This window comes from Cecembia sp. (assembly GCF_007126775.1).
GTDB lineage: Bacteria > Bacteroidota > Bacteroidia > Cytophagales > Cyclobacteriaceae > Cecembia.
The window spans coordinates 1-43,386 of record NZ_SLAP01000208.1 but is presented as its reverse complement, the minus strand read 5'-3'; the positions used below and the strand labels follow the sequence as shown (position 1 = coordinate 43,386).

Annotated in this window: 34 protein-coding genes; 16 read left to right on the top strand and 18 right to left on the bottom strand. The window is 39.0% G+C overall.

What is annotated here, in order from left to right; all coding sequences use genetic code 11:
• The first annotated feature begins 122 nt into the window (after positions 1-122).
• Positions 123-632 carry a hypothetical protein gene (locus QZT73_RS14025; RefSeq protein WP_291788779.1) on the top strand — a complete coding sequence of 170 codons (510 nt, stop codon included), beginning with the start codon at positions 123-125 and terminating at the stop codon, positions 630-632.
• Here the strand turns inward: QZT73_RS14025 and QZT73_RS14020 are convergent, their stop codons facing one another.
• From QZT73_RS14020 to polA, 4 genes are all read right to left on the bottom strand, one after another.
• Positions 633-2,846 (bottom strand): DUF5916 domain-containing protein, encoded by a 2,214-nt coding sequence (locus QZT73_RS14020; RefSeq protein WP_291788778.1) that lies wholly within the window; start codon positions 2,844-2,846, stop codon positions 633-635.
• A gap of 113 nt (positions 2,847-2,959) precedes the next feature.
• Positions 2,960-3,382: a secondary thiamine-phosphate synthase enzyme YjbQ gene (locus QZT73_RS14015; RefSeq protein ID WP_291788777.1), complete on the bottom strand. Its 423-nt coding sequence runs from the start codon at positions 3,380-3,382 to the stop codon at positions 2,960-2,962.
• A complete protein-coding gene (gene radA, locus QZT73_RS14010) occupies positions 3,383-4,762 on the bottom strand; it encodes a DNA repair protein RadA (RefSeq protein ID WP_291785414.1) in 1,380 nt (459 codons plus the stop codon).
• Between the two features lie 25 nt (positions 4,763-4,787).
• The gene (gene polA / locus QZT73_RS14005) at positions 4,788-7,601 is read right to left on the bottom strand and encodes a DNA polymerase I (RefSeq protein ID WP_291788775.1); all 2,814 of its coding nucleotides are present in this window, start codon (positions 7,599-7,601) and stop codon (positions 4,788-4,790) included.
• Between the two features lie 224 nt (positions 7,602-7,825).
• Between polA and QZT73_RS14000 the strand changes: the two genes are divergently transcribed.
• The 9 genes from QZT73_RS14000 (at position 7,826) to QZT73_RS13960 (ending at position 16,724) form a co-directional block, all read left to right on the top strand.
• Positions 7,826-8,128, top strand: coding sequence for a hypothetical protein (locus QZT73_RS14000; RefSeq protein WP_291785410.1), 303 nt, complete (start codon positions 7,826-7,828; stop codon positions 8,126-8,128).
• Positions 8,129-8,333: 205 nt separating this feature from the next.
• The gene (locus tag QZT73_RS13995) at positions 8,334-8,903 is read left to right on the top strand and encodes a non-canonical purine NTP diphosphatase (RefSeq protein ID WP_291785407.1); all 570 of its coding nucleotides are present in this window, start codon (positions 8,334-8,336) and stop codon (positions 8,901-8,903) included.
• 18 nt (positions 8,904-8,921) lie between these two features.
• The gene (udk, locus tag QZT73_RS13990; RefSeq protein ID WP_291785405.1) at positions 8,922-9,539 is read left to right on the top strand and encodes a uridine kinase; all 618 of its coding nucleotides are present in this window, start codon (positions 8,922-8,924) and stop codon (positions 9,537-9,539) included.
• 97 nt (positions 9,540-9,636) lie between these two features.
• Entirely contained in the window at positions 9,637-9,999 is a 363-nt protein-coding gene (locus tag QZT73_RS13985) for a hypothetical protein (RefSeq protein WP_291785403.1), read from the top strand.
• A gap of 89 nt (positions 10,000-10,088) precedes the next feature.
• A complete protein-coding gene (gene secDF, locus QZT73_RS13980) occupies positions 10,089-13,043 on the top strand; it encodes a protein translocase subunit SecDF (protein ID WP_291788772.1) in 2,955 nt (984 codons plus the stop codon).
• A 914-nt stretch (positions 13,044-13,957) separates the two neighbouring features.
• Positions 13,958-14,635 (top strand): hypothetical protein, encoded by a 678-nt coding sequence (locus tag QZT73_RS13975; protein ID WP_291788769.1) that lies wholly within the window; start codon positions 13,958-13,960, stop codon positions 14,633-14,635.
• A gap of 41 nt (positions 14,636-14,676) precedes the next feature.
• Positions 14,677-15,090 (top strand): hypothetical protein, encoded by a 414-nt coding sequence (locus tag QZT73_RS13970; RefSeq protein WP_291783641.1) that lies wholly within the window; start codon positions 14,677-14,679, stop codon positions 15,088-15,090.
• Between the two features lie 202 nt (positions 15,091-15,292).
• Positions 15,293-16,057 carry an ATP-binding protein gene (locus QZT73_RS13965; RefSeq protein ID WP_291783644.1) on the top strand — a complete coding sequence of 255 codons (765 nt, stop codon included), beginning with the start codon at positions 15,293-15,295 and terminating at the stop codon, positions 16,055-16,057.
• Positions 16,058-16,097: 40 nt separating this feature from the next.
• A complete protein-coding gene (locus QZT73_RS13960; protein WP_291788766.1) occupies positions 16,098-16,724 on the top strand; it encodes a response regulator transcription factor in 627 nt (208 codons plus the stop codon).
• Between the two features lie 223 nt (positions 16,725-16,947).
• Here the strand turns inward: QZT73_RS13960 and QZT73_RS13955 are convergent, their stop codons facing one another.
• The 3 genes from QZT73_RS13955 to QZT73_RS13945 all read right to left on the bottom strand — a co-directional run bounded on the left by QZT73_RS13955 (position 16,948) and on the right by QZT73_RS13945 (position 19,834).
• Positions 16,948-18,090 (bottom strand): cysteine desulfurase family protein, encoded by a 1,143-nt coding sequence (locus tag QZT73_RS13955; RefSeq protein ID WP_291783649.1) that lies wholly within the window; start codon positions 18,088-18,090, stop codon positions 16,948-16,950.
• Between the two features lie 66 nt (positions 18,091-18,156).
• A complete protein-coding gene (gene glmM, locus QZT73_RS13950) occupies positions 18,157-19,545 on the bottom strand; it encodes a phosphoglucosamine mutase (protein WP_291783652.1) in 1,389 nt (462 codons plus the stop codon).
• A gap of 58 nt (positions 19,546-19,603) precedes the next feature.
• Positions 19,604-19,834, bottom strand: a complete 231-nt coding sequence (locus tag QZT73_RS13945; protein ID WP_291783655.1) for a hypothetical protein — start codon at positions 19,832-19,834, stop codon at positions 19,604-19,606.
• A 71-nt stretch (positions 19,835-19,905) separates the two neighbouring features.
• Between QZT73_RS13945 and mazG the strand changes: the two genes are divergently transcribed.
• Positions 19,906-20,703 (top strand): nucleoside triphosphate pyrophosphohydrolase, encoded by a 798-nt coding sequence (gene mazG / locus QZT73_RS13940; RefSeq protein ID WP_291788763.1) that lies wholly within the window; start codon positions 19,906-19,908, stop codon positions 20,701-20,703.
• Here mazG and QZT73_RS13935 read toward each other — a convergent pair whose 3' ends face one another.
• Entirely contained in the window at positions 20,704-21,198 is a 495-nt protein-coding gene (locus QZT73_RS13935; protein ID WP_291783659.1) for a phosphoheptose isomerase, read from the bottom strand.
• A 165-nt stretch (positions 21,199-21,363) separates the two neighbouring features.
• On the opposite strand from QZT73_RS13935, the gene QZT73_RS13930 reads away from it, so the two are divergent.
• The 4 genes from QZT73_RS13930 (at position 21,364) to QZT73_RS13915 (ending at position 28,675) form a co-directional block, all read left to right on the top strand.
• Complete coding sequence (locus QZT73_RS13930) at positions 21,364-24,516, top strand: glycosyl hydrolase (RefSeq protein WP_291783663.1); 3,153 nt, start codon at positions 21,364-21,366, stop codon at positions 24,514-24,516.
• 178 nt (positions 24,517-24,694) lie between these two features.
• Positions 24,695-26,419, top strand: coding sequence for a single-stranded-DNA-specific exonuclease RecJ (gene recJ, locus QZT73_RS13925; RefSeq protein ID WP_291783665.1), 1,725 nt, complete (start codon positions 24,695-24,697; stop codon positions 26,417-26,419).
• Position 26,420: 1 nt separating this feature from the next.
• Positions 26,421-27,158, top strand: a complete 738-nt coding sequence (gene lptB, locus QZT73_RS13920) for an LPS export ABC transporter ATP-binding protein (protein ID WP_291783668.1) — start codon at positions 26,421-26,423, stop codon at positions 27,156-27,158.
• Positions 27,158-28,675 (top strand): GH3 auxin-responsive promoter family protein, encoded by a 1,518-nt coding sequence (locus QZT73_RS13915; RefSeq protein ID WP_291788761.1) that lies wholly within the window; start codon positions 27,158-27,160, stop codon positions 28,673-28,675. Before lptB ends, QZT73_RS13915 begins: the two co-directional genes overlap by 1 nt.
• A 171-nt stretch (positions 28,676-28,846) precedes the next feature.
• Here QZT73_RS13915 and mtgA read toward each other — a convergent pair whose 3' ends face one another.
• The 4 genes from mtgA to QZT73_RS13895 all read right to left on the bottom strand — a co-directional run bounded on the left by mtgA (position 28,847) and on the right by QZT73_RS13895 (position 34,184).
• Entirely contained in the window at positions 28,847-29,542 is a 696-nt protein-coding gene (mtgA, locus tag QZT73_RS13910; RefSeq protein WP_291781142.1) for a monofunctional biosynthetic peptidoglycan transglycosylase, read from the bottom strand.
• 4 nt (positions 29,543-29,546) lie between these two features.
• Entirely contained in the window at positions 29,547-30,368 is an 822-nt protein-coding gene (locus QZT73_RS13905) for a class I SAM-dependent methyltransferase (RefSeq protein WP_291781145.1), read from the bottom strand.
• A gap of 67 nt (positions 30,369-30,435) precedes the next feature.
• Complete coding sequence (locus tag QZT73_RS13900) at positions 30,436-32,346, bottom strand: DUF3857 domain-containing protein (protein WP_291788758.1); 1,911 nt, start codon at positions 32,344-32,346, stop codon at positions 30,436-30,438.
• Positions 32,347-32,348: 2 nt separating this feature from the next.
• Positions 32,349-34,184 (bottom strand): DUF3857 and transglutaminase domain-containing protein, encoded by a 1,836-nt coding sequence (locus tag QZT73_RS13895; RefSeq protein ID WP_291788755.1) that lies wholly within the window; start codon positions 34,182-34,184, stop codon positions 32,349-32,351.
• Positions 34,185-34,471: 287 nt separating this feature from the next.
• Between QZT73_RS13895 and QZT73_RS13890 the strand changes: the two genes are divergently transcribed.
• Positions 34,472-34,939 carry a MaoC family dehydratase gene (locus QZT73_RS13890; RefSeq protein WP_291781153.1) on the top strand — a complete coding sequence of 156 codons (468 nt, stop codon included), beginning with the start codon at positions 34,472-34,474 and terminating at the stop codon, positions 34,937-34,939.
• Positions 34,940-34,987: 48 nt separating this feature from the next.
• Here the strand turns inward: QZT73_RS13890 and QZT73_RS13885 are convergent, their stop codons facing one another.
• The 6 genes from QZT73_RS13885 to QZT73_RS13860 form a co-directional block, all read right to left on the bottom strand.
• Positions 34,988-35,716 (bottom strand): tRNA threonylcarbamoyladenosine dehydratase, encoded by a 729-nt coding sequence (locus QZT73_RS13885; protein ID WP_291781156.1) that lies wholly within the window; start codon positions 35,714-35,716, stop codon positions 34,988-34,990.
• Positions 35,713-36,357, bottom strand: a complete 645-nt coding sequence (locus tag QZT73_RS13880) for a TatD family hydrolase (RefSeq protein WP_291788753.1) — start codon at positions 36,355-36,357, stop codon at positions 35,713-35,715. Before QZT73_RS13880 ends, QZT73_RS13885 begins: the two co-directional genes overlap by 4 nt.
• 233 nt (positions 36,358-36,590) lie before the next feature.
• Complete coding sequence (locus QZT73_RS13875) at positions 36,591-39,101, bottom strand: Plug domain-containing protein (RefSeq protein ID WP_291788750.1); 2,511 nt, start codon at positions 39,099-39,101, stop codon at positions 36,591-36,593.
• A 68-nt stretch (positions 39,102-39,169) separates the two neighbouring features.
• Positions 39,170-40,315: a BamA/TamA family outer membrane protein gene (locus tag QZT73_RS13870; RefSeq protein WP_291788747.1), complete on the bottom strand. Its 1,146-nt coding sequence runs from the start codon at positions 40,313-40,315 to the stop codon at positions 39,170-39,172.
• A gap of 55 nt (positions 40,316-40,370) precedes the next feature.
• Positions 40,371-42,776, bottom strand: a complete 2,406-nt coding sequence (locus QZT73_RS13865; RefSeq protein ID WP_291788744.1) for a TonB-dependent receptor — start codon at positions 42,774-42,776, stop codon at positions 40,371-40,373.
• An 85-nt stretch (positions 42,777-42,861) separates the two neighbouring features.
• Positions 42,862-43,386: fatty acid desaturase (locus tag QZT73_RS13860; protein WP_291788741.1), on the bottom strand; the 525-nt coding region annotated here is incomplete at its 5' end.

The window sequence follows — 43,386 nt, the reverse complement described above, 5'->3', positions numbered from 1 at the left end:
TATAAAGTTTTATAAATAATTTTATAAAAAATAATTATAAGAATTATTAGCGGTTTGAATGTTTCTACGAATTAAGGCTATTTTTGCGATGAGTTTTACCAGTATGAATTTGAGTTCATTGTATGGATTGGCCTAAAAAATATATTCCTATTTTGACATTGCCCTTTTGGGATAAAATTATAGAGATACTCTCTATTTCTGCTTTGGTTACCTTGTGGATAATGGTGTACCATTTCCAGCATTTGGGGGCAGATTTGATGCCTGAGGGCTATGATTTTTTTCAAAATCCCAGTGAATATTGGGCAAGTAAAATGACATACACTATCCCAATCATAGCTACGATTTTATATGTGGGTATAACAGCTTACAATACCAAAAAGAATTATGATAACTTTTTGATTCAGAATGATGAAGAAAAGAAAGAAAAACTAAAAGAGATCAATCAAAAATTATGGAGATGGATGAAGTTTATGCTAATTATTATTTTTCTTTCCATAGAATTTTTTTCCTTCCATAGTGGATCAGGGTTTGGTACGGGGATTCCTAAATGGTATATTGTAGTATTTCCTCTGTTGTTATTTGTACCTGTGATTTACTTTTTTATTGAATTTTCACAAAACCAATTGGACTGATCATATATTGAACCAATAATTTAGCTTCATAATCAAAGCCCTTTGTTTTGGGGCAAAAGTACTGGGGAAATAATTGTCAGTATATACCACAAAAAAATCAGATACCGGTGCGTAGCGCCATTGTAAGCGCGTATTGATGTTGATATTGTCAATTTGATTATTGTATTGGAAAAAAGTTGTCCAGAAGAGGTCTTTGGTAAATGTCAGGTCTATTCTGGGGCCAATTAAAAACAAATCAGCCGAATTTTGTGGTTCGGGCAACCTGATATTGTTATAGCTGAAGTTCATAGAAATGTTTGCAAGGTATCCCAGTCTCCAGTTCATGGCTCCTTGTAAAGTCTTGATATTCCCTGTAAAATATTCCCCAATTTCTCCACGGAAGGTGAAGAAAAGAACCTGCCTTGGGTTACCTATATACCTGAATCCCAAAAAAGTATTCCGGTAATCAGTGCCTTCAAGTAGCGCTTCACCGCCGGTCCTGGTTGGGTCAAAGGGAGCAAATAGATAAGTATATCTGTTATTAAACGTGAGAGCAAATCTTGATAATGATTGAAATTGGAATTCATAAAATAGAGAATGAAGCTCATCTGTAACTCCTAATCGCTCATTCCATAAAATTTCAGATTCAAACCCAGGCCCATGTCTATTGATCAAAGTAGATTGAGGGAAAAACTGATAGGCGAAGCCACCTGCTATTCGCTTATAGTCGTTTCTTGGAGTGAAGCCCACTTTTGGGTCAAAATTTTCACCAATATCTGAAAAGGACAAGCTGGAACTTATGTGTAGGTCATTGTAGTTCAATTGCCCATGGAGGGCACCACTATTTGCCGGATTTCCTTCTTCAAAAGTACGGTGATAAAAGAACTTTCCAGTCCACCTATTGTCCTCAGAGGCCAAATTATAATCTATTCCCACCAAACGATTAAAATCAGATGGATCAAAAAGGGATAGCTCTCCCCTTGGATTAAGGCTTTCCCTATTGATCATTATCATTCCTACGTTGGACCTGGAGAATACTTTTTTCTGCATTGCGGCCACAGTGAAATTTTTGCCGGAAATTCCTCGTTCGGTATCCGTGGCAGTTTGCATATTCATAAGGCCTATCCTCCAGTCTTCCCCTAGTTTCCCGCTTAATCTGCTTCCAAATAATATCTGGTTCTGCACATTTTGTCCCGTGTTTTCATCCCTGTCTACTCCTATCCTTCTGGAAAAGAATGGCCGCACATTCCTTGTTCCGAAATCTGCAAATAAGTCTGCATTTTCGAGAAAAAACTGTCTTCTCTCTGGAAAAAATATTTCAAAGCGGTCCAAATTGGTCACCTGTTCATCCACTTCCACCTGGGAAAAGTCCGGATTAATGGTGAGGTCTAAATTGAGTGCTGGTCCAACCCCAACTTTGGCATCTCCTCCAAATGTAGGCCGCATAGGATTGGAAGTACCCTCCAGAAAATTCCTATCAGTGGCAACTGCCGCATAAGGAATAATGGAAACATTCGAACTTTCTTTTTTAAGAGGTTCGGTAAAGATTAGTTTTCTTGAAAAGGCCAGAGAAATTATCGAAAAATTTCTAGGAATAGGTGTCCAGGTACTTCTTTCATTGTATTCAGAATCGATTCTATAAAAATTAATATTCCAATTGATGGCTTTGTCGTTATAACGTAAAGTTGAAAACGGAATAGCTACTTCTACTATCCAATGGTCTTCATAGATTTTGGCAGCTGAATACCACTTGTTGTCCCAAGCCAAATTGAGGTCTGTTGGCAGCATTCCTCCATTCGCTATAAGTGATTCTCTTTGAACACCATAGGGGTTGACGCCAAACTGAAATGCATTGGTATTATCGTTAAAGGTATCAATTACAAAGCTGATCCCATCATTTTGCTCACCCCTGTAATCCCTTCTTAAAGAAGTGCTGACATAGCGGTCTCTGGGACCCAAATTGTACATTACTGCAGCGATGTACAGAAATTTATCATCAAATACTATTCTTACTTTGGTCTGCGCATTGGCAAGCGAGGTATCTGAAGGGAAAAATTGGAAGAAGTCGGTAGCCCATTCATCTGATTCCCAGATTTCTTCATCCAAGACGCCGTCCAGTGTTATTTGTGCCTCTGTTTTATCTGCAATCAGTGGAGGATATTTATATCTTGTTTCCCCTTGTCCGAAGGCAAATATGGTAGAAAGCAGGAAAAAAAGAATAGACAAAAACCTCATATATAGGATAAATTAGCCCAACAATTTTGGCATATAAGTCCAAAGATTCACTCTATTTTATACCAAAGGCAAAATTCTCATGTCATCTCTTAAAAATTAAAAATTAAATTTTTTCAATTCCCAAAAGCACTTAAAATTAATTTTCTTGATCCCCCATAATTCCGAAACTCACACAGGTAGATTCCTTGCCAGGTACCCAACAGAAGACGCCCGTTTTGAATGGGAATTTGGACAGAACTTCCAAAAAAACTGCTTTTGATGTGGGCAGGCATATCATCCGAACCTTCGTAATCATGGATGAATTTATTATAATGTTCCGGTATCAGGTCATTGATGAAAGTTTCAAAATCCTTCCTGACCGTAGGATCTGCATTTTCATTGATAGTCAGCCCTGCAGATGTATGCTGGATAAATACGTGGAAAATTCCGGTTTCGATATTTTTTATTTCAGGGAATTCAACCAGTAGCTTTTCAGTGATCAAATGAAAGCCTCTGGGAAATGCAGGCAGATGTATTGTTTTTTGGTAGGTTTTCATTTATCCTGCAAAAATTACCTGATACATTTCTTCCATTTTGCTTACTGCCAAAATCTTGATTTTATATTTATCCACGTCCAATCCTTTAATGGCATACTTGGATACCATGATGCGCTTAAACCCCAGTTTTTCTGCCTCTGCAATCCTATTTTCTATGCGGTGTACGGCCCTGATTTCTCCCCCAAGACCTATCTCACCGGCAAAGCAAAGGTCTTCAGGAACAGGATTATCTTCATAAGAGGATATTAAAGAAGCGCATACCGCAAGATCCAAAGCAGGATCATCCACCCGCATTCCTCCTGCTACGTTGAGAAAAACATCCTGTTGCCCCAAGCGCATTCCACCTCTTTTTTCAAGTACTGCCAATAGCATGTTCAGTCTTTTGGCATCAAAACCAGTGCTGCTTCGCTGAGGTGTACCATAAGTAGCAGGACTTACTAAGGATTGCAATTCGATCAATAGGGGCCTGTTGCCCTCTAGCATGGCACCGATTGCTACTCCATTTAACAACTCTTCTCTTTGTGTAAGTAGGATTTCAGATGGATTGGCCACAGGACGCAATCCATCTGCCCGCATTTCATAAATTCCAAGTTCATTGGTAGACCCAAACCGGTTCTTGGATGTTCTTAGAATGCGGTAGGAGAGATGCCTGTCTCCCTCAAACTGCAATACAGTGTCTACCATATGTTCTAAAACCTTTGGTCCTGCTATGGCTCCATCTTTGGTAATATGCCCTATCAAAAATACAGGAGTGCTGGTTTCTTTCGCAAAACGCATCAGTTCTGCTGTACATTCCCTTACCTGGGATACAGAGCCTGCAGCTGATTCCACATGTTTGCTGTGCAAGGTTTGAATCGAGTCTATTACCAATATATTGGGTTGCAATGCTTCGATCTGTTCAAAAATATTTTGGGTATTGGTTTCGGATAGTACATAGCAGTTTTCTGATTCAAAATTCATCCTTTCAGCCCTCATTTTGATCTGGGACTCACTTTCCTCTCCCGATACATAAAGCACCTTTTTTTGGGAAAGCATTAAGGCTATCTGGAGCATTAAAGTTGATTTTCCAATTCCAGGTTCACCTCCGATCAGAACCAAAGAGCCTGGGACAATTCCCCCACCTAAGACCCTGTCCAGTTCCAAATCACGGGTTACTGTCCTTGGCTGTTCCTCAAAATTGACCTCCTGAAGTTTTTTGGGAACTGCTGCTCTTTTTGACTTAGGACCACCTTGTTTCCATGTACCCCTTCCGGCATCTTCTTTTTGAATTACTTCTTCCACATAAGTGTTCCATTCCCCACATGCAGGGCATTTACCAATCCATTTTGGACTTTGTGCCCCACAGTTTTGACAAAAAAAAGAGGTTTTTACTTTAACCATTTGGAATCAATATTAAACCTATACATCAATGTGCTTCCAGCCAGTTCTCTCCTGTTCCGGTTTCTGCGATAACAGGTACTTCCAATCTGACTGCAGAGGACATTAGTTTAGGGATTTCTTTTTGTAGTAGTTCAAGCTCATCCTTATGGGCATCAAAAACCAATTCATCGTGCACTTGTAGGATCATTTTGGATTTTAGTTTTTCTTTTTTCATCCACTGGTGCACATTGATCATGGCTATTTTTATCATATCGGCAGCAGATCCCTGAATTGGTGCATTGATGGCGTTGCGTTCAGCAAAGCCCCGCATGGTTACATTCCTACTGTTGATATCCCTGAGATACCGTCTTCTTCCCAGAATGGTTTCTACGAATTCATTTTTCCTGGCTTTTGCAATGCAGTCATCCATATAATCTTTGACGGCAGGGAATTCCTTAAAGTAAGCATCTATGATTTCTTTGGCTTCTGTTCTTGAGATGTTCAATCTTTGAGAAAGGCCAAAGGCAGAAATTCCATAAATGATGCCAAAGTTTGCTGTTTTTGCCTTTCTCCTCATGTCTGAAGTAACATCTTCTAAGGAGACCTGGAAAATTTTGGCCGCTGTAGTTGCATGAATATCCCTTCCATTTTTAAATGCTTCCAGCATGGATGCATCTTTGGAGAATTCCGCCATGATCCGTAATTCTATCTGTGAATAATCTACAGCAAGTAATACATGGTCTTCATCTCTTGCTACAAAAGCCTTTCTGATTTCCCTTCCTCTTTCAGTTCGAATAGGTATATTCTGTAAGTTGGGATTGATGGAGGAAAGTCTACCGGTAGCCGCGACAAACTGGTTATAGGTGGTATGCACCCTTCCAGTCTTTGGATTGATCATGGTAGGCAGGGCATCTACATAGGTAGATTTTAGTTTAACCATCTGCCTATAATCCAAAATTGCCTGCGCTATTTCATGCTCTCCTGCCAGTTTACTCAGTACTTCTTCTCCTGTCGCAAACTGTCCGGTTTTGGTTTTTTTGGCTTTTGGATCAAGTTTTAACTTGAGAAACAGTACATCTCCAAGCTGCTTGGGCGAAGCCAAATTAAACTGTACTCCGGCCAGTTCATATACTCTTTTTTCAATGGCCTTGCTTTCTTCTTCTAATATGCCGGAAAGCTCCGCCAAACTTTCAGTATCGATACGTACCCCTTCAAATTCCATTTCTGCGAGGACTTCAATGAGCGGATTTTCCACCTCATGAAGTAATTTTTCTAATCCATTGGATTTGATGATAGGGTCGAATTTTTGTTTCAGTTTTAAGGTAATGTCTGCGTCTTCAGCGGCATAAGCTACCACTTCATCTACATCCACATCCCGCATATTACCTTGGTTTTTACCCTTTTTGCCGATAAGGGATTCTATGGAAACAGGCTTGTAATTCAAGTATTGCTGGGCCAGCCAGTCCATGGAATGCTTCCCTTCCGGTTCAATAAGGTAATGGGCCAGCATGGTATCGTAAAATTTACCTTTTACTTTGAGGCCATAGTTCATCAGGACCAGCATGTCGTACTTCACATTTTGTCCTATCTTGGTGATATTTTCATTTTCAAATATTGCGCGGAAAAGTTCTAGTTGTATTTTGGCCTTATTTTGGTCGGCAGGGAAAGGGACATAAAATGCTTCACCCGGTATATAGGCAAAAGAAATTCCTACCAGTTCTGCTTCGTTGGGATTGAGAGAAGTAGTCTCTGTATCAAAACAGAACTCATCCTGTAATTCCAGATAGTGGATAAGTTCTTTGATGGCTTCTTCTCCTGCAACCTTATGATAATCCTGTGCTGTGGTCAAAATACTATCGTGAAGAACGGGTTCAGGGATTGGCGAATCAATGACATCCTCTACTTCTATCTCCGTTTCGTCAACACCTGTAAAGAGGCCAAGTTGCTCGGAAACTTTTACCTGTGGTTTCTTCATTTTTTCCCCAAAAACCCTTTGTGTCAAAGTCCGGAATTCTAATTCTGCAAAAAGTGCCTTTAGTTTCTCTTCATCTGGGCCATCATACCTCAAAGCTTCCTCATCAAAATCTACTGGGACTTCAATATTGATGGTTGCCAGTTCTTTTGATAAGAGCCCTTGTTGGCTAAAGTTTTCCACATTTTCTTTTTGCTTGCCCTTCAATTTGTCTGTATTCTGAAGCAAACCCTCCACTGAACCATACTCCTTGAGTAGCTTTACTGCTGTTTTTTCTCCAATTCCGGGAATTCCGGGAATATTATCCACTGCATCACCCATAAGGCCTAGGATATCTCTTACCTGATCTACATTTTCTATATCCCACTTGGCGCAGACCTCTTTAGGCCCCATAATGTCCACCGCATTCCCCATAAAAGCAGGTTTGTAGAGGAAAATATGGTCTTCCACCAATTGGCCATAATCCTTGTCAGGAGTCATCATGTACACGACAAAACTGGTCCGCTCCGCTTTTTTGGCAATAGTTCCAATAATGTCATCTGCTTCATAGCCATCCAATTCCAAAACAGGAATATTGAAGGCTTCAACAATCTGTTTGACCCAGGGAATGCCTATTTCAATGTCTTCGGGTTGTTCCTGTCGATTTGCTTTGTATGCTTCAAACTGTATGTGCCGAAAAGTAGGGGCCTTGGTATCAAAGGCTACCGCTATATGTGATGGTTTCTGTTTTTCCAATACCTCCAACAAGGTATTGGTGAACCCCATCATAATGCCTGTATTCAGGCCTTTAGAATTAATTCTTGGATTTTTACTGAAAGCAAAATGTGCTCTGTATATCAGAGCCATTGCATCTAGCAAAAAAAGCTTTTTATCTCCTTTGGAAGACATATAGTAATAAGTAAATGTGAAATCTGTTAAATCAACGCCAATTCTGACAAAAAGCTAAATTACAAATTATAATGGAAAGGTATCTCCAAAAATGGTTTAGAACCCCAATAAAAGGAAAACATAAGAAGAAAAAACGGTAATCGGCCTGATTATTGTTAAATTGCTTTTTTCTGGTAGTTTTGGCCAGAACTGTTTAATGTATGTTCCATTAAAAAAAATGAATTATGAAAAAGTTAATGTGTTTTTTTTCCATGGTTTTTTTGTTTGTGGCATTTACACCCAGCGCCATGGCAAAGAAGGACAAACCAGAGTTGAGCGAAGAAGAAAAAGCGCGTTTAGTAGAGATTGAATTTCGAGTAGACGAAATCAAAGCTATGGATTTTTCTGCCATGGAAAAGGCTGAGAAAAAAGCTGTAAGAAATGAGTTAAAGGAAATAAAGCAAGAAGCAAGAGATTTAGGCGGTGGAGTTTATTTATCCGTTGGCGCGATCATCATCATCCTTCTGGTTTTGATTTTGATCACTTAAATCTAATCCTCCGAGAAACCGGAGGATTTTTTAATGCTTAAAGGGAAGTATTTTGAAGGATAATTTTTACTTCATATTGCTTAAATTTGCATATCTACTCATAACAGAATTATGATTTACCCCAAAGAGGCATTTCTGAAACAGACTTGCCATAGCTGATCATACTTTATCTGTATAAGCGCAATTTTAACAACTCAAATGACTTATGAAGATTTGCTTTGCCACGAATAATTCCAAGAAAATTGAAGAAGTAAAGGCTGCCTTGGGTTCTAACTTTACCATACTGTCGTTGGCGGAAATTGGCTGTAATGAGGAACTGCCGGAAACAGGGAACACTTTGGACCACAACGCTTTCCAGAAAGCGAGGTATGTTTATGAAAAATATGGAGTCGACTGTTTTGCGGATGATACAGGATTGGAAGTAGAAGCATTGAGCGGTGCTCCCGGTGTATATTCCGGAAGATATGCGGGCGAACCAAGGTCAGATGAAAGGAATATACAAAAGCTGATTAAAGAAATGAATGATCAATCCAATAGAAAGGCAAGGTTCCGAACAGTAATAGCCCTGATACATGGAGGAAAGGAGCATGCTTTTGAAGGTATTGCAGAGGGGGAGATTTTGAGTGAAAAATCGGGTTCAGGAGGTTTTGGTTATGACCCGTTATTTAGACCAATAGGCTATGACAAAACTTTTGCGGAATTGAGTATAACAGAAAAAAACCAAATCAGTCACAGGGGAAAGGCTGTGCAGGCCTTAGCTAGATTTCTAAAATAATTTTTAAATTTGTCTCCCATGAAGAAACCATTCATCGTTGGGATTACCGGAGGGAGTGCTTCGGGCAAAACCCTTTTTTTGGACAAGTTGCTGCACACCTTCGAACCCGGTCAGGTATGTTTGATTTCCCAGGACAATTATTATAGGCCCAGACATCTGCAACCAATTGATGAGAAGGGAGTGCATAATTTTGATACGCCCAACTCTATTGATTTTGAACAATACGCAGAAGATATCCGGAAAATAGGGAATGGAGAGACTGTGTACAGACAGGAGTACACCTTCAATAATCCCAATAAAAAGCCCAAGATGTTGGAATTTGCACCTGCTCCTGTAGTAGTTGTGGAGGGGATTTTTGTACTTTATTACCCAGAGTTGGCAGACTTACTGGATCTAAAGATTTTTATTGACGCCAAAGAGTATATCAAGTTGAAAAGGAGAATTGTTCGGGATAAGGTAGAGCGCGGATATGATCTGGATGATGTACTTTATCGGTATGAAATGCATGTAATGCCGACCTATGAAAAATACATTGAGCCCTTTAAGCATGATGCCGACCTAATTATTCCAAACAACAAGAGCTTTGATAGGGCTTTGGACTTAATTCGTACATATTTGAGGATGAGAATGGAATAATCAACTGATAATGAATACTTTGTTTGAAGTAAATCAAATAACAGTTTTTTTAAAGACTTACTGGTTGAATCTATAATTCTTCCTATATTTGCCACCCATGAAGAAAAACAGAAGAAATATTGCTAACTGGAAACAGCGTGCCACGCTGGTACTGGTAATCTTTTTCTGTATGTTGATTTCTAGTGCTGAACACCTCACCGTCTTGCAACAGCAGTCGGAAAATCAAAAGGAGGTTCAGAAACTACCCGAAAGTCAAACTGAGACAGAAACTTTTTTAAGCATTGCAGTAGATGCAGTAGTCCCATTTGTTACAGTATTGGCCCAGCAGGTATTTTATCTCATCTATGAAAATATAAAATTTGAGAATCCTGTAACTTTCTTATTGGATTTTAATTTACCCTACAATTTACCTTTTTGGGAGATTCTATTTGAGCGGATCATTTCCACCAACGCCCCCTGAGTATTTGATTTTTTCCTAAAAACCTATCCAGGCTTATTAGTCATGGAACGTCAATTCTATTCATTAAAAATCATATAAACTTAAATATCATGCGTAACAAAGGTGTCGTAGTGTTTTTGACAGTAATCATCACAGCTTTGTGTTTGTATTATTTATCATTCACACTTGTATCAAACAAAGTTGAAGGTCAGGCAACGGCCTTCGCCACAGATCAATTGGGTAATGTGGATTTTGACAGGAAACAGGCTTATCTGGACTCCATTTACAGGGAACCGGTATATAACTTTCTTGGTGCAAAATTCACGTACAAAGAAATCAAGGAAACCGAGTTAGGGTTAGGGCTTGACCTTCAGGGAGGTATGCATGTTACATTGGAAGTATCTCCAATAGAAATTGTGAAGGGCTTGTCCGGTAACAGCAAGGATGGAGTCTTCAATGCGTCCATAGAACAGGCTACAGAAGCAGCAAAAACCACCAATGAGAAATTTGTAAACCTCTTTTATTCAGCCTGGCAACAAAACGCTTCCGGTAGAAAGTTGAGTGAAATTTTCGCCACGGCAGCCAATCGTGGAAGGATTTCTTTGGAAACCTCAGATGCGGATATTCTTAAAATCATTGACACAGAGGTGGAGAACGCGATTGAACGTTCTTTCAATATTCTTAGGACCAGGGTAGACAGATTTGGTACTTCCCAGCCTAATATTCAAAGAATCCAAGGAACAGGCAGAATTCAGATCGAGCTTCCAGGCGTAAGCAATGCCGAAAGGGTGAGGAATTTATTACAAGGAGTTGCCAAACTTCAGTTTTGGGAAGTAGCAGAACTCAATGAGTTTTTTGCAGAGTTAGAAGACGTAAACCGCTTGTTGGTTGAGGAAGCAAGGGCCGTGAAAGGTCAGTCTTCCGAGGATACAGATGATTTGGGAATAGATGAAGCTACTGATCTTGAAAGACAGCTGGCAGAAGGCACTTTGGATGACGATTCAACAGAAATTTCTGCCTTGTTTTCTTTGACAAAAGGGCAGGGTCTGATCTATGAAATCAGAGACACTGTTGCTATAAACAGGATTATGGCAAGAGAAGATGTCAGGTCACTTTTACCGAGAAACATCAAATTCTTATGGTCTGTTAAGCCTCAGGTAGTAGACAATATGGAATTGTTGGAATTATTTGCTATCAGATACAATAGAGCAAGTGATCAGGCTCCATTAGAAGGAGATGTAATCACAGATGCCAGACAGACTTTGGATCAGACTTCCAGACCGGCTGTAAGCATGCAAATGAATGCTGAGGGAGCTAGAAAGTGGAGAAAACTCACATCTGAGAGTATTGGAAGAAGAATTGCTGTGGTGCTGGACGATTTCGTTTATACGGCTCCGGTTGTACAAAGTGAAATCCCATCCGGTCAATCTGAGATCACAGGGAACTTTACTATTGAGGAGGCAAAAGATTTGGCCAATATTCTGAAGTCAGGATCCTTGCCGGCACCAACAAAGATTGTAGAAGAGGCTATTATTGGCCCGACTTTGGGTAAAGAAGCGCAAAGACAAGGGATCATATCCATGCTGGCCGGTTTGATATTGGTGGTTATGTTTATGATCGCTTATTATTCTGAAGGTGGATTTGTGGCTATTGCTGCGCTGGTATTCAACATCTTCTTTATACTTGGTATTTTGGCACAGCTGGGTGCGGCTTTGACACTACCTGGTATTGCAGGTATCGTATTGACCATAGGAATGTCGATAGATGCCAACGTTTTGATTTTTGAACGGATTAAAGAAGAGCTCAGGAACGGTGCAGGCATTCTTGCTGCCATCAATGAAGGGTATAACAAAGCCTTTTCGGCCATTTTGGACTCCAATGTCACTACTTTCCTTACCGGTGCCATTTTGTATGCACTCGGGCAAGGACCTGTAAAAGGATTTGCGATTGTTTTGATGATAGGTATCGCTTCTTCCTTTTTCTCAGCTGTATTTATCACAAGAGTGATTGTAACTTGGATGACCAAAAAAGGAGAGAGAAGCAAAATATCATTTGCAACTCCTTTTGCTAAGAATGTTTTGAGCCAATTGAACATTGATTTCCTAGGTAAAAGAAGGGTGGCTTATTTAATTTCCACATCCATCATTGTTATTGGCTTGGGTATAGCAGCAGTCAACGGTTTGAAGTTTGGTGTAGACTTTACAGGTGGAAGGTCATACATTGTGCAATTTGCACAGCCTGTTACAGCCACAGACTTGAAGATTGGCTTAGACAGTGAATTTGATGGTTCAGTGGAAGTGAAAACTTATGGTGCCAATAACGTCATGAAAGTAACCACCTCTTATCTAATCAATGAAGATGATGATGACTCTAATGCAGAGGTGGAAAGAAGGGTTATTGAAGGTATTGCTTCTGTTACTGGTTTGAGTTTCGGTTTAGATGCTGCGAATCTTTCAGATTCTGAGTTTGCGATTACAGGGTCTTCCAAGGTAGGTGCGACTGTGGCCGATGATATCAAGAAGTCTTCTGCCGAAGCTATGTTTTTTGCCTTGGTGGCAATTTTCTTGTATATCTTGTTGAGATTCCGTAAGTGGCAGTTCTCTCTTGGTTCAATCATTGCCTTGGTACATGACGTGTTCTTCGTGATCGCTGCCTTTGCCATCGCCTCTGCATTGGGAGCTACTTTTGAAATAGATCAGGTATTTATTGCTGCAGTGTTGACTGTAGTTGGTTATTCTATCAATGATACCGTGATTGTCTTTGACCGTATCAGGGAAAATATTGAAAATAGAGGCACTTCAAAGTTGGTGAAAATGTTCAACGATGCCATCAATCAGACCATGGCAAGAACTTTGATTACCTCAGCTACTACACTAATTGTGGTCTTGGTATTATTGATTTTCGGCGGTGAGGTATTGAGAGGATTCTCTTTTGCCCTTTTGATCGGTGTCCTGATTGGTACATATTCATCCATTTACATTGCGACTCCTGTGGTAGTGGATTTGATGAAGAGAGAATTGGCTTCTGAAGTAGCCCAAGAATCAGCTGGTAAAAAGGCCGTTTAATCAATAAAACTATATAGAATTAAAAGCTGGATGCCATATTCAGTTGAAATGTTCCAGTTTAAAACCAAAAAATCCCCTGTACAGGGGATTTTTTGGTTTTTAATTGTACTTAATTTTACTGGCTAAAGAATAGTAGATGTTCGGGAGCTTTTATCAATTATCAATTAGCCTAGGGATCGTGATTTCTCTGATTTCCCTTAGAAAAAATTCGGGTAGGGAAAGATTTATACAGAAAGTCATAGTATTCATACTTTTATGGGTTTTGGTTTTAGAAAGTATCGGGAATTATACTGCCTCGAGAGGGATCAACAATTCAGCCTTATATAACTTTGGCTTTATCTTCTTAGAATCTTTCATGCTTATCTATTATTTTTCTTTGATTGAAACGAGTCTCCAATTCAAAAAGAAAGTTTGGATATTTTGTGGGTTATTTATCCTTTGGGGATTCATCAATAGCTATTTATTTCAGCCGATAACTTTGGAATTCCAATTTTTCAGCTTTTTACCATTTGCGCTTCTGATCTTATTTTTGGCTATAAGATTCCTCATTCGAGTAATGCAAATGAAAGTTTACGCTCAGAAAAACCTTATCCGATTGCCTCATTTTTGGATTTCTTGGGTTGTTATAATATTTTACTTAGAGGCTTTGTGTTTGTTTGGAAGCTACCAATTTTACCCTTCTTTCGTCCTTGATAATGTTACGTTTCTTTTTTCAGTCAATCAGATAATCGCTGGCTTGATGTATGTCACCTTTGGGTTAGCTTTTCTTTTTCCCAGTTTTACTTCAAATAAGTTGCCTTTGGCATAAATAATATTCCAACCATGAATTTCTATCTTAAGAATAATAATACTTTCTTATATTTCATTAAATATTATAGATTAGTTCCTCAAACAATCTATTTAACTTACTTAAGTTGGGAATAGGATTAACATGGTATAATTATATAATTTTTGGAGCCTTACTCATAGGGACAGCCCCTTACTTATTTGGTTTTAAATTAGATAAGGGGTATTTTATCAATTTATTCATTATTTTTTTTGGAACAATTATCGAAGGATTAGGAGCTTACTTGGCTTATAATGGAATCAATAATACCTTATTGTATAACCTTGGATTTATTTATTTTGAAACCATTTTGTTCTTATTTTATTTTTCTGTCATACTAAATAGAAAATCTTATTCAAAATTCCTTTGGACAAGCATTTTCACACTTAGCATTTGGGTAGTTATCAATTCCATTTTTTTCCAAAATATCAATACTGTATTTCAATCTTACGCTTATGTATTGTCTGCCTTTCTAGTTATTATATCATGCTTTTGGTTTTTTTATCAAATTATTTTTAGAGATAAATACAAGGAAGACAGATTGATTTTTATTCCCCAATTTTGGGCTGTGAGTTTTATTCTTTTCTTTTATTCTTCTTCTTTTTTATATTTCACTTCTATGCATTTGTTGATAAAATTAGATTACTCAGCGGTAAGTATACTGGGGAATATCCTATTGATTTTAAGTGTATTAATGTATTGTATGATGGGACTTGCATATTATCTGCCGTATTTGGAAGAAAAATTTTATTATAGACAAAAATAGATTATTTTAGAAATAGTTTTAATTTTTAAACCCTCGCAATAATGACCAAAGATGATTTAAAAAGATTTATCAAGCCCTATCAAAAACATGTGCAGAAAGGGTTGCCGGCGATTGACAAGTGTGGCCATTTGGTTACAGAACAATCCCAATGGGTGTTTTTTGATCGGGAAACCATCCAAAAACTTTTGGATATGACAGATCCGAGTACTGGGGGAATTAAAATTTATTTTGGCCAATACAGTAGGGAAAATATTTATTTAATTCCAGAGGACAGATTGGACAAAGAGGAATATATAGGTAAAATTTCTGTAGCTCTCTCAGCTGCCAACGAAGATAAAGATGGGATTTTCGACTTATTTGCTCAAGAATCTAAACATAAAAGTAGCGGTGACGAATCAGTTCAAAATGCAGGGAAACTTTGCCCCCCTCATTGTAGGCCACCTGATTCAATTTAAAAAACTTCCAAGTAGTTAAGGTCATTTGCTAGCTTAAGTACCCTTGTTTAAGTATTGCTGCCATTTCTTTTTTTATTAGAGTCCATTTTTAAAAAATGGGCATTAATTTATATATATATACTGGTTCTATTTGCATTTTCAGGATAAGTAGTATAAAAATGTGTATTTTTAGTCAAATCATCCAATTATAGGTTTCTTTGGCATGGATAATTCTGGAACGGAAGTTTTCTACATCGTTTTGTTGGGTTTTGTATTGATGCTATTGATGGGCTCATTTATGGTGACCATGGTGATTGTACACCGGCAAAAGCAGCTACAAAATCAACAAAAACTGGCAGCAGTGCGAGCAGAGTACGAAAAAACCATCATCAATGCTGAGAAAGAAATCAGGGAAAATACCCTTACGAATGTTGGGAGGGAACTCCATGATAATATCGGTCAACTCCTTTCTTTGGCCAAAATGAATTTGGCAAGTTCCAAACCCGAAAAAGTATCTGAAGGAAAGTCCATGCTCAATCAAATTATCAAAGAAGTGAGGACATTGTCCAAATCCTTAAACCTGGATTGGGTAGAATCCATCACTTTAGAGAATTTTATACAGAATGAGTTGGAGAAACTAGAGAGTGCTGGCTTTTGTAAAACGGTATTTGACAAAAATGGAGAGGAAGTTCAATTGGATAAAGACAAAAAAATTATTCTTATCAGAACCATTCAGGAATGCCTGAACAATGCCATCAAACATGCCAATCCTCAAGCAATCAGCTTTCATATGGCAACAAATAAGGATCAATTTGTCATTTATATGAGAGACGACGGTGTTGGTTTTGATACTTCTGAGGATAGTAGTGGATCTGGTATGTATAATCTGAAGAATCGAATGACCGCTATAGGGGGAGTATTTGAAATAGAATCTGAACCAGGAAATGGAACAGAAATCAAACTATCCTTGCCAATATCGAATCCTTGACTTATATTTTGACATTGAATTCCGATCACCCCCAAATTAAATGATTCATATCGCACTGGCTGATGACCACAAGATGTTTGCAAAGGGCATAGAGAGTCTTTTGGAAGAAGAAGATGACTTTGTAATTAAAGGTGTGTTTAACAATGGCGTAGAACTCATCAATTTTTTACAAAACAAAGCGGTAGATGTGGTGCTTACCGATATGAACATGCCAATAATGGACGGTATGGGGGTAGTGGCTGCTGTAAAGAAAAACCTTCCCGACACCAAGGTTATCGTACTTTCCATGTATGATGACAAAGAAATCTATGAGAAATGCCTGAAGCTAGGAGCTGATGCCTATGTTTTGAAAGGTTCAGATCCTGACGAATTAATTTATACCATCCGGGAAGTGCATGAGGGAAGTTATATTCAAGGCTACCAGAAATTACTTTTTCAACAGGATGATGGCAAATACCCTGATCACTTTAAAGAACGTTTCAAACTATCGAGGAGGGAGTTAGAAATTTTACGATTGATCAAGGATGGTAATCTAAATAAGGAAATTGCTGAAATGTTGAGTTTAAGCCAGCATACCGTAGAATCTCATCGCAAAAAAATCCATCAAAAGCTTGGAGTCAGTTCGGCGGTGGAATTGGTGAAAAAAGCAATAGAAATGAATCTTTGAGTATCACAGAGGGTTCTATTTCTTACTTTAGATTGGACAATAGGGAATTTTCTGACTTCATATTGAAAAGTTATCGCCTTCTTCTTCTTATTCAACATTATCAATAAGGATTCCCCGTATTGGTGAATTCCCCGACTTATGATAATTACCTGGGAGTGACCTGCATTTCTAAACCCAAGCTCAAATAAAAGGCGATACCAGAAAAATAGTCAAATTGGATGTACTAAACAGATACACCGTATAACTCCCGTAATTTTTCAACAGTATAATCTATCTCTTCATTGGTATTGAATCTGCTAAACGAAAACCTAACGGATTCCCTTTCGGGGTCATGTCCCAAGGCACGAAGTACATGGGAACCTACCGTGGCCCCACTGCTACATGCTGAACCTCCTGAGGCAGAAATGCCATTCAGGTCTAGATTGAATAAAAGCATTCCCCTATTCTCTTCTGAGGGCGGCAAACTTACATTGAGTAGGGTATAAAGGCTTTTTCCTAAATCTGCAGAAAGTCCATTGAATTCAACCCCTGGAATATTTTCCTTCAGTAATCCCATAAACCTCTTTTTTAAGGCTTCTACATGTGTCCTATGACCATTCATATCTTCATAGGCAATTTCCAAGGCTTTTGCAACGCCAACAATACCGATCACATTTTCAGTACCTCCCCGCATGTTACGCTCTTGGGCACCTCCGTAAATAAATGGATGGATTTTCCTGTCTTTTTTTACATATAAAAATCCGGAACCTTTGGGACCATGAAACTTATGTCCTCCTGCGACAAGAGAATCAAGGGGTAAGGTTTTTAGATCATGTACATAATGACCTATTGTTTGTACCGTATCCGAGTGAAAAAAAGCCCCATACGATCTTGTAAGTTCCCCAATTGCCATCAGGTCATTGATATTTCCTATCTCATTATTGGCGTGCATCAACGAAACCAAGCTATTGGGATTGGCTTGAAGTAGTTCCTCTAATTGGCCCAGGTCAACTTCTCCTTTAGTGTTGACATCAAGCAAGCTGAGTTTAACACTGCCTTTTTTGGCACATTCTTCTAAAGTATGTAATACAGCATGATGCTCAATGGGTGAGGTAATGGCATGTTTAATCCCATAAGTCGCTATCCCACAGACAATAGCCGTATTATCCGCTTCGGTTCCTCCTGAGGTGAAAAAAATTTCTGATGGAGATGCATTCAGTAATTCTGCCACTTTTTTTCTTGCCTTTTCAATCGCAGAGCGGACTTGTCTACCGTGACTATGCACAGAGGATGGGTTACCGTAGTGCAGCTTCATATAGGGGAGCATTGCTTCAATCACCCTATCATCCATGGCTGTAGTAGCGGCATTATCTAAATATACTCTCATTTTTAGGTTTTTGCTGAGTTGCTTTATTCACCCAAATCTAATTACTTCCTATCAGCTATTCAATTTTTAGGAACCTGAAATCACTTCTTTGATGTCCAGGATTATTTTAGAAGCAAGATGTTCTGCTGTTGCTTTTGTTTCTGATTCGGAGTAAATTCTAATGATGGGTTCTGTATTTGATTTTCTTAAATGCACCCATTCCTTTTCAAATTCAATTTTTACGCCATCAATATCATTGATGGGTTGCTTACTGTATTTCCTTTTAATGGCCTCTAAAATCCTATCCACATCGATTTCAGGTGTCAATTCGATTTTGTTTTTAGAAATATGGTAATTTGGATATGATGCCCTGAGCATGGAAATATTCTTCCCGGATTTAGCTAAATGGGTTAAAAACAATCCTATGCCTACCAATGCATCCCTTCCATAATGGGATTCTGGGTAAATGACTCCACCATTACCTTCTCCACCGATCACGGCATTGGTTTCCTTCATTTTATTCACCACATTAACTTCACCTACCGCAGCAGCTTGGTATTCTCCTCCGCGTTTTTCAGTCACATCCCTTAGGGCACGGGTAGAACTTAAATTGGAAACCGTATTGCCTGGTGTTTGTGAAAGCACATAATCCGCCACTGCTACCAAAGTATACTCTTCTCCAAAGGGAGAACCATCTTCGTTCATGAAACATAACCTGTCTACATCGGGATCTACTACAATTCCCAAGTCATATTTACCTTTATCCAACTTATCGGAAATATCCCGAAGGTTTTCTGGCAATGGCTCAGGATTATGGGGGAATAGTCCGTTTGGAGTGCAATACATTTCTTCAATGTCTTCTACTCCAAGAGCCCTCAATAGTTTGGGTACCGCAATACCTCCTGTAGAGTTTACAGCATCTACTACTACTTTGAATTTTCTCGCCTTGATGGCAGCTGCATCTACCAGTTTCAGCCCCAGTACATGCGCTACATGGCGGTCAATATAATCTTCAATAAGGGTGTATTTCCCTAATTTTTTTACTTCTGCGAAGGTGAAATCTTCCTTTTCTGCGCTGTCTAGTATTGCTTTGCCTTCTGCATCTGATATGAACTCTCCTTTATTATTGAGGAGCTTGAGTGCATTCCACTGGATTGGGTTGTGACTGGCAGTAAGGATGATTCCCCCTCCTGCATCTTCCAAAGGCACTGCCAATTCTACAGTTGGTGTGGTACTGAGGCCCAGATCGATCACATGAATACCCAAACCCTGAAGGGTGGCAGTTACCAATTTGGAAACAATTTCACCCGAAATCCTGGCATCTCTCCCTATGACTATTTTGGGGTTTTGGGTATGATTTAGCACCCAAGATCCGTAGGCTGCTGAAAATTTAACAATATCTACAGGTGTTAACCCTTCTCCTGGTTTGCCTCCGATTGTTCCCCTGATTCCGGAGATAGATTTGATTAGCGCCACTTTTAAAATAATTAGTTAGTAATTGAAAAATCCTTGCTGATACAGGAAACAACTTTTTTTACTTGAATTTGGACATCACCTTATCCACTTCATTTTCGGGATTACCACAACTGGAGTTTGCATCTACAGTTTTGCCGCAGTATCCACAGGTACCTCCATCTTTGTTAAGGTAAGGATTCTGTGAAGCACAGGTACCTTTGAATTCCCCGTTTTTTAGGAATATCAGCCTTACAGACATCAAAATGAAAAACAGGGCAAGGAATGCTAAAGTCAAATACAAGGTTGTCATATCAATTTAATTTGCGCAAATTTACGTAATACTTTCAAAACGTCCTCATACAAAGAATAGTTTCCCTTTTTATGGCTGATATAAATTCCAGATCCTCCCAGCTTGCAGCATTTGACCGCCTATTGACCATCATGGATGAATTAAGGGAACAGTGCCCTTGGGATAGAAAACAGACCATTGAAAGTCTGAGACATCTTACGATAGAAGAGACTTTTGAATTGTCCGACGCCATTTTAGAAAATGATCTTGAGGAAATCAAAAAAGAACTCGGAGACATCCTGCTGCATATTGTATTTTATGCCAAGATAGGTGCTGAAAAAAAGGCCTTTGATATGGGTGATGTAATCAACAGCCTCTGCGAAAAACTTATCAGAAGACATCCACATATCTATGGCGATACCAAGGTCAAAGATGAAGAAGCGGTCAAACAAAACTGGGAAAAGATTAAGCTTCAGGAAAAAGGGAACATTTCGGTGCTTGGTGGTGTACCAAAATCTCTACCTGCCCTGATCAAAGCCATGCGAATTCAGGAGAAGGCCCGTGGTGTTGGATTTGACTGGGAGGAAAAGAACCAGGTTTGGGAGAAGGTAGAAGAAGAAATGAAGGAGTTTAAAGAAGAGTTCGATGTTGTGAAAGACGCAATTGATAAAGAGAAGGCTACAGCAGAATTTGGAGACCTGTTATTTTCCTTAATCAATTATGCTCGTTTTATTGAAATTAATCCTGAAGAGGCTTTAGAGCGGACTAATCTTAAGTTTATCAAACGCTTTCAATATTTGGAAAATGCAGCCAAGTCAGCAGGGCGCAAGATTGGAGAGATGACTTTAGCAGAGATGGATGTGTATTGGGAGGAAACAAAAAAGCTCTAATTATCTTCCAAAATCATCCTGCAGCCTCACAATATCATCTTCATCTGAAGGGTTTTCGGCATCGGTATGTTGCCAGATTTCGGCTACCATCCCCCAATCATTCAAACCAATTAGTCGGTGTCTTTCACCTTGTTGTAATTTTATCTTGTCCCCAACTTTTAGGATATGTCTTTGGTTTTCTTTATCTGTCAGACTAGTAGCTACGGCCACTGACCCGTCTATACAGCGCCAGATTTCCGCTCTTCGAAAGTGGTACTGCCAGCTTAACCTTTTCTCAGGAGCTACCAATAAAATTTTTGGACTTAGTTTTTCTGAGATCTTGAGTTTTTGAAAATCTTCTTCCGGGAAAAAAGTGTCGGCAAATATTTCCGCCTGTGCTTCATCGATTACCAGAAATCCACCCCATGGCCTATTTCGGTCTTCTGCAACCACCTTCAATCCTTTGGCGTCCAACAATGATTTTGCGTTTTCAAAAATTTTGGTTTTGGTTTCCATTTTTCAATTCACGTTACAATAAGAAAAGGCCAAAGATGCGAAATTGCTAGTGGATTTTGAAATATAATTCAAACAATGCTTTTTTGACATTAACTTTTACCCTTCAATTAGATAATTTATTTGGTTATTTTCACCAAATTTATAGCAAGTGAAACCAAATATACAATGAAGAAGATACTGTTATTTGCCTTAATGTTTGGCATTGCTTTGCCGTCCTTTTCCCAAGGGGGAAAAAGTAAGCTAAGCAATCCAACAGCCACCAATTTTGATGCCTCCCTTTATGAAGGACTAACGTGGCGCAACATTGGACCATTCCGCGGAGGTAGATCCAATGCCGTTACAGGCCTTCCAGGCAATGATGAAGTTTATCTTGCAGGATATACCGGAGGGGGGCTATGGAAAACAGAAAATGCAGGGATTTCCTGGTTCAATATTTCTGACGGATTTTTCAAAACCAGTTCCGTTGGAGATATTGCCATCAGTGAATCTGATCCCAACGTCATCTATGTGGGCATGGGTGAACATGCCATAAGGGGCGTTATGACCACATACGGAGATGGGATTTATAAATCCTTAGATGGAGGAAAAAGCTGGAAGCATATGGGTTTGGAAAAGACCAGACATATTTCTGATGTGGTTATTCACCCACAAAACCCTGATGTCGTTTTTGTTGCTGCGCAAGGTGCTGCGCATGGGCCTAGTGAGGAAAGAGGCATTTTTAAAAGTACTGATGGAGGGATGACATGGGAAAAGACACTTTATGTTGACGAGAATACAGGGGCCTCTTCTTTGAGTATGGATTATAACAACCCAAGAATTCTCTACGCAGCAACATGGGAGCACAGGAGGTTGCCGTGGCAGGTTCAAAGTGGTGGAGAAGGTTGTGCCATTTGGAAATCAGTGGATGGAGGAGAAAATTGGGAAAAAATTATCAACGGCCTGCCCAAATCAATGGGTAAAATAGGAGTGAGCGTTTCTAGGGCTGACTCTGATCGCCTTTATGCTATTGTAGAGGCAGAAAAGTCTGTGGCCGGAGTTTACCGCTCTGATAACGGCGGTCAATCTTGGACCCATATGACCAATAACCCCTTATTGACTTCACGGTCCTGGTATTATATGGAGGTTTTGGCAGATCCACAAAATGCTGAAGTGGTCTATGTGCTTAATTCTCCTCTTACTAAGTCTATTGATGGAGGGAAAACTTTTTCTGTGGTTCCTGTCAGGCATATTGATACACATGACCTATGGATCAATCCAGCTAATCCATCCAACATGATTCTTGGCGATGATGGAGGAGCTGAAATTACTTTTGATGGTGGCAAAAGCTGGTCTACACAGGACAATCAGCCGACTGCTCAGTTTTATCGGGTCAATGTAGATAATTTATTTCCCTACAGGGTTTATGGAGGACAGCAGGACAACACCTCAGTGGTCATCAGCAGTAGGAACAATTACATTGGACTTACAGAAAAGGATTGGTTTATTGGACCAGGCTGTGAATGCGCATTCATAGCATTTGACCCGGATAATCCGGTACTTTTGTACGGAGGGTGCTATCAAGGTTTGATTGATGTCTTGGATACAGAAAACCTGCATAGCAAAGATATCAGGCAGTATCCGGCCAATATTTTGGCTTATGACCCAAAGGATATGAAGTACCGTTTCAATTGGAATGCGCCTATCATTGCATCCCCGCACAATTACAACACCATCTACCATGGGGCAAATGTACTTTTCAAAACCACTGATGGGGGTTTTAGCTGGGAAGAGGTGAGTCCTGACCTGACAAGAAATGAAGCCTCCAAGCAAGGTCCAGGAGGCGCGCCAATTACGAATGAAGGAGCTGGTGGAGAAAACTACAATACCTTAAGTTATGTGATCGAGTCAATACATGAAGAGGGGGTGATATACACGGGCAGCGATTGTGGTTTGGTCCACCTAAGCAAAGATGGAGGCCAAACTTGGGAAAACATTACGCCTGTAGGTTTGGCTGAAAGTTTGATACAGTCCATAGAGGTTTCCCCTCATGATAAAAGCACCGCTTATATAGCTGCCACCCGGTACAAATTCAATGAATTCCAAAGTATGGCCTATAAAACTACTGATTATGGGAAGACATGGACAAATATCAACAACGGTATTGATAAAGATGACTTTATCAAGGTCATCAGGGAAGATAAAAAAAGAAAGGGACTATTGTATGCAGGTAGTGAGAGAGGATTTTATGTCTCCTTTGACGGAGGACAAAGATGGAACAAATTCCAGCTCAACTTACCAGTAGTTCCTGTAACTGACATGGCTATAGCAGATAATGACCTCGTGATTTCCACTGCAGGGAGGTCATTTTGGATTTTGGATGATCTGAGTTCAGTCCAACAATCCATGGGTAATCTTCAAGGTCTTCAACTCTTTGAGCCAAAGACCACAGTGAAATATGAAGGGTTTGTTCCATCTTGGATGGATTTGCCGCCAGGTATTGGAGAAAATCCCAAGACTGGGGTCATTTTGGATTATTTCTTGCCCGAAAAAGTAGATTCTTTACCAGTCAAGCTTGAGATCTTTGACAGTAATGGAAGGAATATCCGCACTTTCTCCAACCAAAAGGATGAAAACTTTAAAGCTTTTTCAGGGGGGCCATCACCTGAACCAATACTTCCCTCCCAAAAAGGCATCAACCGATTTGCTTGGAATTTCAGAGGTAAAACTCTTTTAGAAATCCCCAATGCTTTTGTGTACGGGGATTACAGTGGTCACCGGGTCAAACCAGGAAAATATAAAGCTGTTTTACTTTACAATGGCTTAACTTCAGAAACGGAATTTGAAATTAAGCAAGATCCAAACCTCAAGCATGTTACGGATTCGGATTGGGTAGCTCAGCAGGAGTTCCTAGAGAAAGCAGCTGCAACACTTACCGAAATCCACCAATCTGTTAATGAATTAAGAAAAGTAAAAGCACAGGTGGTGCATATCAATGGTCTTTTAAAAGGCCATGTAGCCCATGCTGATCTTTTGGAATCTGGAAACCAGCTAGTCAAAAAAATTGATGATTGGGAAGGTAAAATTGTGGAGACCAGACAAAGTAATTTTCAAGATGTGATTAATTTTCCAAGCCAGTTGAATGCTCAGTTTTTTGAGTTGCGATCTGCAGTAGATGTGCATGATCCAAGGCTGACAGCAGCCGTAAAAGCAAGGCTTTTAGATCTGGAAAATGAATGGAGGGCATATAAATTAAGCTTGGAAGAAATCCTTCAAAAAGATGTCGTGACATTCAATGAGAAGTTCAAGGAAAAAAATATTCCTGCTGTGATTACAGATTAAGCCTTTTTGATTCAAAAAAACAGAAGAAAGGAGAAATTCAAAATTTCTCTTGAAAAATCAAATCCTGGCCAATTCAATTGGCCAGGATTTTTTATTAAGCCTTCCAAAATTACCACCTTTCAAAAATAAATGGGCTTGATCTATCCCAAATAGCCGCTTACTTTAGTAATTTAGCTTTATGGAGTACAAATGGATGATCAGGGAAAAAGCTGAGCCTGTCATTGTAGCATCTCTGAGCAAAGAAATTAACGTAAATCCTACTTTGGCCAATATGCTGGTGAAAAGAGGGATTGACACTTTTCAGAAAGCCAAAGATTATTTCAGACCGGATCTGGATAAGTTGCATGATCCCATGTTGATGAAGGACATGGACAAAGCAGTGAGTAGGTTGGCCAAAGCCATTGAAAATGAAGAAAAAATACTGGTTTACGGAGACTATGACGTAGATGGAACTACTTCAGTAGCCATGATGTATGGTTATCTGCGCCAATTCTATCAGCATGTGGACTTTTATATTCCTGACCGGTATAAGGAAGGGTATGGGATTTCCGAAAAAGGGGTGAGGTTTGCTGCAGAAAACAACTTCAAATTGATAATTTCTCTTGATTGTGGAATCAAAGCCATTTCAAAAGTAGGTTTGGCAAAGGATTTGGGAGTAGATTTTATCATTTGCGATCACCATACACCTGGAGAATCCCTTCCGCCTGCCGCAGCCATTCTGGACCCCAAAAGGGGAGATTGCACTTATCCTTATAAGGAGCTGAGTGGTTGTGGAGTGGGATTTAAGCTTATTCAGGCATTTTCTTCCCTTAGGGGAGAAGCCAATGGAAAAGTAATGGCTTTCTTGGATCTCTTGGCCATCAGCATAGCAGCGGATATTGTCCCGATTACAGGAGAAAACAGGATTTTAACCTTTTATGGAATTGAAAGGATCAATAATAATCCAAGACCTGGCATAAAGGCATTGATCTTACGCAGTAAAATTGAGAAAGAGATTGAAATATCAGATATTGTATTTAAAATAGGTCCTAGAATTAATGCTTCCGGGCGTTTGGAACATGCTAAAGCTTCAGTAGAACTGTTGATCTCCCAAGATTTGGAAGATGCTTTATCCAGGGCAGAATCGGTAGATACCGTGAATGCTGCGAGGAAAAATTTTGATGAAAACATTACCAAAGAGGCACTTTCTATGATCCAAAGTATGGAAGCGGTTCAACAGATGAAGACTACTGTTCTTTTCAAGGAAGATTGGCATAAAGGAGTGATTGGTATTGTTGCCTCTAGGTGTATTGAGAGGTATTACAGACCCACGATTATTCTTACTGAGTCCAATAACAAGGCAACAGGTAGTGCGAGGTCGGTATTTGACTTTGACATTTATGAAGCCATTTCAGAATGTAGTGATTTGTTGGAACAGTTTGGAGGACATAAATATGCGGCAGGTCTAACCCTCGCTGTAGACAATGTTCCTGCATTTCAGGCCAAATTTGAAGAAGTGGTCAGTTCGAGGATCAGCGAGATCCATTTGAAGCCCGTTTTAGAAATTGATGATGAAATATTACTGGATCAGATCAATTATAAATTTTATAAGATTTTGAAGCAAATGGCACCTTTTGGTCCAGGAAATCCGGAACCCATATTCAAACTAAGCCAGGTATATGCTGAAAATGTCCGTATCCTTAAAGACAGACACCTTAGATTTAATGTGGTGCAGGATGGTCAGGAGACCAAGCCTGTGTGTATTGCTTTTGGTATGGCAGATAAAATCACTTATCCTGATGAGATTATTTATAAAATGCTGATGCGAAAAATGCGATTTGATTTGGCATTTGAGATCAGAGAGAATACTTTTAGAAATAACAGTAGCCTTCAGTTATACGTGAAGGATATTAAATTTGACTGATATGAAGCTTAGGGCAGAAAGTTTAATAAAAATTTACAAAGGCAGAAAGGTGGTCAACGATATCTCTGTGGATGTGGAGCAAGGAGAGATAGTGGGTTTGTTAGGTCCAAATGGAGCGGGTAAAACCACCTCTTTTTATATGATTGTAGGCTTGATCAGGCCCAATGAAGGGAAAATTTTTTTGGATGAGCAGGATATTACGGATTTACCGATGTATAAGCGGGCAAAATTGGGTATAGGCTATCTTGCTCAGGAAGCTTCTGTTTTCAGAAAACTCTCAGTGGAGGAAAATATCATGGCAGTCTTGGAGATGACCAAAATGAGCAAAGCAGCGATGAAGGAAAAAATGGAGAGTCTTCTTGAGGAATTTAGCTTGACCCATGTAAGAAAAAATTTGGGGATGGTATTGTCAGGAGGTGAAAGAAGAAGGACCGAAATAGCCAGGGCTTTGGCGGTGGATCCAAAATTCGTGCTTTTGGATGAACCCTTTGCAGGAGTAGATCCAATTGCAGTAGAAGAGATACAGACTATAGTAGCGAAATTGAAAACCAAAAATATTGGTATATTGATTACCGATCACAATGTCAATGAAACTTTATCCATTACTGACAGGGCTTACCTAATGTTTGAAGGAAGATTACTCAAAGCAGGAACAGCCGAGGAATTGGCAGCAGATGAACAAGTAAGAAGAGTGTATCTTGGCCAGCATTTTGAACTCAAAAGAAAAGTATTTAACTAATGGAGGCAGTCAATTCTTTTATGACCTGGATTTTTAAAAACCGGATAGGTCAGATAGAAAATTTCAAAAAAAACCCGGTTGAGGTCCAAGAGGATACTTTTGAAGATTTGATTCAATCAGCCAGAAGAACAACCTTTGGGAAGCAGTATGGTTTCCAGAGTATTAGGCGATACGAAGACTTTGCCAGCAAGGTACCTATTCAAGGATATGAAGAATTGCAACCGTATTTTGAGAGGATAATGAAAGGGGAAAGGAATCTGCTTTGGCCTTCTGAAATCCTTTGGTTTTCTAAGTCATCAGGTACCACTTCCAGTAGGAGTAAATACATACCCGTTTCAGAAGAAGCCTTAGAGAATTGTCATTTTAAGGGGGGGAAGGACATGATCACCCTTTATGTCAATAACTATCCTGATAGCCGTCTCTTTTCAGGAAAAAGTCTCAGTATAGGAGGTAGTCTCAGCAAGAACCCTATTGATTCCCAAAGTGAAATCCAAGTAGGAGATATATCAGCCGTAATCATGCAAAATTTGCCGCTGTGGGTACAGTTTGCCCGCACACCAAGTTTAGAAATTGCCTTGATGCAAGAATGGGAAAGTAAAATTGAAAAAATGGCCTGGGAAGTTATGAATGAAAATGTGGTCAGTATTTCAGGCGTACCCACTTGGACCATCGTATTACTGCAACGGATTTTGGAATTGAAAAATGCGGATAATATTTTGGAGGTTTGGCCCAATCTGGAGGTGTTTTTCCACGGAGCGGTGGCATTTGGACCTTATAGGAGTTTGTTTCATGAACTCATTCCATCAGATAAGATGCGATATATGGAAACATACAATGCCTCAGAAGGATTTTTTGGAATTCAGGATCAAAAAAATTCGGAAGAAATGCTTTTGATGCTTGATTACGGTATATTCTATGAATTTATTCCCATGGAAGATTGGGAAAAACAAAACCCAAAAGTAATTCCACTTTCTGAAGTTGAAATAGGTAAAAACTATGCAATTATTATTTCAACCAATGCAGGTTTATGGAGGTACAAAATCGGAGATACGGTCAAGTTTACCAGTATAAAACCTTACCGCTTTAAAATTTCCGGCAGAACAAAGCATTTTATCAATGCATTTGGGGAAGAGGTGATCGTAGAAAATGCGGAAAGGGCCGTCCAAGCTGCTTCAGAGGCTACAGGTGCCACTATCACCAACTTTACCGCAGCTCCTGTCTATTTTGGAGATTCTTCCAGCAAAGGAGCACACGAGTGGGTGATCGAATTCAAAAAATTCCCCGATGATAAGGAAAAATTCACGGCTGTACTGGATCAGAAATTGAGGGAAATCAATTCTGATTATGATGCCAAAAGGTATAAGGATTTGGCTTTGAGCCAGCCCAAAGTGCATTTTTCAGAAGAGGGTCTGTTTGAGAAATGGCTCAGACAAAAAGGTAAATTGGGTGGACAGAATAAAGTCCCTAGATTATCCAATACCCGGGAGCATATCGATGAAGTTTTGAGTCTGATTTGAGGAATTGATGCGACTGATTCAGGTTAAGTATAGATTAAAGTTTTTTCTATATTTTCGAACTAAATCTTAAAAATTCCGGAGAGCATCGTTGAATAAGTTGTAAGCTAGCCTTAGAGTCGATACTATTTCAAAAAAGTAAACTGTGGAAATTTGCACTTAGCTCAATAGAAACTACAGCCCCATCCCCACCGGCTGGAGGTTATTCATTTGTCTAAGTATCCAAACCTGCCTTCCTTGAATGTAAGGGGTGGGTCTGGATGGATTCCATCGCCTTGGATTGGGTAAAACGGCAGCAATCAATGCTGCTTCATTGCGGGTCAGTTTTTCAGCAGGTTTTTTGAAATAGTGTTGGGCTGCGGCCTCTATGCCATAAATTCCTTCCCCCATTTCAATCACATTAAGGTAAACCTCCATGATGCGCGCTTTTGGCCAAATGAATTCTATCAAAAAGGTGAAATATGCTTCTAATCCTTTTCGGACTAAGGTTCTTCCTGGCCATAAAAAGACATTTTTAGCGGTTTGTTGGGATATGGTAGAGGCACCTTTAATTCTTTTTCCTTTCTTATTTTGCTCCCAGGCTTTTTCCATGGCTTCCCAGTCAAAACCTTTATGGGTCAAAAACTTCTGGTCTTCTGCAGCCACCACCGCTTGAGGAACGTGTTTCGAAATTTTTTGCATGGATACCCAGTCCTTGTACAGGCGAAGCACTTTCTTCTCGTCCTTTGCTTGCTCGTAAAGTCTAATGACCATTAAAGGGGTAATGGGAACAGGAACAAATCGGTAAAGCACAGTAAAGCCAATACTCAGAATGAAAAACCATAAAATGATTTTAATTAATATCCTGAAAATTCCTTTGATGATTTTCATTCCCTTAAGCAAAAGCAGTGGCTTGGATGAACCTGTAATAGAAAACAGAATCAGGCATATCCATTAACCTGTCCATACCGGCCTGCATGGCGATCACCTGTTCTCTGGTAACCAAGCCACTTTCAAGAAGCTGAGAGGCCCCTGAGCTTATCAGGTTTTTCCAATAAGAAAATACTTTTTTTTTCTCCGCTCTTGTTCTTTTGTCCAAGTGAAAGCCTCCGCTCCTTAAGTCAATGTTCTTGTAACCTGACTCCTCCAATAAGCTTCCCAGTCTTGCTCCAACTTGAGGATCACCACCGATGGCAACTTGGTAATTATTATAAATATGCCAATATTCCATTACTTCAGACAAGTAAGGATAGATGTAAAAGGTGCTGTTGAAGACTTCTGTAATGGAAACAACTGCATTATTCTTCAGGAAAGGCTTCATGCTTTTTAAAACCCTCACAGGATCAGGAATGTGCTCTAAGACCCAACATATAAAAACACCGTCAAAGGTGCCATCTAGTTGTAGATCTGTTGCATCCTGTTGGATAAAGCGAACTTTTTCAGAGCCATGGCCGAGGAAATCCATATTTTCTTTAGCCTTCTTGATCTGTCGGGACTCATATTCCACTCCGGTAATGGAAAGATGTGGAAATCTTCGCAATAGTACCTCAGTCTGAGCGCCTACCCCACTACCAATTTCCAGCAATTCATTTACATGAGAAAAGTCAATGAAGTCATAAATTGGGCGTTCTATGACCTTGGCTTGTTCTTTAAGGCGCTCTTGTTCTATGGCTTCATAGCCATGGATGTACTTGGGTATACCTTTCTCTTTATCCATTTTTTGGAGAATTATAATACAAAGAAAACGGAATTAAACGGATATTGAAACTTTAGAAAAATGCCGATTATGGCAAAGTAGTTTTTCTCAAAACTACCGGTTCCTTTAACTTACTGGTGACAATTTCCATAAAATACTTAAGATCCTGATACAGAATTGCAGGCAGAACATGCTGCTTTAAGTCAATTGTGGAATTTATTTTTACCGTATTCTCCATGGCTGTCACTTTATAATTGAATGAAAATGTTCCGTTGGTCAAGGCAACCGAAACATCTTCAGGAAAATCGTCCAATTCATACCCATCTGGAATATCAATACTGGTGTTGAAATTGTCCAGGAATCCATGGTAGAAGTCAATTGGAAAAGTCCTGCTATCAGCTTGAAATGGGTTTTCTGAAAACCTTGAATACAAAAATGGTTCTATGAAAAGCAGCTCCTCTCCGTTTGTTGAAAAGGTTTTTTGCCATTTCATATCCACTACTTTGCGTGGGTCATTTCTAGAGCTAAAGGAAAAGCCTTGGGTTTGATCCATATTGAAACCCATGGTCTCTTTTTGGAAGTATTCTTCCCCATTTTTTTCTTTGAGTCTATCCATCCTGATTCCATCATAGTCTAAAAACCGGATGGTTGCATCAGATACCCAATCATTTCCACCTTCCAGCTTAAAATTGACAGATTGCTGAATACCGGATCGGTGATTGACTTGAATTGGAATCAGCCTGCTTTCCTTGTCCTTAATTAGAAATCCTTTTTCTACATGAAAGTCCACGGGCAAATAACCAAAAGGGACTTCTTTATTTGTAACATCTACAAAATAGGACTTTCCGTCAGCCATGACTGTTAAAATCAATTGGTTGAATTGGTCTGCAAAGGGACTGTCGATGATATTTGACCGGCCATTTCCCTTGCTGCTAATCAGGACAGGGTCAGCTTCTATTCCGTGTTGATTCAGATAAGCCAGTAGTAAAAGATTAAGCTCTGGTCTGGAATTTTTCTTGGTCTCAAGCAATTGTTTGATATGGTCTGTGGGCAATATGCCTACATACCCGTCAAATTCATAATTTTCAAGCATATAATCGTAAATGGCTTTGGCCATTTGAAGTTGATTGTCACCAACTACGTTCAGTTCCTGAAGTTTTTGGGTATAGGTTTTATTCGGTTTAATATAACTTCTAAAACTCTCGATATTGACGATGTGTTTGGCGAGCTCCGGCCAATCTGCGAAAACACTGTTGCTGCCTCTAAATCCATATCCGGCCAGTTGGAACTCAATTTTTTCATAATAGTCACTTGGACTGGACATGTAAGGTTCTTCTTTAAATGACCTTAAATCCTTGAGTATCCATTTGTAGGTTCCATCTTTCTTCCAATCAAACTTGTGCTTTAGCGTTTGCTCACCTTGACTCAAGACCCTGTAATTCAGCTCTGAAGGAATGTCAATACTGTAAATCGACACGAGTGTAGGGATTTGGTTCTGGAAGACCCAACCTTCCAAAATGGTCAATCTTTTATCTATTTTGGAATATTGATAATCTATGATAGACCCAACTTGTACATCAGGAAGCGTAAAACGAATTTCTTTCCAGCCATTTCCTAAATCCACAGTAAAAAAATCACCTTCCTTTAAAGTTAATGTCTTAGGCGTCCCATCTACAATATTGGTAACCTGTGCCTTGACTTTTGTCATCCTAACATAGCTATTGGAGCCTGAATAAAAGGGGATGGTTACAGTACCATGTTGAATACCGCTTGGCTTTAAGATTTTAATCCTTCTTAAAACATTTGATTCCAACTCTGGAATAACAATTTTATTGGTGCTTATTTCACCCAAGACCACTGCATCAGCTTCTGGCTCAAAATCAACCGCTTCAAATTCTATTTCTTTAGTAGTATACCTACCATAAATAAGTTCTTGTGCCTCTATATGAAGGTTGACAAGTCCAATCAAAAAGATTGTGAAAATCAGGCTTCTACACATATTTATTCTATTTTTTTAAACACAATAGATGGGATGGATGCAACATTGACTTTTTGCCAAAGAGCTGTAAGGTCATTTCCTGTTTCAGAACATGTAAAGTGTGTTTCCAGGTGTTTCTCTACCCGTATCACACCTTCTTTCCAAGAGGTGTTAATTTTTAGAGAGTATTCCTCATTCAAATCTGTAATTTGAGGCAGTTTATTTTCTGGTTCAAGCTTGTCTGAAACATGGATTTCATAAATATCATGAACATAAAGTTTCCCATTCATTAAGTCTTCCTTGCTGATTTTTTTCCAATTAAGCGGGATTAAGACCCTTTTTGAAGTATTTTGGGCAAACTTCTGAAGATCACCAGTAAAATTGATTTTAGCTGTTGGTACAAAATTCTCGACATGATGTTCTAAGTAAAAATCGAAAATCAGTAAACCACTTCCCCCTAAATTTCGGTTGAGAAAAGATTTTTGATCTTTACCATTCATTGTGGTTCTAAGGCCTAAAAAATTATTGGAAGGATTCCCTTTAAAAATATATTCCCCTTCGATATGGGCATTTCCATCTTCTTTTAACTCAATAACATTTTTTGTCAAAAATGTATTAAAAGCTGGTTCTTGGTAATCAGGTGTTTTGTCAATTATTCCTCCATCTTCAGTAATTACTAAAACGTGGCGGTTTTTTGTAAATTCACCTAAAAATCCTACCGGATTGGTTTTTGAAGTGCATTCCAGCCAGATGGTTTGGTCTTCCAATGGAACCCTTAAAATCGCATGATTGAATTGATTGGAAGACCATTCAATATCTATGTCCTCTTCATTCACCCCAGCATTTACCAAAGTATATTGTGAGTCTATACCTACTTCCTTTAACATAGACCTCATCAGGTTGGTCAGTCCCTTACATTCACCATATTTGAGTTGATGAACCTGTGCTGCATTTTGAGGCATCCAGCCGTCAATTCCCAAGCCTATGTACACATAGCGATAGTTTTCTTGTAAATAGCGGTATAGGGCTTCAATTTTTTGAGTATCCCTTTCTAATCCACGGACTTGCCTGTGGATATCTTCCTTTAATGAGGCTGTAACCTCTCCTTTTCCCACCATTAGCTTGGCAAACCATAATCCAAAGTTTTTCCAATCACTCATATCAGCCTCAAATCCCTCTAAAGAAAATTTTTTAGGTAGAATTTTCAGGTACATGGCTTGATTTTCCTGTTCTTTGGCTAAAGGATTTAATCCTTTCATTTTCCAGGATAAAGAAATCTCATCTCCAAATTGACTGGAATCAGGTGCTAGGTCAAAATGATATTTGCGATACCTTAATCCAAGGGCCTGGGGATATCTTATCTCTAGAGTGGCTTCTTCCACTTTTTGGTTGTAATACCATAGAGGATACCATGAGTTAAAATAAAAATTACCTGACTGCTTCACTTCATATTCCACCTCAACAATCATAGGAAGTTTTTCTTCTCCCATACCATAGAATTTCACCCTTTGGTCGTCGAATAGTGCATCCTTTGAAATATTGTTATAATCCGAGAGCTCTTTTGCAGAAATTTTCTTTACTACTCGCCCTTTTGAAGGATCAATTAGCCTTCCTTCAAAAGCCATAATACGGTGGATCTCGCTGTAAGGTATAAGTATATTTCCATGCCCCAAGCCTTTTTTATCAAGAATTAAAGTTGATTTTTTAACCTTATAGGTTACCGTGTAGTCATCTTGGAGGATTATTTCTGTATGGTGCGACAAAATTGAAAAATACGGAACTGTTGCCTTAAGATGCAAGGAAAAAAAGAAGCCTGTAAGTGCCAAAAACATGGTTTTGGCGAAAAATTTTTTATTCATATTTCAAAGCATAGGCAGTAAATTTAGGAATATAGTTGAATAAAAAAATAGAAACATAAAATTTTTTTTCAGAAAAAAGGAATGGATATTTTTCTTCCTATTGTCCAGTATTTGAGACAGTTAGACTGGTGTTGGTTTAAACTTTCTTTTTGAAAGAGGAAATGTGGATTGCTTAACAAAAAACTAGTGAAGAAGAATTGATAGATGCTTTCCTTAATCTCTTAGAATTATTTAGCACCCTTATTTTTGGGATTTTTGTTAACTTTATTTTCAAAAATAATCAGTCTATGGCTCATATCACAATTGGAAGTTTTGAAGATTTCGAAAAATTTATTGGAAACGACCTAGGATTATCTGAATATCACCGGATTACACAGGAACAGATCAATAAATTCGCGGAAGCAACGCTCGACCATCAATGGATTCATACTGACCCTGAGCGCGCCAAATTGGAAGGTACTTTCGGGAATACCATTGCCCATGGTTATCTTACACTTTCATTGGTACCTTATCTTTGGGAGCAGATTGTTCAGGTGCAGAATCTAAAGATGATGGTCAATTATGGAATAGAAAATCTACGCTTTGCCCAAGCGGTGCTGGTCGATAATGAAGTTAGGCTTAATGCTGGCCTGAAAAATGTGGTTAACCTTAGAGGAACCATCAAGGCCGAAGTAGATGTCAAATTGGAAATCAAAGACCAAAGAAAACCTGCTTTTACTGGGACATTGGTATTCCTATATCATTTCCATACTTAAAAGATTCTGTTTTGTTAAAAATAGGCTTGCCTGATGGGTGAGAATTTTTTAGCCTGACACCAAAAGATCATTGATGACCACAGATGCACAACTGCAACCAAAGGCTGCAGGTAAAAAAGACATGGTACCATAGGCGGATTTTTTATAATTTTTTCCGTCGGTCATCATTAAACTCTCTTTGATGTAAAGTTCAGTTGAAAAAACGACCTTAAAACCTCTTTTTATATCTAATCTTTTCAATCTTTTCCGAAGCATCCTGGCAAGCTTGCAGTTATGGGTTTCCGATATATCGGCAATCCTGATTTGGGTAGGATCCATTTTTCCTCCTGCTCCCATAGAACTTACCAATGGAAACCCTCTTTGCTGGGCTCCTGCAATTAGATGTAGTTTTGGTGTTAAACTGTCAATGCAGTCCACTACATAATCAAATTCATTCTCATTAAGAAGCTTTGTCATAGGCTCAGGCGCAAGAAATTTACCTATCACGTGTATTTTGAGTTGAGGGTTGATGCTAAGTAAGCGCTCCTCCATCCATTCCGCTTTTGATTGTCCCACATTTTTTTGGGTTGCCGGTAGTTGCCTGTTGCAATTGCTAATATCCACCACATCTCCATCAATGATGGTCATTTCCCCTATACCGCTTCTGCAAATAAATTCGGCGGCAAACGATCCGACACCACCAAGGCCTACAATCAGGACATGCTTTTTGGCCAACTTTTCCAATCCTTCACGCCCTATTAAAAGTTCTGTACGTGAAAGCCAGGTAAAATCATTCATTTGAATATTCTTTTTGAGATATGCATCCAATTTTCTCTGACCTGTCTGTCCAAAGTGTAGACAGGAATGCCCAAAATTAGTGAAGCCTGTTCATAAATAGCGGAAATATTTTTTTCTGAAATATCAGTCTCAAAAAAAACCCTGTCTAATGGACATTCCTTTAAGCATTTTTTGGCATTTGCATTGTTTTGAAATAAGGCTTCTCCAAATGAAAAATATACTGGGAAATTATGCAAATTTTCTACAACGGCAGACTTTAGATTGAAGCCATGCCAAATGATAAAAGGGGGGTAAACGTTTGTTTTTAGATACTTTTGAAGCAAATGAAGCCCTTTGACACAATGCAAAATAAGCGGTAAATCGTATTTTTTTGCCAAATCCGCCTGGGCCTTAAATGCCGCCATTTGTAAGTCAGGAGGAGGTCCTTTGACCAAATCAAAACCACATTCACCAACTGCAAAAAGGTTTGGATTGTTAAGGTATTGCTCAAGTCGGAAGACTTCCTGTTCCCAATCCCCTTTAAGATACCAAGGATGTAAACCAATAGAAAATGGTTGTATGTTCTCTCTTTTTTTGGGGATACCATTAAATATCCCTGTTGGGTTGCCTTGGGAATGTGTATGGATATCCAGTAAGTTCATTCAAAAGAGAATTTACCAAAAATTTCTTTAATCAAGGGCTTAACCCTGCGAGATTGTTTCCTAATAACAAAAGATTTTTTTCTTCACTATTCAATCAATTATCCAAACCCAGTACCGGAAAATATACCTTTCTTTTTATAAGCTTCCTCTTCTCATTACCATTTACCTATCTTTTTTAGCAGTCAAAATAAAAGTAAGAATTCATTTTAATAAATTCCATTTCCCAAATACTACTAATCCTGAACCTGATTCCTTTCTCTATTTCCTACATGAAAAGTATAGGTACCAAATATCGGGTCTCCTTCATTGGAAAGTCCCTCCAAAATTACCCTGACCACAGGACTGCCTTCAGTCAATCTAAAGTTGATCTTGGTTTTTCCTTCTTGGTTTGTTAATACCTTAGGGTTCCAATAGATAGTAGACCGATAATCTACTGCAAAAGGAACATTGATATCGGGTACCACGGGAGGTTCGTAAAATTCCCTCACTGGTGAATAACCCAAAACCTCTGCCACGGCATTTCCTTTGGTATCTATATCTGCAAAATCCCGATTAGGATTCCCTGATTTGGTCAGGATATGTATGATACCACCTCCCCCAAAACTGCCAAAGACAGCGCCTTTACTTAAACCCCGCAGAATATCTATTCGCTCAATTTCAGGCACAGGTAAGGCTGCAAGTGTTTCAGGCTGCACTGGAGCACCATTCAAAAGAAAGGTAGCACCTGCAAGCCCACCATCACCGGTAATCCTTCCACCTCTAATCAGCACGACAGGAAAAGGATTTAGACTGATTACGTCTCCTCTTACATCGACACCAGCAAACCTTCCTCTCAGCAGCTGAAAAACATTGGAGAAATAATAAAATTCTTCAGTCAATTCAAGTTTTGCATCCGGCTTATCCTGATACTGTAGAGTTCTATTGTCAGGAATCATTTGTGACCGTCTGCCGACGATTGTGACTTCTCCCAATTCAACTTCCCGATTGGTTTTGAATTGGTCCATCAGGTTTTTGGTTTCCCTGACAGTGATCAAATATTCATTTTCATCACGAAATGCTGAGTTGGGAGAAAAGCTTGTATACTTCCTTTCACCGATAAATGGGATTCTTGGAGGTATAATATTGATTTCATTTTCTTTGACTTCCCTAGACCGTTTTTTCTTTTCTTTCACCTCAAGCGTCTGGACAAAAACTGTGACCGAATCTTCGAAATCCAGGCCTGTAAAACTAAAATTACCTAATGAATCTGTTACGCCATCATATACCTCTGGGTCTTCAAAAGGATGCCTGACCATAAGGGTTAATACCTGGGGTTCTGAAATTTCTCTTTTCCCACCAGTTTCCACTTTTCCTGAGACAGACAATCCCGGTTCTATACTAAAATTGGGTAAAGATTGAAGTTTTGCTAAATCGCTCCAATTAAATCTTCTCCAACCCTGAGTCAATAGCAAATTATCAAGATGCTTTGCAGCATTTTCTTGATGTGGATCAAAGTAATAGGCAGGCTTTTCTACTTCACCAAATACCTCTGAGTCCAAAAGAAAATAAGTGAAGATATTTTGTGTGCTTTCAGGATAAAATATCTGATCCCCATCCAATACTGAGACGGAGAATTCCCCCTCGATTCCCATACCTGAAGCGTCTTGAACAAGAATTTCCAGTTGGACATTTTCTTTCGGCTGATAGGAATCCTTATCTGTGTGAAAAAAGGATTCTCCAGCCTGCTTTGGAAATAGAAAAACCAATCGTTCTGCAAGAATTCTTGTTTCTTCATCCATGAGAGAGAACTTATGCAATCCTGCTTGAAAAGAATTCTTTGGAATACTGAGGGTACTTTCATTATCAGAAAGATTGATTTGGCCTTTCCAAGCTACTCCTCCCTTTCGCATGGCGATCAGGTGCAATTCTTTTGGTGGATTGGACGTGTTTTGATAAACCCTGATTTCCAAATGTTTTTCATCGCCTAATCCATCAACTTGTAAAAGATGACCCTCCTCTACAATCCTTCCCAGTTCAAACTTTTTGGCTGCTTTATTTTTGGGAGTAACCAATACCTCATAATTTTCGCCTTTTTCAGGCACAAATCTCACTTTACCCATTCCAAGGTAATCGGATTCAAATTGCTGTATTTCTTCTCCTTTACTATTAAAAATTACTCCGCTTACATCTACTCCCTTGCCAAATTCATCGCTCGCTTTGAAACCGATCAGATTCTCAGTACCTGCTACCAGATTTCCCCCTTCAGGATAGAATCCAATAAAGAATTGTGGTTCAAAATCTGGCAGGTTCCAACTATCACCAACTTCCCCGATAAAAATATCTTTGGTAAAAAAAGCCTTGTTACCAAAATTTTGCATCCAATTGGTATATGCCCTAAGTGTATAAATGCCAGGCTCTAAATCCCTGGGAAGTACTATGTCTCCAGTACCTTTACCATCTTCCATCCTGACAATGGAACGGTCGATATTTCGGTCAAAGCGGCTGTCAATCAGGTCCACATAAAGTGGGACCGATAAGGTCGGATAAATCTTTTCGCTATCTACCTCTAATGTTCCATATGCTTTGAACCAGATGGTATCATTAAGAAAATAATGGGGTTTGTCTGTGTGCAGGTAAACTTTTTCCCAAGGATAAACAGCTGCATAATTTTCTAAGGCTGTTTCCAAAAGTTCAATGTTGCTTTGGGAGAAAATTTTGTTTGACCACAAAGAAAAAAAGGCTATAAAAATCAGAATTCTTTTCATCAGGTATTTATTAATAAAACTAACAACTAAATATCGCTATATAAATAAATAGTTCAAACAAAACCTAACTAAAAAGCCTCATTTAAGCCAAAATAAAAGGCGCTTTGATCACCCAAAGCAAAATCTAATCTTATATTTAGCCCTTCTTTGTTTAATCGATACCGAAAGCCCATCCCAGCTCCATACCGCATCTTGGAAAATTCAACGCGGTTAAAGTTGGAAAAAACCTGACCGGCATGGCCAAAAAACACCATCCCAAGATTTCTATAAATGGGTAATCGAAACTCTGCTTGCTGTACCAATGCATGTCTGTCCCTATACCTGCCTTCAAAAAATCCACGCATCCTTTCGCTTCCACCTATTAATGAAATGTGTTGAAAAGGTGCATCTCCAGAAGTAAAACTCCACCAGGATTGAAGTGCCAATATTTTTTGATCTCCTAATAATGTGTACTTTCTTAAATCAAAAGTGTATTGATAAAAATTAAAATTACTGCCTAACCAAGCTGGGAACCCCATAGCGGTAATTGTACTAAACCACCCTTTCGTAGGCTGAAAAATTTGATCACGGGTATCGTGGGTCATTACAATTCCCAGACCTGAAAGACGCTGTCCATTTGATCCAGGAATATTCCCGACATCCAAAAGCCCTCCTTCTTGTTTTTCGTAAATGTCATCTACCCTAAACTCATATCTTCCTCCCAGATAAATCCCTTCTGTCAATCTTTTTTGGAATAATCCATGGAAGTATGCATACCTTGTGCTGTAAGATTCCCCTTCCTCTAATATTGGTTGGTTTCCTATTCCATAAAACCGAAATGGGAAGTCGGAGAGTTCTAACCGGGCATTGAAAAAATCCTTATTCTCATTTGCCCAGAGATTAACCTCAGAAGTAAAAATAGCTTGTCTATTTAAAGTATAAAGGAAAGTAATGGGTAAACTCGATGGCCTAAGTAAAGGATTATCTTGATCACGAAATTGGAATACCCGAATGGCTCTAACTCCTAGGCCAAGTCTGGTTTCAGGTGAATAAACCACAATTGGGATAAAAGCCCAATTTTCTCCAGAAATCAAATCGATGACCTGATCTCCAAGATCAAAGGTTTTATCCAACAGCCCTGGTTTTTCATGTTTTAAAGTATCTTGAAAACTTTGACCTTGGGTTTTGGACAAAAAAAGTGCAGATAGAAGTAAAAACAAAAAAGGCTTTCTCATCAAATGCAAAAGTAAAAATAAAATAATACCCTGGCGATAGTGCCAGGGCAAAGAATTAAAATTCTACAATGATCCCAATTGTTGGAATAATGGTTCCTGCTGGATTATTTACCAATCGTGTGAGGTAGCGAGAGGGATCATCTGGATTGACAATTAATCCTCCCTGTACATCTCTTTCAGGGAACAATAACGGTGGCTGATCAGCCTGAAAATTATAGAGATTTTCTATATCTATATACCAATTGAAGTTCCATTTTTTGAAAAAGTAGCGTTTATCTATTCTTATGTCCAATTGGTGAAATTCTCCCAATCGCAGTGCGTTGATTTGATTAAAATCCAATATGCCCTGACCACGTAGATTCCATACATCTATCAGGGATGATGTGGCCACATCAATGGGTGTATATGGCAGACCTCCGAGAAAGCGCCATCTGGCACCTGCCTCCCAATTTTTTCCAAACCTTTTTCCTGCTGTCAGACTGACGATGATGCCATTATCCCAAGCAGAAGGAACAAACCCCTCAGTGTTTGGATTTGTAAATTCACTTCTTACCAAGGTTACAGCAGCTATTCCATAAAAGTTATTGTATAACCTCTGCTGGGCAAGAAATTCCAAACCATATGCCCTTCCCTCCGCATTGGAAATTACAGGTTCATTTCCGATGACTCCAAAGTCAGCACCTAAGTTGGCCAGAGCTATGCCATTCAATAAGGAAGAAGGGTAATCTTTGTACAGTTTATAAAAACCTTCTATTGAGAATCTTCTGCTTTTTTCCGGAATTACTTTTTCGATTCCTGTGACAAAATGGGTAGACTGGATAAATCTGATATCATTCAGTTGGTTGACCAGTTCCCCTTCATTATTTCTGAACCCCAAAGAAGTATACGGGGGTTTTTGGTAATATATTCCTGCATTGGTGGTCCAGAAGAGCTGTGGTTTTAGCTGATAGGAAACAGAAAGTCTAGGGCTGATTTGGTTCAAAGGATTGCTGGCGGTTTTTCCAAAATCACTTCCATCTAGCCTGACACCACCGCTTATCAAAAGCCTTTCATTGTTAAAATTTTTGCTCCCTGAGATAAACGCGCCATAACTGTTGAAAAATGTTTGATCGTTGACATCAATTATCAAACCTTCATTGGCAAATGAGAAGCGGTCAAAACTGTTGATGAAAAAACGGGAAAATTCATAATTGACACCGTATTTTAGATTGAAGCCTTTTTTGAATATGGAGTTTTCTGCCCTGAATTTATTTTCACTTTCCTGAGATACATAATCAAATGTAAGATTTGCAGGGTCACTTTCATCATTTTGAAAGTACTTAAAGGATCTGTTATTGAGCATGTTTCTGCTCAGGACAAAAGTCCAAAAACCATTTTCTCTAAAGCGCTTGAGTTTCAACCCTGTTGTATAATTCCATTGAGAAGTAATTGGAAGATTTTCCAATAGATAAAGCCTATTTTCTCTTTCCAACTCTGTTTCATTATTTGGTTCGTCAAAATTCAATGCAAAATTACCTGTAGCTCCGACAGCCAGAAATGTCAACTCAGTTTTGGAGTTGATTTTGGTTGTAGTTTTTATGGTAAAATCATTGAATGTTGGAAGAAACGGAAGACCTAAAGCCCTAAAAAGGAATTGGAGGTAAGAACGTCTAGCAGACACGAGGTAAGTGGTTTTCTCACCCAAAGGCCCTTCATTGGATAATGTAAATTCGCTGGCACCTATCGTCATTTGGGTGAACATTTTATCCTTTCGTCCTTCTTTTAAAGTGAATTCGAAAAATGAACTAAGAGAGTTCATGCGGTCTGCCGGAAATCCACCGGTGATAACATCCACATTTCTGATGAGGTTAACATTAAGAATTCCCACAGGGCCACCAGAAGAACCCTGAGTCGCAAAATGGTTGATAACAGGAACTTCAATTTCATCTACAAAGAATTTGTTTTCATTGGGAGCTCCCCCCCTGATAATGATATCATTTCTGAAACTTGAGGTACTTGCAACTCCAGGAAGGGATTGGATTACCCGGCTAATATCTCTGTTTCCCCCAGGATATCTTTCAATTTCATTTGTATTGAGTCTTCTCACGGATATAGGTGTTTCGTCAGAGCGGGAAAAATCAGCGGAAACAGTCACTTCACTAAGATCAGAAGCTTCCTCAATCAAACTAAAATCCAAGCGTACAGCCCTTGCTAGTGTAATCTGAATATCAAACTCGGTTTTTGTTCTAAATCCTACAAAACTCGCCCTAACATTATAAAATCCTGGAGGGATGTTGGATATTGAATAGTTTCCATCTATATCCGTTACCGTGCCGTAATCTGTACCGAGTAGGATAACATTGGCAAAAGGTATACCCTCATTGTTTACTTTATTGAATACCCTTCCCCTTACTTCTCCTTCTTGTGCAAAACTTGAAAAAATCGCAAATAAACTAATTAAAAGCGTAAACGTAGACTTCATATTTGAGTATTAATTTTTACTATTAATCCAATACCTCAATGAATTGTTTGATTTCAAATCAATAAAATAAAAATAATTTAAAGCATTAGGCATTTTGCTTTTCTTTTACCTTCCAAAGTCTCCACCAAGGTGTGCTGGGAGAGTCGTGATGCTCGTAATGGTATCCGAAAAAATAACAGGAGATAAATGCCCAAAGATGGTTTTTTTCCTGACTATTTGAATGGTGTTTGTTGTCAGATTCCCCTCTGTGTGGCAAATATGTTCCGAAGTAAAACAATTGTAGTGTGGACAAAATAGCAGGTAACATCCAGAAAATGATTAGGTTTTCTGTTGGCAGAAAAAGCTTAAGAACATTAAACGTAATTGCCATAAGTAAAAACTGCCAAATGCTTAGATATTGTTTGATAAAACTAAAATACCATAAAAAGAAATTGCCTGAAGCATGGTAATCAGGGTCTCTGTCTGTAGCAACGAACCGATGGTGTTCATGGTGTTTAGGAAATAGCTTCCAGTAAAAATTGTATGAAAACAAAATAGCAGCAATCCATCCTATGATATGGTTGACTTTTTTATTTGTAGCCACTACCCCATGCATGGCATCATGAGCTGT

Excerpts from the sequence above, each read along its gene's own strand:
- mtgA (WP_291781142.1), bottom strand. The coding sequence starts at position 29,542 with ATGAAAATCATCAAAGGAATTTTCAGGATATTAATTAAAATCATTTTA.
- QZT73_RS14025 (WP_291788779.1), top strand. The coding sequence starts at position 123 with ATGGATTGGCCTAAAAAATATATTCCTATTTTGACATTGCCCTTTTGG.
- QZT73_RS13965 (WP_291783644.1), top strand. The coding sequence starts at position 15,293 with ATGGATAATTCTGGAACGGAAGTTTTCTACATCGTTTTGTTGGGTTTT.
- QZT73_RS13995 (WP_291785407.1), top strand. The coding sequence starts at position 8,334 with ATGAAGATTTGCTTTGCCACGAATAATTCCAAGAAAATTGAAGAAGTA.
- QZT73_RS13890 (WP_291781153.1), top strand. The coding sequence starts at position 34,472 with ATGGCTCATATCACAATTGGAAGTTTTGAAGATTTCGAAAAATTTATT.
- lptB (WP_291783668.1), top strand. The coding sequence starts at position 26,421 with ATGAAGCTTAGGGCAGAAAGTTTAATAAAAATTTACAAAGGCAGAAAG.
- QZT73_RS13985 (WP_291785403.1), top strand. The coding sequence starts at position 9,637 with ATGAAGAAAAACAGAAGAAATATTGCTAACTGGAAACAGCGTGCCACG.
- QZT73_RS13930 (WP_291783663.1), top strand. The coding sequence starts at position 21,364 with ATGAAGAAGATACTGTTATTTGCCTTAATGTTTGGCATTGCTTTGCCG.
- QZT73_RS13870 (WP_291788747.1), bottom strand. The coding sequence starts at position 40,315 with ATGAGAAAGCCTTTTTTGTTTTTACTTCTATCTGCACTTTTTTTGTCC.
- QZT73_RS13960 (WP_291788766.1), top strand. The coding sequence starts at position 16,098 with ATGATTCATATCGCACTGGCTGATGACCACAAGATGTTTGCAAAGGGC.
- polA (WP_291788775.1), bottom strand. The coding sequence starts at position 7,601 with ATGTCTTCCAAAGGAGATAAAAAGCTTTTTTTGCTAGATGCAATGGCT.
- QZT73_RS13955 (WP_291783649.1), bottom strand. The coding sequence starts at position 18,090 with ATGAGAGTATATTTAGATAATGCCGCTACTACAGCCATGGATGATAGG.
- QZT73_RS13945 (WP_291783655.1), bottom strand. The coding sequence starts at position 19,834 with ATGACAACCTTGTATTTGACTTTAGCATTCCTTGCCCTGTTTTTCATT.
- mazG (WP_291788763.1), top strand. The coding sequence starts at position 19,906 with ATGGCTGATATAAATTCCAGATCCTCCCAGCTTGCAGCATTTGACCGC.
- QZT73_RS13935 (WP_291783659.1), bottom strand. The coding sequence starts at position 21,198 with ATGGAAACCAAAACCAAAATTTTTGAAAACGCAAAATCATTGTTGGAC.
- QZT73_RS14020 (WP_291788778.1), bottom strand. The coding sequence starts at position 2,846 with ATGAGGTTTTTGTCTATTCTTTTTTTCCTGCTTTCTACCATATTTGCC.
- QZT73_RS13885 (WP_291781156.1), bottom strand. The coding sequence starts at position 35,716 with ATGAATGATTTTACCTGGCTTTCACGTACAGAACTTTTAATAGGGCGT.
- QZT73_RS13905 (WP_291781145.1), bottom strand. The coding sequence starts at position 30,368 with ATGGATAAAGAGAAAGGTATACCCAAGTACATCCATGGCTATGAAGCC.
- radA (WP_291785414.1), bottom strand. The coding sequence starts at position 4,762 with ATGGTTAAAGTAAAAACCTCTTTTTTTTGTCAAAACTGTGGGGCACAA.
- QZT73_RS13880 (WP_291788753.1), bottom strand. The coding sequence starts at position 36,357 with ATGAACTTACTGGATATCCATACACATTCCCAAGGCAACCCAACAGGG.
- recJ (WP_291783665.1), top strand. The coding sequence starts at position 24,695 with ATGGAGTACAAATGGATGATCAGGGAAAAAGCTGAGCCTGTCATTGTA.
- QZT73_RS14015 (WP_291788777.1), bottom strand. The coding sequence starts at position 3,382 with ATGAAAACCTACCAAAAAACAATACATCTGCCTGCATTTCCCAGAGGC.
- QZT73_RS13865 (WP_291788744.1), bottom strand. The coding sequence starts at position 42,776 with ATGAAGTCTACGTTTACGCTTTTAATTAGTTTATTTGCGATTTTTTCA.
- QZT73_RS13875 (WP_291788750.1), bottom strand. The coding sequence starts at position 39,101 with ATGAAAAGAATTCTGATTTTTATAGCCTTTTTTTCTTTGTGGTCAAAC.
- QZT73_RS14000 (WP_291785410.1), top strand. The coding sequence starts at position 7,826 with ATGAAAAAGTTAATGTGTTTTTTTTCCATGGTTTTTTTGTTTGTGGCA.
- QZT73_RS13915 (WP_291788761.1), top strand. The coding sequence starts at position 27,158 with ATGGAGGCAGTCAATTCTTTTATGACCTGGATTTTTAAAAACCGGATA.
- QZT73_RS13900 (WP_291788758.1), bottom strand. The coding sequence starts at position 32,346 with ATGTGTAGAAGCCTGATTTTCACAATCTTTTTGATTGGACTTGTCAAC.
- udk (WP_291785405.1), top strand. The coding sequence starts at position 8,922 with ATGAAGAAACCATTCATCGTTGGGATTACCGGAGGGAGTGCTTCGGGC.
- QZT73_RS13895 (WP_291788755.1), bottom strand. The coding sequence starts at position 34,184 with ATGAATAAAAAATTTTTCGCCAAAACCATGTTTTTGGCACTTACAGGC.
- QZT73_RS13970 (WP_291783641.1), top strand. The coding sequence starts at position 14,677 with ATGACCAAAGATGATTTAAAAAGATTTATCAAGCCCTATCAAAAACAT.
- secDF (WP_291788772.1), top strand. The coding sequence starts at position 10,089 with ATGCGTAACAAAGGTGTCGTAGTGTTTTTGACAGTAATCATCACAGCT.